General features: G+C 55.8%; 58 protein-coding genes and 1 rRNA gene (1 of these 59 running past the window's edge). 18 read left to right on the top strand and 41 right to left on the bottom strand.

Features of this window, described 5'->3' with window-relative positions; translation table 11 throughout:
* The 3 genes from ftsZ to WC370_04110 form a co-directional block, all read right to left on the bottom strand.
* Positions 1-1040, bottom strand: the 5' portion of a protein-coding gene (gene ftsZ / locus WC370_04120) for a cell division protein FtsZ (GenBank protein MFA5308659.1). It extends 52 nt beyond the left edge of the window; 1040 of the gene's 1092 nt are visible here — the first part of the coding sequence; the start codon lies at positions 1038-1040; its stop codon lies off the left edge, out of view.
* 28 nt (positions 1041-1068) lie between these two features.
* Positions 1069-2289 carry a cell division protein FtsA gene (gene ftsA / locus WC370_04115; protein MFA5308658.1) on the bottom strand — a complete coding sequence of 407 codons (1221 nt, stop codon included), beginning with the start codon at positions 2287-2289 and terminating at the stop codon, positions 1069-1071.
* Between the two features lie 72 nt (positions 2290-2361).
* Positions 2362-2577 (bottom strand): hypothetical protein, encoded by a 216-nt coding sequence (locus WC370_04110; GenBank protein ID MFA5308657.1) that lies wholly within the window; start codon positions 2575-2577, stop codon positions 2362-2364.
* A gap of 242 nt (positions 2578-2819) precedes the next feature.
* On the opposite strand from WC370_04110, the gene WC370_04105 reads away from it, so the two are divergent.
* Positions 2820-3512: a hypothetical protein gene (locus WC370_04105; GenBank protein ID MFA5308656.1), complete on the top strand. Its 693-nt coding sequence runs from the start codon at positions 2820-2822 to the stop codon at positions 3510-3512.
* 44 nt (positions 3513-3556) lie between these two features.
* Here the strand turns inward: WC370_04105 and WC370_04100 are convergent, their stop codons facing one another.
* The 3 genes from WC370_04100 to WC370_04090 all read right to left on the bottom strand — a co-directional run bounded on the left by WC370_04100 (position 3557) and on the right by WC370_04090 (position 6096).
* On the bottom strand, positions 3557-4507 hold the full coding sequence (locus WC370_04100; protein ID MFA5308655.1) for a TerC family protein: 951 nt from the start codon (positions 4505-4507) through the stop codon (positions 3557-3559).
* A complete protein-coding gene (gene rlmN, locus WC370_04095; GenBank protein ID MFA5308654.1) occupies positions 4497-5645 on the bottom strand; it encodes a 23S rRNA (adenine(2503)-C(2))-methyltransferase RlmN in 1149 nt (382 codons plus the stop codon). Before rlmN ends, WC370_04100 begins: the two co-directional genes overlap by 11 nt.
* Before the next feature lie 157 nt (positions 5646-5802).
* Entirely contained in the window at positions 5803-6096 is a 294-nt protein-coding gene (locus WC370_04090) for a winged helix-turn-helix transcriptional regulator (GenBank protein MFA5308653.1), read from the bottom strand.
* Positions 6097-6507: 411 nt separating this feature from the next.
* On the opposite strand from WC370_04090, the gene WC370_04085 reads away from it, so the two are divergent.
* The 6 genes from WC370_04085 to WC370_04060 all read left to right on the top strand — a co-directional run bounded on the left by WC370_04085 (position 6508) and on the right by WC370_04060 (position 12124).
* Complete coding sequence (locus tag WC370_04085) at positions 6508-8640, top strand: hypothetical protein (protein MFA5308652.1); 2133 nt, start codon at positions 6508-6510, stop codon at positions 8638-8640.
* 183 nt (positions 8641-8823) lie between these two features.
* Complete coding sequence (locus tag WC370_04080; GenBank protein ID MFA5308651.1) at positions 8824-9114, top strand: hypothetical protein; 291 nt, start codon at positions 8824-8826, stop codon at positions 9112-9114.
* 40 nt (positions 9115-9154) lie between these two features.
* Positions 9155-9574, top strand: coding sequence for a hypothetical protein (locus WC370_04075; GenBank protein ID MFA5308650.1), 420 nt, complete (start codon positions 9155-9157; stop codon positions 9572-9574).
* Between the two features lie 340 nt (positions 9575-9914).
* Positions 9915-10403, top strand: coding sequence for a hypothetical protein (locus tag WC370_04070; protein ID MFA5308649.1), 489 nt, complete (start codon positions 9915-9917; stop codon positions 10401-10403).
* Positions 10404-10485: 82 nt separating this feature from the next.
* The gene (locus WC370_04065; protein MFA5308648.1) at positions 10486-11397 is read left to right on the top strand and encodes a prenyltransferase; all 912 of its coding nucleotides are present in this window, start codon (positions 10486-10488) and stop codon (positions 11395-11397) included.
* A 4-nt stretch (positions 11398-11401) separates the two neighbouring features.
* Positions 11402-12124: a ubiquinone/menaquinone biosynthesis methyltransferase gene (locus tag WC370_04060; protein ID MFA5308647.1), complete on the top strand. Its 723-nt coding sequence runs from the start codon at positions 11402-11404 to the stop codon at positions 12122-12124.
* Between the two features lie 707 nt (positions 12125-12831).
* Here the strand turns inward: WC370_04060 and WC370_04055 are convergent.
* From WC370_04055 to WC370_04030, 6 genes are all read right to left on the bottom strand, one after another.
* The gene (locus WC370_04055) at positions 12832-14079 is read right to left on the bottom strand and encodes a coproporphyrinogen III oxidase family protein (protein ID MFA5308646.1); all 1248 of its coding nucleotides are present in this window, start codon (positions 14077-14079) and stop codon (positions 12832-12834) included.
* Positions 14080-14244: 165 nt separating this feature from the next.
* Positions 14245-15015 (bottom strand): Sir2 family NAD-dependent protein deacetylase, encoded by a 771-nt coding sequence (locus WC370_04050; GenBank protein MFA5308645.1) that lies wholly within the window; start codon positions 15013-15015, stop codon positions 14245-14247.
* 32 nt (positions 15016-15047) lie between these two features.
* Complete coding sequence (locus tag WC370_04045) at positions 15048-15695, bottom strand: thymidylate synthase (protein ID MFA5308644.1); 648 nt, start codon at positions 15693-15695, stop codon at positions 15048-15050.
* A 37-nt stretch (positions 15696-15732) separates the two neighbouring features.
* Positions 15733-16611, bottom strand: coding sequence for a radical SAM protein (locus WC370_04040; protein ID MFA5308643.1), 879 nt, complete (start codon positions 16609-16611; stop codon positions 15733-15735).
* 4 nt (positions 16612-16615) lie between these two features.
* Positions 16616-17320 carry a hypothetical protein gene (locus WC370_04035; GenBank protein ID MFA5308642.1) on the bottom strand — a complete coding sequence of 235 codons (705 nt, stop codon included), beginning with the start codon at positions 17318-17320 and terminating at the stop codon, positions 16616-16618.
* Positions 17321-17416: 96 nt separating this feature from the next.
* Positions 17417-18007 carry a hypothetical protein gene (locus WC370_04030; protein MFA5308641.1) on the bottom strand — a complete coding sequence of 197 codons (591 nt, stop codon included), beginning with the start codon at positions 18005-18007 and terminating at the stop codon, positions 17417-17419.
* A 109-nt stretch (positions 18008-18116) separates the two neighbouring features.
* On the opposite strand from WC370_04030, the gene WC370_04025 reads away from it, so the two are divergent.
* Together WC370_04025 and WC370_04020 are read left to right on the top strand one after the other, a co-directional pair.
* Positions 18117-18527 carry a hypothetical protein gene (locus WC370_04025; protein ID MFA5308640.1) on the top strand — a complete coding sequence of 137 codons (411 nt, stop codon included), beginning with the start codon at positions 18117-18119 and terminating at the stop codon, positions 18525-18527.
* A gap of 120 nt (positions 18528-18647) precedes the next feature.
* Positions 18648-19091, top strand: a complete 444-nt coding sequence (locus WC370_04020; protein MFA5308639.1) for a flavodoxin family protein — start codon at positions 18648-18650, stop codon at positions 19089-19091.
* A gap of 162 nt (positions 19092-19253) precedes the next feature.
* Here the strand turns inward: WC370_04020 and WC370_04015 are convergent, their stop codons facing one another.
* The 21 genes from WC370_04015 to tsaE form a co-directional block, all read right to left on the bottom strand.
* On the bottom strand, positions 19254-19553 hold the full coding sequence (locus WC370_04015; GenBank protein MFA5308638.1) for a DUF4389 domain-containing protein: 300 nt from the start codon (positions 19551-19553) through the stop codon (positions 19254-19256).
* 90 nt (positions 19554-19643) lie between these two features.
* Positions 19644-21230: a citramalate synthase gene (gene cimA, locus WC370_04010; GenBank protein ID MFA5308637.1), complete on the bottom strand. Its 1587-nt coding sequence runs from the start codon at positions 21228-21230 to the stop codon at positions 19644-19646.
* Between the two features lie 150 nt (positions 21231-21380).
* Positions 21381-22472, bottom strand: a complete 1092-nt coding sequence (gene leuB / locus WC370_04005; protein ID MFA5308636.1) for a 3-isopropylmalate dehydrogenase — start codon at positions 22470-22472, stop codon at positions 21381-21383.
* A 36-nt stretch (positions 22473-22508) separates the two neighbouring features.
* Positions 22509-23006: a 3-isopropylmalate dehydratase small subunit gene (leuD, locus tag WC370_04000; protein MFA5308635.1), complete on the bottom strand. Its 498-nt coding sequence runs from the start codon at positions 23004-23006 to the stop codon at positions 22509-22511.
* Between the two features lie 91 nt (positions 23007-23097).
* Positions 23098-23310, bottom strand: coding sequence for a type II toxin-antitoxin system HicB family antitoxin (locus WC370_03995; GenBank protein MFA5308634.1), 213 nt, complete (start codon positions 23308-23310; stop codon positions 23098-23100).
* 5 nt (positions 23311-23315) lie between these two features.
* Positions 23316-23504, bottom strand: a complete 189-nt coding sequence (locus tag WC370_03990; protein MFA5308633.1) for a type II toxin-antitoxin system HicA family toxin — start codon at positions 23502-23504, stop codon at positions 23316-23318.
* A gap of 9 nt (positions 23505-23513) precedes the next feature.
* A complete protein-coding gene (locus tag WC370_03985; GenBank protein ID MFA5308632.1) occupies positions 23514-24029 on the bottom strand; it encodes a GNAT family N-acetyltransferase in 516 nt (171 codons plus the stop codon).
* A gap of 57 nt (positions 24030-24086) precedes the next feature.
* Positions 24087-25343, bottom strand: a complete 1257-nt coding sequence (gene leuC, locus WC370_03980) for a 3-isopropylmalate dehydratase large subunit (GenBank protein MFA5308631.1) — start codon at positions 25341-25343, stop codon at positions 24087-24089.
* A gap of 35 nt (positions 25344-25378) precedes the next feature.
* Positions 25379-26905, bottom strand: a complete 1527-nt coding sequence (locus WC370_03975; GenBank protein ID MFA5308630.1) for a 2-isopropylmalate synthase — start codon at positions 26903-26905, stop codon at positions 25379-25381.
* 415 nt (positions 26906-27320) lie between these two features.
* On the bottom strand, positions 27321-27821 hold the full coding sequence (locus WC370_03970) for a ClbS/DfsB family four-helix bundle protein (protein ID MFA5308629.1): 501 nt from the start codon (positions 27819-27821) through the stop codon (positions 27321-27323).
* Positions 27822-27859: 38 nt separating this feature from the next.
* The gene (ilvN, locus tag WC370_03965; GenBank protein ID MFA5308628.1) at positions 27860-28402 is read right to left on the bottom strand and encodes an acetolactate synthase small subunit; all 543 of its coding nucleotides are present in this window, start codon (positions 28400-28402) and stop codon (positions 27860-27862) included.
* On the bottom strand, positions 28378-30087 hold the full coding sequence (ilvB, locus tag WC370_03960; GenBank protein MFA5308627.1) for a biosynthetic-type acetolactate synthase large subunit: 1710 nt from the start codon (positions 30085-30087) through the stop codon (positions 28378-28380). Before ilvB ends, ilvN begins: the two co-directional genes overlap by 25 nt.
* A 74-nt stretch (positions 30088-30161) precedes the next feature.
* Entirely contained in the window at positions 30162-31814 is a 1653-nt protein-coding gene (gene ilvD / locus WC370_03955) for a dihydroxy-acid dehydratase (GenBank protein ID MFA5308626.1), read from the bottom strand.
* A 463-nt stretch (positions 31815-32277) separates the two neighbouring features.
* Complete coding sequence (locus tag WC370_03950; protein ID MFA5308625.1) at positions 32278-32460, bottom strand: hypothetical protein; 183 nt, start codon at positions 32458-32460, stop codon at positions 32278-32280.
* Positions 32461-32532: 72 nt separating this feature from the next.
* Positions 32533-33879, bottom strand: coding sequence for an acetyl-CoA hydrolase/transferase C-terminal domain-containing protein (locus WC370_03945; GenBank protein ID MFA5308624.1), 1347 nt, complete (start codon positions 33877-33879; stop codon positions 32533-32535).
* A gap of 115 nt (positions 33880-33994) precedes the next feature.
* Positions 33995-34282, bottom strand: coding sequence for a GIY-YIG nuclease family protein (locus WC370_03940; protein MFA5308623.1), 288 nt, complete (start codon positions 34280-34282; stop codon positions 33995-33997).
* Between the two features lie 15 nt (positions 34283-34297).
* Positions 34298-34744, bottom strand: coding sequence for a ribose 5-phosphate isomerase B (rpiB, locus tag WC370_03935; GenBank protein ID MFA5308622.1), 447 nt, complete (start codon positions 34742-34744; stop codon positions 34298-34300).
* 30 nt (positions 34745-34774) lie between these two features.
* On the bottom strand, positions 34775-35434 hold the full coding sequence (locus WC370_03930; GenBank protein ID MFA5308621.1) for an L-threonylcarbamoyladenylate synthase: 660 nt from the start codon (positions 35432-35434) through the stop codon (positions 34775-34777).
* Position 35435: 1 nt separating this feature from the next.
* Entirely contained in the window at positions 35436-36443 is a 1008-nt protein-coding gene (gene tsaD, locus WC370_03925; GenBank protein ID MFA5308620.1) for a tRNA (adenosine(37)-N6)-threonylcarbamoyltransferase complex transferase subunit TsaD, read from the bottom strand.
* 190 nt (positions 36444-36633) lie between these two features.
* Positions 36634-37338: a tRNA (adenosine(37)-N6)-threonylcarbamoyltransferase complex dimerization subunit type 1 TsaB gene (gene tsaB / locus WC370_03920; GenBank protein MFA5308619.1), complete on the bottom strand. Its 705-nt coding sequence runs from the start codon at positions 37336-37338 to the stop codon at positions 36634-36636.
* Entirely contained in the window at positions 37335-37808 is a 474-nt protein-coding gene (gene tsaE, locus WC370_03915; protein MFA5308618.1) for a tRNA (adenosine(37)-N6)-threonylcarbamoyltransferase complex ATPase subunit type 1 TsaE, read from the bottom strand. Before tsaE ends, tsaB begins: the two co-directional genes overlap by 4 nt.
* A gap of 122 nt (positions 37809-37930) precedes the next feature.
* On the opposite strand from tsaE, the gene guaA reads away from it, so the two are divergent.
* From guaA to WC370_03890, 5 genes are all read left to right on the top strand, one after another.
* On the top strand, positions 37931-39616 hold the full coding sequence (gene guaA, locus WC370_03910; protein MFA5308617.1) for a glutamine-hydrolyzing GMP synthase: 1686 nt from the start codon (positions 37931-37933) through the stop codon (positions 39614-39616).
* Between the two features lie 225 nt (positions 39617-39841).
* Positions 39842-41101: a phosphoribosylamine--glycine ligase gene (gene purD / locus WC370_03905; GenBank protein MFA5308616.1), complete on the top strand. Its 1260-nt coding sequence runs from the start codon at positions 39842-39844 to the stop codon at positions 41099-41101.
* Positions 41102-41652: 551 nt separating this feature from the next.
* Positions 41653-42108, top strand: a complete 456-nt coding sequence (gene purE / locus WC370_03900; GenBank protein ID MFA5308615.1) for a 5-(carboxyamino)imidazole ribonucleotide mutase — start codon at positions 41653-41655, stop codon at positions 42106-42108.
* A gap of 101 nt (positions 42109-42209) precedes the next feature.
* Positions 42210-43544: an adenylosuccinate lyase gene (gene purB, locus WC370_03895; GenBank protein ID MFA5308614.1), complete on the top strand. Its 1335-nt coding sequence runs from the start codon at positions 42210-42212 to the stop codon at positions 43542-43544.
* A gap of 65 nt (positions 43545-43609) precedes the next feature.
* Positions 43610-44539, top strand: coding sequence for a phosphoribosylaminoimidazolesuccinocarboxamide synthase (locus WC370_03890; protein MFA5308613.1), 930 nt, complete (start codon positions 43610-43612; stop codon positions 44537-44539).
* Positions 44540-44542: 3 nt separating this feature from the next.
* On the opposite strand, the gene hisB is transcribed toward WC370_03890, so the two are convergent.
* From hisB to WC370_03865, 5 genes are all read right to left on the bottom strand, one after another.
* The gene (hisB, locus tag WC370_03885) at positions 44543-45319 is read right to left on the bottom strand and encodes an imidazoleglycerol-phosphate dehydratase HisB (protein MFA5308612.1); all 777 of its coding nucleotides are present in this window, start codon (positions 45317-45319) and stop codon (positions 44543-44545) included.
* Positions 45320-45474: 155 nt separating this feature from the next.
* Positions 45475-46572 carry a histidinol-phosphate transaminase gene (gene hisC / locus WC370_03880; protein ID MFA5308611.1) on the bottom strand — a complete coding sequence of 366 codons (1098 nt, stop codon included), beginning with the start codon at positions 46570-46572 and terminating at the stop codon, positions 45475-45477.
* Positions 46573-47865, bottom strand: coding sequence for a histidinol dehydrogenase (gene hisD, locus WC370_03875; GenBank protein MFA5308610.1), 1293 nt, complete (start codon positions 47863-47865; stop codon positions 46573-46575).
* A complete protein-coding gene (gene hisG / locus WC370_03870) occupies positions 47866-49269 on the bottom strand; it encodes an ATP phosphoribosyltransferase (GenBank protein ID MFA5308609.1) in 1404 nt (467 codons plus the stop codon). It abuts the gene before it with no gap.
* Positions 49259-50494, bottom strand: coding sequence for an ATP phosphoribosyltransferase regulatory subunit (locus WC370_03865; GenBank protein MFA5308608.1), 1236 nt, complete (start codon positions 50492-50494; stop codon positions 49259-49261). The genes hisG and WC370_03865 overlap by 11 nt, the downstream gene beginning before the upstream one ends.
* 131 nt (positions 50495-50625) lie before the next feature.
* Between WC370_03865 and WC370_03860 the strand changes: the two genes are divergently transcribed.
* The gene (locus tag WC370_03860) at positions 50626-51402 is read left to right on the top strand and encodes a biotin--[acetyl-CoA-carboxylase] ligase (protein MFA5308607.1); all 777 of its coding nucleotides are present in this window, start codon (positions 50626-50628) and stop codon (positions 51400-51402) included.
* A 228-nt stretch (positions 51403-51630) separates the two neighbouring features.
* Here the strand turns inward: WC370_03860 and WC370_03855 are convergent, their stop codons facing one another.
* From WC370_03855 to WC370_03845, 3 genes are read right to left on the bottom strand one after another with little or no spacing between them, the layout of a single operon-like run.
* Positions 51631-52401: a slipin family protein gene (locus tag WC370_03855; GenBank protein MFA5308606.1), complete on the bottom strand. Its 771-nt coding sequence runs from the start codon at positions 52399-52401 to the stop codon at positions 51631-51633.
* Between the two features lie 11 nt (positions 52402-52412).
* A complete protein-coding gene (locus tag WC370_03850; GenBank protein MFA5308605.1) occupies positions 52413-52709 on the bottom strand; it encodes an NfeD family protein in 297 nt (98 codons plus the stop codon).
* 13 nt (positions 52710-52722) lie between these two features.
* Positions 52723-54066, bottom strand: a complete 1344-nt coding sequence (locus tag WC370_03845; protein ID MFA5308604.1) for a nodulation protein NfeD — start codon at positions 54064-54066, stop codon at positions 52723-52725.
* Between the two features lie 164 nt (positions 54067-54230).
* Here WC370_03845 and WC370_03840 point away from each other — a divergent pair, with 164 nt between their 5' ends.
* The 3 genes from WC370_03840 to WC370_03830 all read left to right on the top strand — a co-directional run bounded on the left by WC370_03840 (position 54231) and on the right by WC370_03830 (position 57372).
* Positions 54231-54704, top strand: a complete 474-nt coding sequence (locus WC370_03840) for an NfeD family protein (protein ID MFA5308603.1) — start codon at positions 54231-54233, stop codon at positions 54702-54704.
* A 4-nt stretch (positions 54705-54708) separates the two neighbouring features.
* The gene (locus WC370_03835; GenBank protein MFA5308602.1) at positions 54709-55605 is read left to right on the top strand and encodes an SPFH domain-containing protein; all 897 of its coding nucleotides are present in this window, start codon (positions 54709-54711) and stop codon (positions 55603-55605) included.
* Between the two features lie 270 nt (positions 55606-55875).
* Positions 55876-57372 (top strand): 16S ribosomal RNA (locus WC370_03830).
* Positions 57373-57671: the final 299 nt, after the last annotated feature.

Below are 57671 nucleotides of genomic sequence, written 5' to 3'. Positions count from 1 at the left end.
CGGGCGAAGGAAGGCGTATCCAGTTCATCATCCCCGATGCCCTTAAGCAGACGGGTCAACTCTTTTTCTTTGACATCTCCGGCCATGTCCTCCCTGGACTGGAAACCAGTAGCAACCAGGGTAAGCCGAACATCATTGCCCATGTTGGGGTCCAGCATTACGCCGAATATTACGTTGGCCTGCGGGTCCACCGCCTGCCGGATTATCTCAGCGGCATTATTGACCTCAAATAAGGTGAGAGACGCGCCGGCGATGTTGAAGAGCACACCCTTGGCGCCGTGCACGGATACATCCAGCAGCGGGCTGGCCAGGGCTTCTCTGGCGGCATCTATGGCGCGGTTCTGTCCCGTCCCCCGCCCGATGGACATCCAGGCCGGACCGGCGTCTTTCATTATCGTCCGTACATCAGCGAAGTCCAGATTAATCAGGCCGGGTACGGTGATAACCTCGGCAATTGACTGCACACCATGGTGCAGCACTTCATCCGCCAGGCGGAATGCCCCGTCCACGCTCGTTTTCTGGTCACACAAGTCGAGCAGACGGTCGTTGGGGATAATAATCAGGGTATCTACGTTCTGCATCAAGGCCTTGATGCCTTCTTCCGCGGTCTTGTTCCGGTGCGTACCTTCGAAAGAAAATGGTTTGGTCACCACGGCGATAGTGAGCGCCCCGCTCTTCTTGGCCATTTCAGCGATTATCGGAGCCGAGCCGGTGCCAGTACCCCCACCCATGCCGGCCGTGATGAAAATCATATCCGCTCCGGAGACCACTTCGGCGATGGCATCACGGCTTTCCTCAGCTGCCTTGCGGCCGATAAGATTGTCCCCGCCGGCACCCAGGCCGCGGGTGGCCTTTCCACCCAGCTGTACACGCTGCATTGCCTCGGTAATTTCGAGGGCTTGCTCGTCCGTATTCATCGCGATAAACTCAACCCCGCGCAGGTGTTCGCGGACCATTCTCGATACCGCGTTGCAGCCGCCACCCCCGGTCCCGATTACTTTTATTCTAGCGCCGCTGGAGATATAACTTGATTTTGCCATTACAGCCCTCCATCAATATATTCAATTGTTATTTTCTAAAGAGTTTGAGTATACGTGCCATGATGCCTTGCGGTCCTTTTTCACTGACCTTTGGCGCCGCCGATTTATCATGGCTCTGTTTCTTAAGGTTCCACAAAAGGAGACCGACGCCGGTGGCATGGGCGGGATTGTCCAGTACGTCTCCCACACCGCGGAGTTTCATCGGATAGCCAAGCCTGACCGGCATCCTGGTTATCTTCTGCCCCAATTCGGCAATACCGTTAAGGTTGGCGCCGCCGCCGGTTATTACCAGTCCGGCCGGGATTAATTTCCGGTAATCGGATTGGGGGAGCTCCAGCATAATAAGCCGCAGCATTTCCTCAACCCTGACGCGGATAATATCAGAAAGGTCATTATAAGAGATACTGTGCCCGTCCCCGGTAATGGCTATTTCCTTCGGGTTCATATCTACGTCCTTGGGGGTCACATCACCGTATCTCTTTTTCATTTCCTCGGCGAGCTCATAAGTAATGCCCAGCCCTACCGAGATATCGCGGGTTACCTGATAGCCGGCTACAGGCAATACGGAAGTGTGGTAAATGGTGTCATCTTTAAAGAGCGCCAGGTCCGTGGTGCCGCCGCCGATGTCCACCAGCAGTACACCGTCCTGTCTTTCTTCCGTCTCCAGTACCGCCTCAGCACTGGCGAGAGGTTCCATTACCAGGTCTTCTACCTCTACGCCGATGCCGCGGATGCATTTGGTCAGGTTCTGTATAGAGGTTACACCCGCAGTAATAATATGGGTTTCCACATCCAGGCGGAAACCGTGCATGCCGACGGGGTTTTTAACATGCCCCTGGCCATCAACCACGTATTCGCGGGGAATAACGTGGAGAAGCTTCTGTTCGGTAGGCACTTTCACGATGCGGGCTACATCCAGGACACGCTTCAGATCATCCGGGTGGACCACCTGATTGTTGCGCGTAATAGAGATGGAACCTTTGTTATTCACCGATGAAATGTGCCTGCCGGTAACGCCAATATAAGCCGATTCCAGTCTCCGCCCGGCCATCTGTTCCGCCATCCGTACCGATTGTCTTATCGATTCTTTGGCTTCGTTAATGTTGACCACCAGGCCCTTATGGAGACCACGCGATGGGACTACACCAACTCCCAAAACGCGAATGCCCTCGTCATCGCGGACATCGGCCATGATTGTGCATACCTTGGTTGTTCCGACATCGATAGCGCCTATCCTGTCTCTTTTCACTTATACCTCCTTTACGGCGTTGCCGCCGCCTGCATGGCAGGTTCTTACCTTATATATATATATGAGTATTTGCTATTTACCTCTGGTATCGCGGAAGCGGATGTTCCACTTGTTGCAGAGAGCATGAAGGTGCTCTTTGAACTCGTTGTTCGGAATCCGGTATAGTTCAGCCAGGAAACCATGCAGCAGTTCGCCGCCGGTCATGTTGGGCGCCGCATCTTCCGGCCCGGGGAGATTGATGTAAACGATTTCCGTCATAAGTTTTTGGTACTCGATTGGGGTAGCCATTTGATTAAGTCCCTCCTTTAAAATTTTGTGCGTTTTTACCGTTTATTCAAAACGATAATTAATCTTACCCTATTCCAACACCAGCCTCTAAATATTGTCCTTACTGTTTCTCGGGCGTCCCGTAATAATTCCATAACGCACCACGCTGTTTACCAGAAACATTTTTCCGTGTTTCCAGAATATAATGCTTGTAACTTGTCCTCTTTTGGCATATAATGGTTAACATTAAGTGAGGGTTGATTATGGTCATTGAAAAAGGACGCAAACACCTGCCCCCTTATGTCTCTTACCGCACCTTCCATAATTTTATAGAACGCTTACAGGAGCAAATGCCTTCCCGTATCGACCGCAGCTACTGGGGGGAGACTTTGTCCGGCAGCACCGGCATCCAGCTGATGGCGGCCCTGCGTTTTCTGAACCTAATCGATGCCAATGGCAAGCCGCTGGAACGCCTTAAGCCGCTGGTGTCCGCCCGGGGAGAGCAGCGGGCACAGCTTCTCCGCATCATCGCTTTTGACGCGTTCAGCTTTGTCCTGGAGAGCACCCTGGAGCTGGAAAACGCCACCTACGCGCAACTGGTTGAAGTATTCCATAACACCTTCCAACTGACCGATGATGTCAGCCGGAAATGCGTGAAATTCTTTATCGCGCTGGCTAATGATGCCGGCATGCCGCTATCACCGTTTATTACCAAACGGACCAGATCGGCCTATTCCGGCGCTGGTACTAAAGTAATATCCAAGAAAGCGGTAAATAGGACAAAGCGGAATGCGGAAATTCCACAAGCTGTGGACGAAATACCAAAGGCTTCATCTTGGAATGGTATGCTGCTCTCCAAGTTTCCTGATTTCGACCCGTCCTGGAACGATGACCTCAAGCTAAAATGGTTCACCGCTTTTGACGAGCTGCTGAAAAAAGGAATCACCAAAGGTTAGAGGACAGCCACCCTACGGCACCGGTCAAGAATAATAATACCAGCCTATTCTTTTGCCGAATCATCCGTTTTCCCGTTTTTTTCCGGTATGAGTACGGAGGCTATCGCCGATATTGCCAATATCCCTATTACCACTCCTAGAGACACTATCTGTGAAATTTCTACGTGAAAGAAATCGGCGGAGACTACCATTTTCACCCCGAGGAACACCAGGATTACCGCCAGACCATAGTTAAGAAAGCGCAACCGCAGTATCACGCCGGCTAACGCAAAGTAAATCGCCCGCAGTCCCAGAATCGCGAAGATATTTGACGTGTACACGATAAACGGGTCCCGCGTTATCGCCAAAACAGCCGGGACCGAATCCACCGCGAAGATAATATCCGTGGTCTCGATGACGATCAGCACCAGTAAAAGAGGCGTGGCCAGCAGATACCTCTTGCCTTTCACGAAAAACCGGCTGCCGTGAAACCGTTTGGTAATAGGCATAAACTTGCGGAAAAGCCGCAGCACGGGGTTCTTCTCCGGTTTCAGCTCCCTGTCTTTCTGCGTGACCAATTTTATCCCCGTAAAGATCAGGAAAGCCCCGAAGATATAAATAACCCAGTGGAGGTTGTCCAGCAGCGTTATGCCGGTGGCGATGAAAATGCCGCGCATGACTATCGCCCCCACGATACCCCAAAAAAGGACGCGATGCTGGTGTTGCTCCGGTACGGAGAAGTAAGTAAATATCAGCAGAAAGACGAACAGGTTATCAACACTAAGGGATTCCTCCACCAGGTACCCGGTGAAGAAATTCAATGCCTTCTCCGAGCCGAGCATCAGGTAGATGCTGAGACCGAACAACAACGCGAGGGAAATCCAAACGGCGCTCCACAGCAGCGCCTCCTTTACTTTAACCTTATGCGCCTGGCGCTGGAAGACTCCCAAGTCCAGCCCCAGCGCCACCGGCACAATGATGGCAAAGGCTATCCACAGAATCGTTTCATGAGACATGATTCGCTTTTTCCCATCTTGAGTCTTTCTTTCGCTCCCTACCGGTCTCTTTAAGGTAGCGGCTCCGCAACTGACCGCACCCGGCGTCAATATCCTGCCCGCGCCGCTCGCGTAAGGTTACATTAACATGACACTGCTTCAATGTCTCCTCGAAAGCCAGCACCCGGTGGTACGGTGGCGGCTGGAAAGCTTTTTCCGAGGTAAGGTTGGCGGGGATAAGGTTAACGTGGCATTTAATGCCCCGGATAAGCATTGCCAGGGTACGCGCTTGCTCCGGGGAATCATTAAGGCCGTTAAAAAGTATATATTCAAAACTCAGGCGCCGCCCCTTCACCAGACTGTATTCCCGGCAGGCCTGAATAAGATCTTCCAGCGGATATTTGCGGTTTACCGGTACCAGTCTATCCCGGAGTTTATTATCACTGGCGTGGAGGGATACTGCCAGGCCTACCTGCAGCTTTTCTTTACTCAGGCGCTTAATCTGGGGCACCAGCCCGGCCGTGGAAATTACCATGTTCCGCGCCCCCAGTTTAAAACACTCCGGCGCGTTCAGCGTCTCTACTGCCTGCCATAAAGCGTCATAATTCGCCAGAGGCTCCCCCATGCCCATAAAAACGATGTTGGAAACGCGTCCACCGGTTTTTCCTGCCGGGTCCCCGCTTTCCCTGGAATTGTCTCTCAGAAAGCCCGCAAAATACAATGCCTGGTCAATTATCTCACCCGAGGTGAGATTGCGCTGGTACCCCTGCTGGCCGGTGGCGCAAAAAGGGCATCCGATACTGCACCCCGCCTGGGTAGAAACACAGACCGTCCGGCGCTCTCCCCCATCCTCCCCGCCATAATACATCAGCGCCGCTTCCACAGTGTTGCCGTCAGCCAGAGCGAATAAAGACTTTACCGTGCCATCTTTTCCGGTCGACTGTTGGATTCGCTCCAGGCTATGTAATTTTGTCTCCTGCGCCAATCTTTCACGAAACGCCAGCGGCAGGTCGGTCATTTCTGCCAAAGAAAATGCCAACTTCTCATAAACCCATTTCCTGAGCTGTCCGGCGCGGTAACCAGGCTCTCCCATCGATATGATAAATTCTTCGAACTGCCCGCAGGACAACTCGGTAAGACTATCAGGTTTCAAGAACATGTTTTATGTTATCTCCTGGCATGCTACAACGCTACTGCCTGACGTGAGCATTATAACACGGGTAAATTGATTTCTGAAAACCGGCGGGGATGCTCTGGGAAAAGAGGTTAACGTTAAGGGTAGGATTTATCGTAATTAAGCGTTTTACTGGAGAGTATCAGAGAATTTGCTCGTCTTTCTTCCAGCCAAGGGCTTTAAGCAAATCACCTACGGCTACTTCCAAATGGGAGTCCCGCCGCAGTGACAGATGCGGATTGATACGGTATCTCACTCCCCTGCCTTCCGGCTTTTTACGGATATATCCACCGGCGACCAGGTCCGCGATGATTTTTCTAACCGCCCTTTCCGTGATGCCCATCGCCATGGCAAGCTCTAACGCAGTAATACGCGGCTGCTTGGAGATTAAACTGAGGACTACTGCATGTCTGGTTATAAAAGTCCACTCTGGCATGTTATTTCTCCTGGATATACCAACAGGCTCACGGAACAATGTTGACACTAATCCATCGTGGTGATATTATTACATGAAGGATTGATTCATGTATCAATAAAACATGATTCGTAATTTATTATTAACATATTTTTTACTATTTTGCAACTATTGAATCTCCCGGCCAATAATATTTCTTTTTCCGGGGCACCTATTTACCAGTGCGATTATGAAAATACGCAAATATATACGAAAATATTGTGGCAGACATCTGGCAAATTACATAAAATAGTACTATAATAATATCCGTTTAGAGCCTTTCGAGGCAGTGAAAATACTGCCCTGTGAACGATAATAGGCAAATAAAGGAGAACGCACATGGTTGGTAAGTTTTCCCCGGAACCAGAGAAGACTGCAAAATCTCCCAAAATAATGAGTAAACCGCTCCCTCAGATTCTCGATGAAATGGACGAGAATATCCGGGCAGCGGCGGAAGCCGCCCGTAAAGCCGAAGAGGCAGCGAGAGCGGCCAAAGAAGCTGCCGCCGCGGCTACCAAAGCTTCTTCCGAAGCTGAGAAACGCGCCGAGGAAGCCAAGAGGGCCGGTCAGCTGGCCGCCGAGACGGCTACCAAAGCCGCCGCGGACGCTGCCCGCAAAGCGGAAGAAACCGCCAAAGCCGCCCGGCTCGCCGCCGAAGCCGCCATGCGTAAAGCTGAGGAAGCTGACGCTAGCGCCAAGGCCGCTATCGAATCTTTCCGTAAAGCCGCGGAAGAAGCCGCCAAGAAAGCTCAGGTTGCCTCGGACGCTGCCCGCGCCGCCGCTGAAACGGCCGCCAAAGCGGCACAAAAAGCCGCCTCTGATGCTACCAAGAAATCCGAGGAAGCCTCCCGTCAAGCCGAGGAAGCCAGTGCCGCCGCCAAGCTTGCCGCCGAGGAAGCTGTCCGCTTGGCACAGCAAGCCGGAGCGGAAGCAACTAAAGCTGCCGGGGATGCCACCAGGCGGGCAGAAAAAGCCAGTGAGACTGCCAGGCTCGCTGCAGAAGCTGCCATGAGAGCTGCGGAAGCCGCTGCTGCGGAAGCTGCACGTAAGGCGGAAGAGGCCATGAGAGCCGCGGAAGAAGCCGCCAATGAAGCTACCCGCAAGATGGAGGAAATAGAACTCGCCGCTAAGGCCGCTCTGGCCGCCGCGGAAAAAGCTGCGGAAGAAGCCGCCGCCCGCGCCCAGGAAAAAGCTTCCATAGCTACCCAGTCCGTCCACGAATCTATTGAAGCGGCCAACGCCGCCGGCAAACTGGCGGATGATGATGCCAAAGACGCTAAAACAGCCCGGGCTGAACTTACCAATACATTCTCGGCGGAAACCGCCGTTAAATCTGAACAAGCCGGCAGGAAAGCCAAACGCTCTGCCGCCAGCGCCTACCAGGCTGCTGATGTAGTACAATTGAGAGCTCAAGCTGCTGACGCCGCCGGCGATGAGGCTATTGATGCCGCTTCTAGAGTTACCGGCCGACTCGCCGAGAGGGTGGAAGAAGCCGGTCAGGAAGCCAAAGCTGCTGCTGCCAAGGGTATCCAGGTAGCTGACAAGACCCGCAAGAAAGCTGCCCTGGCGGATATGGCCGGTGATGAAGCCATAGAAGCCGCCTCCCAGGCGCTGCACCAGATGGTAAAACAGGCGGAAGCCATGGCCAAGGCTGCTGAAGCCGCTGCCGATGCCGCCCGCGCCGCTTCCCTGGAAGCTGAAAAAGCCGCCAGGGCTGCCGCTGCGGAAGCTGCACGTAAGGCTGAAACCGCTATCAGGACCGCCAGCGAAGACGCCAGAAAAGCTGCACAAGAAGCCAAACTAGCCGCGGAAGAAGCCAAGAAAGCTGCCGAAGCCGCCAGCTTGAAAGCGCAACAAGCTGCTGAAGGGGCAGCCAAGAAAGCTACTGAAGCCGCCATGTTGGCCAAGGAAGCTGCGGAAGCTGCCAGCCTGAAAGCTCAAAAAGCCGCGGAAGAAGCCAAGAAAGCTGCCGAAGCCGCCAGTCTTAAAGCGCAACAAGCTGCTGAAGAGGCAACTAAGAAAGCTACTGAAGCCGCCATGCTGGCCAAGGAAGCTGCAGAAGCTGCCAGCCTGAAAGCTCAAAAAGCCGCTGAGGAAGCTGCCAAGAAAGCTGCGGAAGCCTCCATGCGGGCCAAGGAAGCCGCTGAAGCCGCTGCCAAATCCGTAGGTGAAAACGCCGCTAGAGCCGCTGAAGCCGCTAAAATGGCGGCTCAGGAAGCCGCCAAGCGTGCCGAAGAAGTGGCCAGGGCTGCCCACGCCGCCGCTGAAGAAGCCAGGCGCGCCACAGAAGCTACCGCCTCCAGGGCGGAAGATGTTGCCAGGCAAGCTATCGCCGCAGCGGAGGCTGCTTCCAGAGCCGCCGAAGAAGCTGGTAGAAAAGCCGCGGAAGCCATCCCTACCGCTTTAGTGCGTAAAGTACTCGGTTCCTGGGAATTTATCGTGTTCCTGATTGTTGCCATGCTGGCCTCGGTATTCGGTGCCGTTGCCATCAGCGTTGGTCTTTCCGCTCTCGGTCTGGGTTTCTAAATAAAATAATATATGTATATAGTATCGTAACTTAATATGTACTCCCGGGGAAGGACGAGTTCTATTACAGACCGTCCTTCTCCATCTTGTTGGCATACCATACCTTTGAAATTGTGTGGTAAATAAAATAAATAATATAATTAGTGAGAGACTGCCGCGAGGCATGCCTTATAAGGAGAAAACGTGGTAACCGAAATGAAACCCAAGAAAATTATGACTCAACCTCTCCCCCAGATTCTTGATGAGATTGAAGATAGCATCCGGCTGTCTAACGAGGCCGCGGCTGATGCCCGCAAAGCAGCTGAAGAAGCCCGCCGTGCCGGTGAAAAAGCCGCCAGCGAGGCTTCCAGAGTGGCCGCCGATGCCATTTTCAAGGTCCAGAAAACCGCGGAAGAAGCTTTAGCTCTCGCCCGGCTGCTGAACTCCACCCTGGTTGAAATGGCTGCGGGTGTTGAGAAACGATTATTAAAATAGAATATTGCGACTTTTTTAAGTCATATAAGGAGCTACTCAAATGATTAAGAACCCCCATAAATCGACCGACGGTTCTCCTGAACCCGAAGAAATACAACCGGCTATCATGACCAAGCCCCTCCCAGTAATTCTCGACGAACTGGAGAATTACATCCGGCGCGTTGAGGATGCGGTTAAACTGGCGCAGGCTGCTGCCCGTGATTCCCGGGAAGCCGCCGACCAGGCCAGAGAAAGCGGTGAGAGAGCCGCTGAAGCCGCCAAGAAAGCCGCCGAGGCCGCGGTAGCCAAGGTCAGAGAAGAGTCTGCCCGCAAAGCCGATGCCCTGAATGACCGTATCAATGAGGTAGTTGAAAACCTTTCCAGTCTGGAAGATAAGGTCAAGCAGGAAGTTATCGCTCTTGATGATGCTTTCGAAGCTTTGAAGGTCCGGCACGTCGAACAATCGCCGTTTTTTAAATAACGGCGACCAGCGCCAGACGGATGGCTAAAGCTAACTTGCGCAGGCCTTTACTCCGGGCACAATAGCGGGTAACCTGTATTTAAAGAAGCACTGTCTTCTTTGACGGTTAAGACTGCTGAAATATTTCCTATCCGTGCTCAGGGTAAGGCCTGCACTTTTTTATCTTTTACCCAGTTGTTATACAATTATCAGCTTGTATAATATCTGTTATCTCTTGTAACACACGTTAATTGATAGGTTTTTATCCTCTATTTGACAGCACTTTATATATCAGATAAATTAATGAGTAAATGAGCGCCACAGTCCAGGATATTTTACCGAATGAGGGGAGAGTTAACCAATGACCAATAACAAATATGACCAGTTCTTCCTGACCGACTTCAAAGAGCCGTCCAATCTGCCGGCGGTAGCCGGGCCGCAGGCCTATTTCCGGGGCGCCCGCCAAATTCCCGGCGCTAACCTCAACATGGGCTGGCAGCTATTCGTGGAGCCGATATACCTGGAAAGAGAACCGCATACCCATGAGGTTGATGAATACCTTATATTCCTCGGCGGTCAGCTACCGGACCTGTTCAGCTCTTTTCAGGCGGAAGTGGATTTCTGCATCGGGGACGAGCAGGAACCACACCTCATCAATAAACCCACTATCATATTTATCCCCAAGGGCATGGTACACTGCCCGCTGAATTTCAGGAAAATCGATAAGCCTATCCTGTTCCACGCCATCCTCCTTTCTCCCCGCTTTACCAAGACGATGAACGGTAAAGAAATGTCCTACGATGGTCCTACCGCGCCCGGCACCAAAGGCCCAGTGCAACTGGACCTCTAGTCAGGGGGATTATCGCCATAAGACGCGGCAGGATGGTATAATATAACTGTCCCTAAAAAAGCCGGTTAAAGCAGCATGTTTTGTGAGTAAATTAAGATTCTGGTTCCTGGAAACACGCCCCCAGTTCCTCATCCTATCCGTGGTGCTGGCTTTCATGGGTACCACCGTGGCCTGGTATGACGGCGAGGTCAACATCTGGCACGCCGTGCTGGCCGGTTTCGGGCTGCTGCTGGCCCACGCCAGTGTCAACATCCTCAACGACTATTTCGATTTCCGCAGCGGCGTCGACCAAGCGGCGATACGCACGCCGTTCAGCGGCGGCAGCGGCATCCTGCCCGCCAACCTGCTCACGCCGCGCCAGGTTCTCTGGCTGGGAATAGGCTGTTTCCTGCTTTCAGTACCCATCGGGGTATATTTTATCGTAGTAAGCGGCTGGCAACTGCTGCCATTGCTGATAATAGCCACTTTTTTTATCGTGCTTTACAGCCCCTTTATCCTCAAGCGCCCCTGGCCGGAGTGGAGCGCCGGCGTCGGCCTTGGAGCTTTGCCGATACTGGGCATGTACTTCGTGCAGACCGGGGCTTATACCGGTGACGCCATCATCGCCTGCGTCCCCTCCGCCCTGCTGGTGCACAACCTGCTATTGCTCAACGAGTTCCCGGACGTGGAAGCGGATAAAATCGCCAGCCGCCGCACCATGCCCATCGCCATCGGGCGGAAAAACGCGGCGACTGTTTATACGGTGGCGGCCTACGCGGTTTACGCCTGGATTATCGCCTGGGTGGCAATCGGCTGGGGCGATATCAACCCCCACATGCCCGCCTGGACGCTGCTGGGGCTGCTGACGCTCCCGCTGACCATACGGGCGACGCGAGGCTCCTTCCATTCCGAAGACCCCGCCCGATTCATGCCGGGCATGGCCGCCAACGTGATGGTGGTGATGGGAACACAGCTTTTAATAGGCATAGGATATATCCTGGCGCACGCCGTTTAAGAAAATGGAAAACCAGAACGCCCCGGAGGCACCCCGCCCGCTGCACGGCATGTTCACCGCCGTACCCCCCCGCTACGACCTTATCAACAGCATTATAACGCTGGGGATGGACAAGCGGTGGCGGCGAAAGGCGGCGCTGGCCTGCCTGGAAGACGGCCCGAAAAGAATCCTCGATATCGGGTGCGGCACCGGCGACCTCTCCATCAATATAGCCAGGCTGGCGGGTAAAGACACGGAAGTAACCGGACTGGACTACTCCCCGCCGATGCTGGCCAAGGCGCGGCAGAAAGCAGAGCAGGCCGGGGTCAAGGTGAGCTTTATCGAGGGGGACGCCACGCACCTGCCCTTCCCCGACGCTTTTTTCGACCGGGTGGGGATATCGTTCGCTTTCCGCAACCTGACCTACAAGAACCCGCTCGGGCCGCCGCACCTGGCCGAGGTACTGAGGGTGCTGAAACCGGGGGGGCGGTATATCGCCGTGGAGTCCAGCCAGCCGGAGAACGCCTTTATCCGGGCGTGTTTCCACCTCTACCTGCGCGCCTACGTGGGGCCGGCGGGGCAACTGCTTTCCGGCAACAAGGGCGCGTACCACTATTTGGCGGAGTCCGCCCGGCACTATCACTCCCCTACGGAAGTGCGGGAGATGCTGCTGGGGGAGGGTTTCCGCGAAGTGCGTTACCAGCCGCTTTTCTTCGGGGCGGCGGGTCTGCACACCGCCTTCAAGTAAGGACTTTTTCCCCACCGGAAACCCTACCGGATTTGTCATTTGTTTTTTTTATTTTTTTTGTTAAGGTGCAAATACGATTTGTACGTAATCATTTGTTTTTTTGTTTATGTTAAATCAGCTACAAAATCCGGGTATTTGTTTTTTAGTTTATGTTAAGAGGGGTAAGGGAGAGTTTAGAGTAAACAGTTGACAGTTAAGAGTTTACAGTTAACAGTTTTTAGTATATAGGGGTTAGTGGAGAAAAGGAAGGGGATGGTGACGCGGAATAGTAAGCTCTAAAGCCTGATATCTAAGCTCTAAATACTAATATCTAAACTCTAAAAAAGCACCAGGGGAGGACTGACCTCACCCCCTGTGTCCCCCTCTCCGTTGACAGAGAGGGGGAGGGAGGAATGGAGTTTGTAATTGGCGGAGGGCTGAGGGGAATTTATGCCTAGTCTTTGGGTGTCTATACCCCGAATAATGAGGCCAGCAGAGGGTGGATTCCAGCCCCCGATTGTCATACGGGGCACGGCTTCGCTGGAATGACATTTTTTTGATGGTCATGGCAGGGCAAGGCTGCGCTGGATCCTTCGACAAGTCCCGATTCCTGCGTCATGTCCCGATTCCCCATGGTCATGCGGGACACCGGATGAGGTACGAATCGGTGCGGGATGGCGACAAAGTCGCTCACTCAGGGTGAGCGGGGGGATAAGGGGGGAGGGAACCTAGACCTGGTGCTCGATGCAGTATTCACGGAGGGTGTTGAGGGCGGCGAAGAAATCGCGCATCATGGCACTGACGGTGTACATGCCTTTTTCCGTGACGCGGAGGGTGCCGTCGCCTTTAACGACGCCGGCCGCCCGGAGAAAAGCCAGCTCCAGACCCAGGCCGCTGCCCTTTTTGAGACCGAAGCGCTGACGCAGGGCAGGCATAGCCACCGTCAGCCCGAAGAGCTTGGTCAGGAGGTAATAGCGCCGGCTCTCTTTTTGAGCGAGACGCCGCCAGCCCACCACCGGCAGTTTACCATCGGCAATCATCTCGTGGTAGCGCTCCAGGGAAAAGGAGTTGATATAGAAATTTCCCGCCATGATACTGACCGAGCCCGACCCGATGCCGATATAGTCGTCCGACTTGATAATATACTCGTCAATGAGGCGTTCGCCGCGGGAAAAGCACCAGGCGGTAGAGGCGGTATAGCCGCCGTGATACAGCTCCCGGAGAACAACATCGTAAAAGCGCTTCTCCCGGGAAAAATCCACCTTATTGAAGCGCCGCTCCATGGCGTCCTTCTTGTGCGGCGAGGCCATCAGGGGATAAAAGGTAGCCTGGTCGAGTCCCAGCTCCTTGAAGGCCGCCACATCGGCTTCAAACTGCGCCACGGTCTGGCCGGGGAAATTAAAGACGAAATCCACATTCAGCGTGGCAAACTTGCCCTGGGCGGCCAGCAGGCGGCTTTTCACTTCGTCCGCCGGGCCGTTGACGCGCCCCATCGTCTTAAGCACTTTTTCATCAAAGCTCTGCACCCCTACCGAGAGCCGGTTAACGCCCATCAATTGCAGCAGCCGGACATTCTCCGCAGTAAGCTCGCGGGGGGTAGTCTCCAGGGAAATCTCCTTAACCGAAAACTCCCGATGCAGCAACGCCACAAAGTCGGCCAGCTCATCCATCATAACGGTGGGCGTGCCGCCGCCGAAATAGATTTCCGAAAACTTAAAGCCCCGCCGGATATACATCTCCAGCTCCTGCTTGAGGTCGGCGAAATAGCGGCGGGCGAGGCTTTCATCAAAGAGATAGCGGTTGAAACAGCAGAACGGGCAGAGCGAGCGGCAGAAGGGAATATGCACGTAGAGAGAACCGCCGTCCTTTTGGCCCAGGCTCCCGGCACGCACCAGGTAGTCCGGGATAGAAGGACGCAAATGACGGAACTTGCGTCCTTCACGGCGGGTAATAAAGCTGACCAACTCCGGTATCAAAATAGCCTCGCGTTCCTGCGGGGTAAAAAACACCCCCAAGAAATCATATCACAGCCAGAACGCTTTGGCGACTTTGGGCGAGGACATGGCGTTCACCAGGGATTCCGGCAGGTCCGGGATATCCGGGGCGGGGGGAAAAGGGGAGGCCCGATAGCTATTACGGCGTCAGGCCTGCTGCTTTGCCTTGACCCGCGCCACGATGGCGGACATGGTCTCCCCGGTCTTTTCCGCGATAATCACATCCGCGTAATTATCGTGGGGTGTTTCCGTAAGGTTAATGATAACGAGCCTGGCGCCATTGCGTTTGGCCAGGAGGGGCATCTGGGCGGCGGGGTAGACCACTAAAGACGAGCCGGCCACCAGGAACAAGTCACAGCCAGCGGAGCTATCCGTGGCGGCCTCGGTCTCCCGCACGGGCAGGGACTGGCCGTAGGCCACGGTGGCCGGCTTGAGGATACCCTTACACTCCCCGCAGCGCGGGACAGCCTCACCGGCCAGCATTTTCTGGTGCGCGTAGTCCCGCGGAAAGCGCTTACCGCAGCTAAGACAGTCCACATAGTGCATGGTGCCGTGAAGCTGGAGCACCTTTTCATCCGGCAGGCCGGCTTTCTGGTGCAGGCCGTCCGTGTTCTGAGTGATAACGCAGTCCAGCTTGCCCATATTATGTAAGCCTGCTACCGCGTAGTGGCCGCTGTTGGGCTTGGCGTCCTTGACGGCTTCCCAAAACAGGCGGTGCACCTGCCAGTATTTTTCCCTGATTTCTTCACTGCGAAGGAAATTGGGGAGGTTCAGCTCGTCAGGGTCAAACTTGCTCCAGACACCCTGAGGGCCGCGGAAATCAGGAATATCCGACTCCGTGCTGAAACCGGCCCCGGTGAAGACCACGATTTTCTCCGAGTTTATGATCATATCCGCCACGGCGTTAATGTTATCCACGATAAATCTCCTCTATGTTAATGTAAAACTCCCTACTCCACCCTGACCACCGCTTTGGCCAGGTCCCAGGCGTACTCGTAAAGGTGCAGGCCTTTACTCATGGCAACGATTTCCCCGTCCTCCACCCCTATTTCCCCGGCCATGTACTCCTTGAGCAGCTGGATAGCCGCCAGGTTGGAAGGAAAGCCGGCCCAGAGGTCCCAGGAACGGAAATACACCACGAAGTTGAGCCTGCCATCCCGCACCCTGGTATCTATCATGCGCAGGCAGGGAGGATCAGGCAAATCAATGGACTTTTCATTCCCCACCGCCATGTAAGCCTGGTTGGTGTTGAAGCCATCCTGTTGATACATCTTGATGACTTCCGCTATCTGCCTTTCCAGGTACTGCCCGTAGGTGTACTGCTCCCCCTCTTTAATGTGGGAGGTCATGAGATAAGGGAGGTAACTCTCGACATAGTCCATGGTGCTGGGCGGGGGAACGCCCGGCGGCACGTCCGGCACGAGCGGCCTGGTGGCGGGAAACTCGATCTGCACGACCGCCAAGTCCATCTCCTTACGGCGCTGCCCCGCATAGCTTCCGCGGTCGATTTTGTACTCGCGGCCATCCTGGAGGGTGCGGCAAAGACAGAGGAACCAGGCCTCGGAAAGGTCACGGGCCTTGATGACGGTAATATCCATAATCGGTCTTCCTTTCCGCGATTCCCCGGAGCCGGAGCTAAAGCGCGCGCAGGTGCTCCGGCTTGAGACGGGCGCTATCGCCGCTGATGATGACACTATCCAGGATTTTAAGTATATCCGTTTTCTGCTCCGGCAGGCGCACCCGCAGCGGCAGGTAATTGGAGGCGTGGTTGGCGGTAAAAAAACAATCGGTAAAAGTCGAGTTTTCAATAATGAGCTTGAGCTCCACCAGCGACTGCAAGGGCGATATCAGGGCAAAGTCGCCGCGGCGCATGTCTTCATAAAGGGGGGCGCCGGGCACCAGCATCAGGGTAAGGGCGGCGGCATAATGGGGGTCGATAGCGGTCAGCAATTGGCCGGTGGCGATGGCATGACGCTCACTTCCCGCCACACCGCCCAGCCCCAGGATAACGGTAACGGAGGTGGTTATACCCGCCTGCTTCAAGCGGCGTCCGGCCTCGATTATCTGTTCCGGCGTGGCGCCCTTTTTCACCTTTTGCAGTACTTCCGCGTCACCGCTTTCCGCGCCGAGATAGGCGATATCCAGTCCCAGGGCTTTCAGCTCCTTAAGCTCCGCCAGGCTTTTTTGCAGGGTGGATAAAGGGGCGGCATAGGTACCGACCCGCTCAAGGTTGGGCAGTTTTTCTTTTAAATACTTGAGGACGGCAACGAGCAAAGGCTGCGGGGCGGCGATGGCATCGCCGTTTTCCAGAAAGACGCGTCGCACACCGGGATCATAGCGCCGGGCGACGATATCAATATGCTCCTTGATATCCGTGATATCACGGAGACGGAAAGCGACGTCTTTAAAGGTGGAGCAGAAAGTACAGGTATTATGGGAGCAGCCGATGGTCACCGGCAGAAGGAAGCTATCGGCCTCCGAGGGGGGGCGGACCACCACGATATTGTCCTTCACCGGTCTATTTCCCTCCCCGGACGAGGGCGAAAAAGCGGTCCTGGTACTCCTCGAAGGCGCCCCAGCGGTTAAGCTCCCGCTCCAAATCAAAAGTCTTGATCTCCCCGCGGTAAGCCTGCTGGAACATCTCCTCGATGACCTGCCTGGCCCCCACCGGGATACCGCCGTGACTCATGCCTAAAAGCCCGCGCGAGCCCATCTGCGCCAGGTTGCTCTGCACGGAGCGGCTGGTGATTTCATAGATAAACTTGAGCAGGGAAACGTCCCAGAGGTCGTCCTGGCCCTTGATAATCGCCGCCAGGGGGTCGCCTTTCTTATCAATCTCGTCGTTGAGCTTTTCCACCACCACCGGCCAGGCATCAGACACGATATTGAGTCCCTGGGGCTCGTTTTTATAGGTATAGAAAAGGCCGGGGGCATTGGGGCCGTGCATGAGCATCAGCTTTTCCAGGTACTGGCGGGCGTCATAGCTGAACCCCTCCAGGTGGGTGAGGTAATAAGGGGTGACGATGCGGGGCCTTTCCGCGATGACCCGGCCCTCCCGGATGACCGTTTCATTGGTGTCATGGGATATCTCCGAGTAGGTAGGCTCGGTGACCAGGTAGTAGAAGACATTGGTAATGCCGAAGGTAGCCAGGTGCTGCCGGGGGTGCCTGACTATCTCCGTGTGGCGGGCGGCGTATTCAATGCGTTCACTTTCAATGTCCATGATGGTGCTCTAGGCTATTCTTTATTTTGCCGCCCCGATTCGCGAAGGAGGAAAGAAGTTATCGGGGCTTCCTCAGAGTGACACGCCCATTAAAACCTAGCGGATAACGGACAGCTCCTTTTTATACTCGTCTAAAAGGCTCACGTACTGGGCTTCCATCTGCGCCTGCATACGCTGCCACTCTTCCTGGAACTGGGGCTGCTTTTCCACGTCTATTTTCATGCGGGAGTTAACGCCGGTCTGCTGGCGGATGGCCTGCTGTACCTTGACCTCGAACTCGCTCTTGAGGGCATCGTAAGCCTGTTTCTTCTGCTTATCACCCTCCTGCGTATAATGGTCGAGCACATGCCGTATGCGGCTGAACACATTTTCCACCGCCGATTTATCGCTCTTTATAGCCTTGAGGCCGTCCATGGCTTTCTTATTGATTTTGCGGGCGTTCTCATTACGGGGCAGACTGATATTGCGCAGCAGGATATCATTGACGCCGGCGGCAATAACCGGCCGGGCCTTATCATCAAACTTCTTGATTTCAGCGGCGAGACTGGTGTCCTCCTTGAGATACAGCGCCGCCAGCTTTTCACCCTCCGGGCCGTATTTCCACTTAAGGCGCTCCTGTGCCGTGGGCTCGCCTATTTTTTCCAGCTTCTCCCTGGCTATCTCCGCGGCGCTCTTGATAATACCCATGCAGACCTCCGGCAGATATATTTCAGCTTCATAATTATTATACTATATCTTGACAATGACGCGCTCAAGATGTATAAGTATTATTTAAGGTCTCCACAGGAGGCGTGAAATGACCACAACGGGCAAAACGGCCACGGAAAAAGCGGCGCGCCTGCGGCTGGCAGGCATCATCACCGGGCTGGCCGGGCTGGCGGGCATGATAACCTGGGGCCTTTACATGTACGAGGGCGGCCCCAGCCTGATAGCCCTCATCCCGCTGGACATCTTTTATGTACCTTTCGCCGTGGGGATAGCCATCGGCTGGAAAGAGCCATTCTGGGGCGGCGCGGCGCTCATCATACTGGCGCTTTTATACAGCGCCGGCACCATCGGCACGCACCTGACCATCATTACCTCCCAACCCCTGATGGAGCAACTGGCCTACCCCCTGCAGATGACGGCAGCGTGCTTCCTGCCGCAGCTAATCAGCGGGGTGCTGTTTATCCTGGCCGGAACCGCACGCCGGCAGAAAGCGGCCTAAACACCGCGTTTTCCCCTCCCATTAAGTATTTGAAACACAAAGTTAAGCACTTCAACGCTTGTTCCCACCGCCTTTTTAGAGTACACTGGGTAACATAATATACCGCTGGAGGTGTCTCTGATGAAAGCACTGATAATTTATGATTCCCTCTACGGCAACACGGAAAAGATAGCTAAAGCAATCGGCGAAGGGCTGGGAGAAGAAGCTAAAGTCATCAAGGTGAGCGAGGCCAAAGCCGCCGACATCGCTCCTTATTTCTACATCATCATCGGCTCACCCACCCAGCGCGGCAGACCCACCGCCGCGATGAAGACTTTCCTGGACAGTCTGCCGGACGACGTATTCAAAGGCAAACGGCTGGCGGCTTTCGATACCCGCGCCAAGAGCTTCATTGTCAAGCTGTTAGGCTGGGCCGGCACGCGCATCGAGGCGGCGGTAAGGGCCAAATACGGCAACATTATCGCGCCGCCGAAGGGCTTTTTCGTGCAGGGGACACAGGGGCCGCTGGCGGAGGGGGAAGAAAAGCGCGCCGCCGAATGGGGGAAGCACCTGGCTACGAGGTAGGGGCGGATAGAGGGGCGACGGTAAAAAAGGAACGTATTCTCCACTACGCTATGAATGACACGCCGGCATGGCGGAAAGTCATAGAGCAGATTCCAGCCCCCGATTGTCATACGGGGCACGGCTATGCTGGAATGACAGGGGGAATAAATATACCCTAAACGTCTATTCCTGTCCGCTGAACGGCGGGTATTCTTCTCTCTGGAACATCAGATAAGCCGTCACATTGTTGGTCCAGCGCGCATACCTTACCGTAAAATCAAACATCCCCCTGGGATACTTGCCGGTGAAGAGAATGGCCCAGAAAGCGATGAACTGCACCACGGCCACGCCTATCCCGAAAAACCAGAGAGCGATACCGTGGGGAATACCGACATACAGCCAGCCGAAGAATACCTTGAGGAGCAGCGTGCCGCGGGAGAGCTTTTCAGGATAGTCCACCTTGAAAGTTACCGGATAGCTCATCTCAAATCACCTCCACGTTTTATGTTAAGGTGATTGTAAGCCCGATACCGGGAAATGTCAAGGGCAGGCCCGATGGCGAGCGGCGGGGAATTACTTCTTCTGTTTCACCAGCCAGTATTCCAGCCCGTCCGCCAGCGCCAGCCAGCTGGCCTCGATGAGGTTGGTGGAACCGCCGACGGTGTGCCAGACATCAACGCCGTCGCTGGACTCTATGAGCACGCGCACCTGGCTTTCCGTGCCGGTGCTCTCTTCCAGAATGCGCACCTTATAGTCCACCAGCCTGACCTGCTTGAGGCCGGGATAGAACTGCAACAAAGCCTTGCGCAGGGCCAGGTCCAGAGCGTTTACCGGGCCATCACCTTCCGCGGCGGTGTGGATTATCTCCCCGCCCACCTTTACCTTAACCATAGCTTCCGAGAGCATGCCTTCCGCGGTCTGGCGGGTGGCAGTGCGGCGGCGGCTTTCCACCACCACCATAAAGTCCACCAGCTCAAAGAGCGGCTTATAGTCCGGCCGGGCACGGTAAAGCAGCAGCTCGAAGGAGGCCTCCGCGTTATCGTACTGGAAGCCGCGACTCTCCAACTGCTTAACTTTCTCTAAAAGCTCTTTGACTTCTTTACCCGCATTGGAGAGGTCGATGCCCAGCTCCCTGGCTTTCTTCACGATATTGTCCTTGCCGGACTGGTCGGAGACCACGGTGCGCTGTTTATTGCCCACTTTAGCGGGGTCGATGTGCTGATAGGCGTCCGGCCATTTAGTGACACCATCCATGTGATAGCCGGCCTTGTGGCTGAAAGCGCTGGTTCCGACGTAAGGGGCAAAAGGGTTGGGGGTAACATTAGCCAGCTCGCTGATATAATGGGACACCTCAGTCAGTGTGGCCAGCTGCTTATCACTGATACAGTCGATGCCCATCTTGAGCTTAAGCGCCGGGATGATAGAACAGAGGTCGGCGTTGCCGCAGCGCTCACCGAGGCCGTTAATGGTACCCTGCACCTGCACGGCCCCGGCCACCACGGCGGCCAGCGAGTTGGCGACGGCCAGGCCGTTATCGTTATGGCAGTGGATGCCCAAAGGCACACCGGTCACCTTGGCCGCCGCCTTGACAGCTTTGGTCACCTCTGCCGGGAGGGCGCCGCCGTTGGTATCACAAAGCACCAGGCAGGCCACGCCGGCTTTAGCGGCGGCCTCCAGTGTTTGCAGCGTGTAGTCAGGGTTGTGCTTGAAGCCGTCGAAGTAGTGCTCCACGTCCCAGAAAACGGTAATACCCTTAGAGCGCAGATAGAGAATGGAGTCCGTAATCATGTTCAGATTTTCTTCCAGGGTGGTCCGTAGGACATTGATAACGTGCAGGTCCGACCCCTTGCCGACGATGGTGGCGAATTTGGCGCCGGACCGCACCAGCACCGAGAGAAAATTGTCTTCTTCCGGCTTTACGCCGGCGCGGCGGGTGGAGCCGAAAGCGGCGATTTTGGCATGCTTCAGCTTAAGCCCAGGGAGGCGCTCGTAGAACTCGGCGTCTTTAGGATTGGAGCCCGGCCAACCGCCTTCAATATAGTGAATGCCCAGCTCGTCCAGCTTGCGGGTAATATGCAACTTGTCCACGACGGAGAAAGAAATCCCCTCGCTCTGGGCGCCGTCCCTCAAGGTGGTATCGTATAGTTCAACTTTTGTCATTGCTTAATCCCCCACCGTAAATCCTAAGCTCTAAACCCCTGCCCATCCCCACTGGCAAGGCAATGATTATTTACTTCAAAATCCCTCTCTTATCCCCTTCCGATTTCATCGGAATCTTCGACTTTTTCAAAGGGGGAAGATGATTTTCTTTTACCCCACCCTCTCCACAATCACATCGCCCATTTCCTTCGTACCCACTTTAGTGTTGCCCGCGCTCATTATATCATAAGTGCGGTAGCCGTCCTCCAAAGCCTTCAGCACGGCCTTCTCCACCGCGTCCGCCTCTTTATCCAGGGCGAAGGAGTAGCGCAGCATCATGGCGGCGCTCAGGATAGTGGCGATGGGGTTGATATCGTTCAGGCCGGTATGGCGCGGGGCGCTGCCGTGAATCGGCTCGTACAGGCCGAAGATTCTAACGCCGGTCTGGGGCACGCCCGCCAGGCTGGCCGAGGGCAGCATCCCCATCGAGCCGGCCAGCATCGAGGCCTCGTCCGTGAGAATATCGCCGAAGGTGTTTTCGGTAACGAGCACGTCCAGGTAGCGGGGGTTCTGGATGAGGCGCATCGAGCAGGCATCCACCAGCATGTGCTCCAGCGCCACGTCCGGGTAATCCTTGGACACCTCCACAGCGACCTGCCGCCACAAACGGGACGACTCCAGCACGTTGGCTTTATCCACCGAGATAAGCTTCTTCTGGCGGCGGCGGGCCAGCTCAAAGCCCACCCGGACAATACGCTCGATTTCCTTGTCCGAATACAGCATGGAGTCCACGCCCCAGCGGACGCCCTTTTCCTCCCAGCGCGTCTTGGGCGCGCCGAAGTACAGGCCGCCGGTCAGCTCGCGGATAAAGATGAAGTCCACGCCCTTGACCACCTCCGGTTTGAGGTTGGTGCCATCCACCAGCATGGGGAAAAGCTTGACGGGCCGCAGGTTGGCGAAAAGCCCCAAAGCCTTGCGCATCTCCAGCAGGCCGTCCTCCGGGCGCACCTTAGCCAGGGGGTCGTCCCACTTGGGGCCGCCCACCGCGCCCAGTAAAACGGCGTCCGCTTTCCTGCAGAGGGCCAGTGTCTCCTGAGATACCGCCTTGCCTTCCGCGTCTATAGCGGCGCCGCCCACCAGCCGGTGGTTGAGATTAAAGGTATGCTTATATTTTTTACCGACGGCCCGGAGCACCTTGATAGATTCATTAATGATTTCCGGGCCGACGCCGTCACCCGCCGTAACCACGATGTTAAAGTCCACTGATCTCCTCCTGTTATGTTAACTTACAGATTAAAGCTATTTACGGGCTAATCTCTCTTTAGTGTAGTCGATAAGGCCGCCGGCGGCGATAAGCTGCGACATAAACGCCGGGTACGGTTTGGCGATAAACACCTTGCCGTTAGTGAGATTCTTGATTTTGCCTTTTTCCAGGTCCACTTCCAGGACATCACCGGCGGATGTATTTTCCACCGCCTCAGCGCATTCCAGCAGCGGCAGGCCGATGTTGATGGCGTTGCGGAAGAAGATGCGGGCGAAGCTGGCGGCGATAACGCAGGAAACGCCCGAGGCCTTGATAGCGATGGGCGCGTGCTCCCGCGAAGAACCGCAGCCGAAGTTGGTGGCGGCCACGATAATGTCGCCGGGCTTTACCTTTTTAACAAAATCCAGGTCGATGTCCTCCATGCAGTGTTCGGCCAACAGGGCCGGCTCGGACACGTTAAGGTAGCGGGCGGGGATAATAGCGTCCGTATCCACGTTGGCGCCGTATTTAAAGACCTTGCCTTTCAGTTTCATGGTTGGCTCCTTTAAAAGTTTACAGTTATCAGTTGTTAGTACCCCACCCCACCCCGCCTGGATTCCAGCATGCGCTGGAATGACAACAGCGTTATTTAATTTCTACATACTCCGTGAAAGAAACCGCCTCCGGCAATGGTAAGCCGTCTTCCTTCAATCCTTCTATATGCAAAGTGATAGCTCCCTTAATATTCTTTTCCGTCTCTTTGCGGGTCTTGCCAGTAGCGATGCAGCCCGGTAAATCCGGTGAATAAGCCGAATAGTTATTTTTGGCTTTTTCATAGATAACCAGATATTTGTGCATGATGACTACTCCTTAAGCTTTGCCTGCTTGAGAATGCTATTCAATGTACCCAGGGCTAAATCATGGTTTAAATTACCCGCTATTGTCACCCTGCCCGGTTTGGCGGGATGTTTGTACTGACGATGACTGCCATGGGTAACTACCAGATACCAGCCGTCCTCTTCAATCATCTTTATGATAACACGGACTTTCATGATACGCTTCTAGTATTCCAGCTTCTGGCCCAGGATTTCCACCCCGGATTTCCAGGTTCGGCCGTGTTCCGGAGACAGGTCCTGGAAAAGCTCCACGCCGCCGACGAGGTTGAAACCCAGCGACACGTATAGCTTAAAGGCTTCTTCATTGCGCAGCTCCGGTTTCACGGTGATGAACCGGAAACCCAGCGCTTTAGCCTCGTCTTTAACGTATTCCACGAGCTTTGAGCCGATGCCCTTGCCGCGGTAAGCGGCGGACACCACCAGCGGCTCGATTTCCACCACGCCTTCCTCCTCCTGGTTTTCCAGCAGACCGGTAAAGCCGACTACCCGCCCATCAACTTCCACCACCCAGGCGCCGCGCCGGCTGCTCAAGGCCAGGTACTTATCAAGCCCCCGTCCCGGGTCTTCACCGGCGATAGAGGGGTCTTCATATACTTCCGCGTGCCGCCGGGCCAGCTCACCATTAAGCGAGCGGCAGGCCGAATAGTCGGACGCGCGGTACTCACGGATTACTACCTGCATAGTTTTTACCAAAATCCCCCTCTTATCCCCCTTTTTCAAAGGGGGAGGATGATTGTGTTATTTCATCACCTCATCAGGGTGGGTGATCTTTCCGGTAACGGCGCTGGCGGCGGCCACGGCGGGGTTAGCCAGATAGACCTCGCTCTTAGTGCTACCCATACGCCCCACGAAGTTGCGGTTGGTGGTGGATATACAGCGCTCCCCGGCGGCCAGGACACCCATATGACCGCCCAGACAGGGCCCGCAGGTGGGCGTGCTGAAAGCCGCCCCGGCTTTAACGAATATCTCGATAAGACCTTCCTTTAAAGCTTCCAGGTACACCTGCTGCGTGCCGGGGATAACGATACAGCGCACCCTGGGGTTAACCTGATGGTTTTTCAATATCCCGGCGGCCAGGCGCAGGTCCTCAATGCGGCCGTTGGTGCAGCTGCCAATAACCGACTGGTCGATAGTCACGTCCTTTACCGCGCTGACCGGTTTAGCGTTGGCCGGCGAATGCGGCAGGGAGACCTGCGGCTCTATTTTGGAGACGTCCCAATCGTAAACTTTTTCGTAGGCGGCGTCAGCATCGGAATCATAAATCCGGTACTTGCGGTTCGCCCGGTTCTTGACGTAAGCCGCCGTCTTGTCATCCACATAGAACAGACCGGCCTTGCCGCCGGCCTCGATAGCCATGTTGGCCATGGTGAAACGCCCGTCCATGGAAAGCGAATCGATAGCCTCGCCGGTGAACTCCATGGCGGCATACAGCGCGCCGTCCACCCCGATCTGCCCGATGGTATAGAGGATGAGGTCTTTGCCCCCTACCCATTTACCCAAAGCGCCGCGATAGACGAACTTGATAGCGGGCGGCACCTTCATCCAGATATCGCCGGTAGCCATAGCGGCGGCAACATCCGTCGAACCCATCCCCGTGGCGAAAGCGCCTACCGCGCCATAGGTGCAGGTATGGGAGTCCGCCCCGATAACCACATCCCCCGGCAGCACCAGGCCCTGCTCCGGCAGGAGCACGTGCTCGATGCCCATTTCCCCCACGTCATAGAACCTGATACCCTGCTCCAGGCAGAACTCCCGCATCTGCTTGGCCTGCTCCGCCGAGGGGATATCCTTGTTCGGCACAAAGTGGTCGGCTACCATGACGATTTTGGACGGGTCAAAAACTTTAGCCACGCCCAGCCGCCGGAACTCCCGGATGGCGATGGGGGCGGTGATATCGTTGGAAAGGACCATGTCAACCCGGGCATTGATGAACTCGCCGGGGGCAACCTCTTTTTTACCCGCGTGGGCGGCCAGTATTTTTTCTGCTATATTCAAGGTCTTACTCCTGCTATTAATTTGTTACGAAAATCTTAGCCTGTTGCGGCTTTCCCGGCAGAGAGCAGGCGGTTCAAAGCGTTGAGATATGCCTTGGCGCTGGAAACAATGATATCCGTATCCGCGCCGCGCCCGGTATAGGTGATGCCTTCGCTTTCTATCCTTATCAGCACCTCGCCGATAGCGTCGATACCCTCGGTGACCGACTTCACGGTGAACTCGGTCAGGGTGTTAGGCTCCTCCACGCAGAGGTTGATAGCCTTGTAAACGGCGTCCACCGGGCCGGTGCCCAGGGAAGCGCCCTCGATATATTCGTTGGTGCTGGAACGGAAAAGCCGGATACCGGCCATGGGCAGACCCTGATCGCCGCAGGTCACCTGAACGCGCTCAAGGTGGTACTCCTCGGACACGGTGCGGCGCTCCTCGGCCACCAGCGACTCTATATCGCGGTCAGTGATATCTTTTTTCTTGTCCGCCAGCTCCTTGAAAGAGGCGAAAGCCTTGGCCAGGTCTTCATCGGTCAAGGTGTAGCCCAGCTCCGAGAGGCGCTCCTTGAAAGCGTGGCGGCCGCTGGTCTTGCCCAGCACCAGGCTGCTGGAAGGGACGCCAACCGATTTGGGGTCCATGATTTCATAGGTGGACGATTTTTTAATCATGCCGTCCACGTGCAGGCCGGAGGAGTGGCGGAAAGCGTTACCCCCCACGATAGCCTTGTTGGGCTGGACGGGAAAGCCGGTCAGGTCGCTGACCAGACGGCTGGTGCGGTAGATTTGCTGCGTATCAACCTTAGTTTCCAGATTAAAAAAGTCCGCGCGCGTCTTTACCGCCATAACGATTTCTTCCAAAGCGGCGTTGCCCGCCCGCTCCCCGATACCGTTGATGGTGCCCTCCACCTGGCGGGCGCCGTGCTTGATGGCCTCCAGGCTGTTAGCCACCGCCAGACCGAGGTCATTATGGCAGTGGATACTGACTACGGCTTTGTTTACGTTGGGCACGTTTTGAAACACGCCGTCGATTAGCCCGCCGAACTGCGCGGGCATGGCATAGCCGACCGTGTCCGGGACGTTGACCGTGGTGGCCCCAACGTCGATAACAGCTTTCAACAGCTTGTAGATAAACTCCGGTTCAGTACGGGAAGCATCCATAGCGGAAAACTCGATGTTATCCGTGTACTTGCGGGCGTGCGCCACCGCATCGCAGGACATCTGGAGTATCTGCTCGCGGCTCTTCTTGAGCTGGTAGAACAGGTGGATATCCGAAGATGACAGGACGATGTGGATGCGCGGGTTGGCGGCACCTTTAATCGCTTCCCAGCTCGCGTCGACAGCGTTGAGGTTGGCGTGCATCAGGGCGCAGACGGATACGCCGCGCACTTCCTGAGAAATAAGCCTGACCGCCTCAAAATCACCGGGAGAAGTGACCGGGAAACCGGCCTCGATAACGTCAACGCCCAGCTTTTCCAGCTGACGCGCTATTTCCAGCTTTTCCGGTACATTGAGGGAACCACCCGCCGCCTGCTCCCCGTCCCGCAACGTGGTATCAAAAATAATAACCCTGTCCATTAAGTGTTCCTCCTTGGAGAATTTTCTAGAGACAAACGCCGATACCCCTCTCCTATCTCAGGGAGGGGCTAATAAGGATGAGGCTAATTCTCACCAGGTTGGAACAAATATTATTCGACATGGCTATACGGGAACATTATATATGATTTTTACGATATTGTCCATAAGGGGTGCTACCGATGTTTAAGTAACAAGTAACAAGGGGCAAGTGACAAGGGAGACTAAATGCCCCGAAATATAGCTTAAGCATCAGGTGGATTCCAGCCCACGATTGTCATACGGGGCACGGCTGCGCTGGAATGATGTCACTCTATATATTAAAATACCCGATAATCGAGCAAGACGAATTACCTGGATCCCGGTTTGCACCGGGATGGTTAGGGGGATAAGGGGGAAGAGAAAAGAAAATTACGGGCTATTTGCCGTATTGTTTTCTGATAGTTTCCAGCGCGGGAAAGTGCTCCGTGTAGTGGCGGCTGGAATTGACCACGATGTACTGCGCTAAAGTGTCTTTATCCGTCCAGTCAAACTTGCCGGGGGTGAACATATCCCCTTCCGGGACTTCCTCAACCATTTTCAGGATTTCCCGATATGAGGCAAGGAAGTCCTTTTGGACTTCGGCCAGAGTACGGTCACGGTTGCGCGCGAAGATTTCCCGGTTAAGGCCATCGATAAGGCCGGGGGTCTGCCAGTCCGGCATTTGCTGTTTAATACCTTTGAGTCCGGCGCGGTACCAGCCCAGCAGCGATTGCTCCCAGGCGGTGATATGGGCCATGATGTCTTTAGCCGACCATGCCCCCGGTTTGTCCCGGGCGGTCATCTCCGCTTCCGTCAGTCCGGCGAAAAGCGCGGCCAGCCGCTCACGCTCCCGGCGGATGTCTTTGAGGAGTCCATCTTTAGTGGTCGGCCATGACATTTTAGTGACCTTACCGTTCAATTTGGAGTCGTGAAATATTATGCTGCCGGTTTTTTGGCGCGGCTTTTGGCCGGTTTTTCATCCGGCATGGCGCCGATGTTGCCGCGCACCATGGCGATGCGGCCGGTACGAGCAATCTCCTTAACGCCGAAGCCATTGAGCAGCTTGAGCATGGACTCGATTTTATCCTCGTCGCCGGTGATTTCAATGGTCAGGGAGTCCGAGGCCACGTCCACGATATTGGCGCGGAAGATATCCGCAATCTCAATGATTTCACTGCGCGTGGCGGAACCGGCCTTCACCTTGACCAGCGCCAGCTCGCGGCCGATGAGCTTTTCGCCGGTGATATCAAAGACCTTGGCGACATCGATAAGCTTATCGAGCTGCTTCCTGACCTGCTCCACGGTGGCCGTCGTCCCGTTAACGACGATAGTCACGCGGGAGAGATGGGCGACTTCACTGTGCCCGACGGCGATACTATCGATATTGAACCCGCGCCTACGGAAAAGGCTAACCATGCGGTTAAGGACACCGGGTTTATCCTGGACAATAGCGACTAGAGTGTGCTTCGTCGTGGCCATGAGGTCACCTCTTTCTTCGGCTCTTCGATAAACTCGATATTGGAAGCCCCGGGCGGCACCATCGGGAAAACATTCTCTTCCGGCTCCACCATGAAGTTAATCAGGAACGGCCCGTCATGCGCCGCCGCCTGTTCGATAGCGGGCTGGACCTCCTCACGGCGGGTCACCGTGACGCCGGGGATGCAGTAAGCTTCAGCGACTTTCACAAAATCCGGGCAGGAGAGCGGGGTGGCCACATAGTTCTTTTTATAGAACAGGTCCTGCCACTGGCGCACCATGCCCAGGTAGCCGTTATTCATGATGGCTATTTTAACGGCGATATTGTCCTGCACCAGAGTGGCCAGCTCCTGGATGTTCATCTGGAAGCTGCCGTCACCGTCCACCAGCCAGACCGCTTTTTCCGGGCGGCCTATTTTAGCGCCCATAGCGGCCGGCAGGCCAAAGCCCATCGTGCCCAGACCGCCGGAGGAAATAAAGCTATCCGGGTGGTGGAAAATATAGTGCTGGGCGGTCCACATCTGGTGCTGGCCCACGCCGGTCACCACGACAGCGTCACCGCCGGTGGCCTCATAAAGCTCGCGGATGATGTACTGCGGCAGCAGACCGGAACTCGCCCGAACGTCCGTCAGCGGGTGCTGCTGGCGCCACTCGTCAAGCTGACGAATCCAGTCCACGTGCGCATTGGTTTCCAGCAGCTTGTGCAGAGCGCGGAGCACCGCTTTCACATCGCCCACTATCGGCACGTCAACGCTAACGTTTTTACCGATTTCCGCGGGGTCCATGTCAATATGGATGATTTTGGCCCTGGGGGCAAAGCCGCTTATCTTGCCGGTCACCCTATCGTCAAAGCGCATGCCGATGGCGATGAGCAGGTCAGTCTCATCCAAAGCCTTATTGGCATAACCCATGCCGTGCATCCCAGGCATGCCGTAGCTCAGAATGTGGTGCTCCGGGAAACAGCCGATGCCCAGCAGAGTGGTAATCACCGGTATCTGGCTGGTCTCCGCCATCTGTTTCAGCTCATCGCTGGCACCGGAGATAATAACGCCCCGTCCGGCGATAATGAGGGGACGTTTGGCTTCATTAATCAGTTTGGCGGCGTTTTTAAGCTGGGTGGGATGCCCGCTGGTGGGAATCTTGTAGCCGGGCAGCGATACGCGGTCCGGGTAGCTGAACTCCGCCATTTCCTGCATCACGTCTTTAGGAATATCAATAAGCACCGGCCCCGGGCGCCCGGTCCGGGCGATGTAAAAAGCCTCTTTAATGATTCTGGCCAGGGAGGCGGTATCCATAGCCACATAGCTATGCTTGGTGATGGGCAGGGTGATACCGGTAATATCTATTTCCTGAAAAGAGTCCTTGCCGATTTGCGCCCTGACCACCTGGCCCGTGAAGGCAACCATCGGCACCGAGTCCAGGTAAGCGTTGGCGATGCCGGTCACCAGATTGGTGGCACCGGGGCCGGAGGTGGCCATGCAAACGCCCACTTTACCGGTGGCGCGGGCATAGCCGTCCGCGGCGTGCGCAGCCGCCTGCTCGTGGCGGACGAGGATGTGGCGGATGCGGGGGTACTGTGGCAGGGTATCATAAAACGGCAGTAAAACGCCGCCGGGGAAACCGAACATGACGTCCACGCCCTCGGCGATTAAGCTTTCACATATTATCTGGGCACCTGTTTTTTTCATATAAGCTCCGATTCTATTGGCAAACTACGATTCACGCTATCATTCCAAGCCGACAGCGCAGCAGCTAGTTTAATTTACTCGAACACCGCGCCGGTGCTGGCCGAGGTAACTTTCTCCGTATAGCGGGCGAGGTAGCCGGACTTTATCCTGGGCTGGAACGCGGGCAGCCTGGCTAAACGGTCGGCGATTTCCTTATCAGAAAGCTCCACTTCCAGCTTGTAGCCGGGGATATCGATATTAATCATATCCCCTTCCCTGACGGCGGCGATGGGGCCTTTGGCCGCCGCTTCCGGGGAAACATGCCCGATGGAAGCGCCGCGGGTGGCCCCGGAAAAGCGCCCGTCCGTAATCAGCGCCACGTCTTTTTCCAGGCCGCTGCCGGTGATGAGGGAGGTGGGCGTGAGCATCTCACGCATACCGGGCCCGCCCCTGGGGCCTTCATAGCGGATGACCAGCACGTCACCCGGTTTTATCTTTTTGGCCATGATGGCTTTGGTGGCTTCTTCCTCCGAGTCAAACACCCGGGCGGGGCCGCGATGGACCATCATCTCCGGGGCGACGGCGGCTTTCTTGACAGCCGCGCCCTGCGGCGCCAGGTTGCCGAAAAGTATCACCAGCCCGCCGGTGGCGGAGTGGGCGGTCTTGATGGAATGGATTACCTCACCGTCCAGCGTCTTGACCCCGGCGATGTTCTCCCCGATAGTCCGGCCGGTAACGGTGGCGGCCTTAAGTCTTAAAAGCTCTTTAAGCTCGCCCATGACCGCGGGAATGCCGCCGGCCAGGTCCAGGTTCTCGATGTGGTGGGGGCCGGAGGGGCGCAGCTTACAGAGATACGGCGTTTTGCGGCCAATTTCATTAACGGTAGCCAGGTCAAACCTGACGCCGGCCTCATGAGCGATAGCCATCAGGTGCAGCACCGAGTTGCTGCTGCCGCCCAGCGCCATATCGACGGTAAAGGCGTTATAGATAGCGTCGGCGTTAATAATGCTTTTGGGCCGGATATCCCGAGACAGCAGTTGCATAACCTGAACGCCGGCCTGCCGCGCCAGAGCGCGGCGCTTGGCACTGACGGCGGGGATAGTGCCGTTGCCCGGCAGACCCATACCCAGCACCTCGGTCAGGCAGTTCATAGTGTTGGCGGTAAACATGCCGGCGCAGCTGCCGCAGCCGGGGCAGGCCTGAAGCTCCAGCGCGGTTATTTCCGCCTCGGTCATTTTACCGGCGGCAAACGCGCCCACCGCCTCAAACACGTGGTTAAGGTCCAGCTTCTTACCGTTCAAATCGCCGGCCAGCATGGGGCCGCCGCTAACGAAGATGGACGGAATATTCAACCTCAGCGCCGCCATCAACATGCCGGGGACGATTTTATCACAGTTAGGGATAAACACCAGGGCATCGAAAGCGTGAGCTTCCGCCATGATTTCTATGGAGTCGGCGATAAGCTCGCGGCTGGGCAGGCTGTATTTCATGCCGGCGTGGTTCATGGCCAGGCCATCGCACACGGCAATCGTATTAAACTCAAAGGGAACGCCGCCGGCCGACCTTACGCCTTCCTTGACCTCTGCACCGATTTCCCGCAGGTGTTTGTGCCCGGGGACAACATCGGTGAAGCTATTAACAATGCCGATGAACGGCTTATCCATTTCTTCCCGCGTGCAGCCCAGCGCATAAAGCAGCGACCGGTGCGGGGCCCTTTCCACTCCCTTTTTAACAGCATCGCTTTTCATGTTAAGCCTCTCCAAAAACCCCTTATAATCCCCCTTTACGAAAGGGGGAAACGCAACGGGGAAGTCTCTTTTCAACCTTTTTCAGGTTCCACCAAAAAAATAACCGTCCCTAAAGACGGACCGGAAATAATGGTTTTAGCTTGAAGTCCGTATCTAAAGATAACATTTTTAACGGTTTATTGTCAATCTGAACGAGAAGTAAAAGGGGTGGGGAAATTCAAATCTTAAAACTTGAAAATCAAAAACACAGATAAAAAATTAAAGATGAGGGGATAATTGATATGCTCACCCTTCGACAAGCTCGTGATGAGATAGGCCAAGGTAGTGGGGAAAAACATCCTTTTGGCACTTCCTTTGACAGCCTAGAGAAGCTATACGCGGTGGTGCGGGGGGACGTTGAGTGATAAGTGACAAGTTTCAAGGGGCAAGTAATAGATGAATAGTTAAAGGTGGGGTGAAGAGGTTACGACCGACCGAGGACTTTCTTTTTAACCTCTTCAAGAGACTCACGAGGCTCGGATTCGCGTTCTTTTACCAGTAAAGTATCGTAAAAATCTTCCCAGATATCACCATGAGTTTTCAGATCGATAGTCACTGCCTTTTTCCGCCCATCATCACCGATGATAAATTCAACACCCTTTACCATGGGACTCCTTAAGGCTGATTCACCCGTTTAATCAGATTATAAACCCAAACGGCGGGTATGGCAATGGGTATATCAGTGCAGATTAAGCGTCCCTCGTGTTATGAATCCCGCCTTTATCGCCGCTTTAGTTAGCTCTTCCCTGAAGGAGGGGTGGGCGATGGAGATAAGCGCTTTAGCGCGCTGCCAGACGCTCAGGCCCTTGAGGTTGACCATGCCGTACTCCGTGACGATGTACGAGACATCAGAGGCGGGGACGGTGACCATATCGCCCAGTTCCAGCACGGGCACGATATTGGATACCGCCTTGCCGTCTTTTCCCTCCCGGGCGGCGTGGAGGCAGATAAAAGCCTTGCCCCCCTCCGCCAAATAGGCCCCACGGGTGAACTCCAACTGGCCGCCGGTGCCGCTGATCTGGCGGGTGCCGACCGACTCCGAGCAGACCTGCCCGCGCAGGTCCACCCGCAGCGTGCTGTTGATGGCTATCTGTTTGTCATTTTTGGCGATGGTATACGGGTCGTTGGTATAATCGACCGGGAAACCGGCCAGGAGCGGGTTCCTGTCCATAAACTTATAGAGCTTTTCCGACCCCGAGGCGAAGCAGAAAACCGATTTACCGGGGTTAAGGCTCTTTTTACTCCCGGTAACCACGCCGGCCTCGATAAGCTCCATCATGCTGTCGTTGAACATCTCCGAGTGTATGCCGAGGTCTTTCAGGTTATGCTTGATGAGCAGCCTGCCCACCACGCTGGGGATGGCGCCCACGCCCAGCTGGATAGTGGCGCCGTCGGCTATCTGCTCGGCAAGGAGCGCGGCGATAGCAGCGTCCTCCGGCGTGACGGCCGCCGCCGGGAACTCCGGTATCTTGTACTCGTGGTTTTCCACGATGTAATGCACCTGTGCAATGTTCACGGACTCGTCATACCCCCCGAAGACCCAGGGCATGTGCTCATTGACCTCCACTACTACGGTTTTAGACACCTCGCAGGCGGCTTTCTGCCGCGTCACCGCCGCCCCGAAGTTGAAGCTGCCGTTCTCGTCCATGGGGGCGGTCTCGATAAAGGTGATGTCAACCTTGTCCCTGAGCCACTGGCGGTACATGCGCGGCCCCTCCCCCAGCCCGAAGGGAATGTAAGAGCAGGCGCCGCTCTTGTGGTACTCCCGCTCCACCTTGCCCAGGAACCAGGAGTTATGGATAAAGTGCTTTTGCTCAGGGTCAACGCGGGGGATGACGGTATGGGAGTGCTCGGCGCGGATTTTCACGTCCCGCAGCTCTTCACAGCGGGCCGCCAGCTTTTCATCCACCAGGGAGGGGAAGCCGCAGATAGCGCCGTAGTCCACCCACATGCCGGACTTGACCAGCCCGGCGGCTTCCTCGGCGGAGATTAGTTTACGCTGGTATTCATTAGTGTATTTGGACATATACAACTAAAACGTTTCTTGGTGTCATCCTGAGCCCGGTGAAGGATATCGGGGCGGGGACACGATATTGCCTCCTCTCCTCCCCGAGATTCTTCGTTTCACTCAGAATGACAGGTCAATCATTCCAATCCTCGCTTAAATCTTTCCATTCCGGATTGACTGAGTTAACAAGAGCCGTTTTCTTCCTCCTCACCCATCCCTTGATTTCTTTCTCCCGTTCGATAGCTACGCGAACATCGCCGGTGGGATCGAAATAGACAAGCTTATCCAGACCGTAATGTGAAGTGAATCCAGGTATCAGTTTCTTTTTATGTTCCTGTACGCGGCGTTCCAAATTATTAGTAAGGCCGATGTATAGCATCCTCGACTTGTTACTCATGATATAAACGTAATATTCGTGCATCACACCAACGTTTTATCACTCGCACTGCCTGTCTTCAATCGCCTTTATCTTGTTTATCCGGGTGACGTGGCGGCCGCCCTCGAACTCCGTGTTGAGAAAGTCCTCCACGATGACCTTGACCTTGGTGCCGCCCTCCTCCGCCGCCAGGCAGCAAATATTCGCATCGTTATGCAGTCGGGAGCGGTGGGCGGTAAAGACATCATAGCACTGGGCGGCGCGGATGCCGCGCACCTTGTTGGCGGCGATGCACATGCCGATGCCGGTGCCGCAGATCAGGATGCCCCGGTCGAAATCCCCCTTAACGATACCCTCCGCCACCAAAGCGGCGATATCCGGGTAATCTACCGAATCTTCCGTGTAGCAACCGAAGTCGTGGACGGTATGGCCGGCTGCGGTAACTACTTTAATAACGGTGGTCTTGAGCTCACAGCCCCGGTGGTCATTGCCGATAGCGATACGCACGTGAACGGCCTCCTCAAATGTATTGCATTATCAGGCGGCGCCCTGGAACATCTTCAGCACGCCGTGGATATCCAGCCAGCTGATGCGCCCCTGCCGGATAAGCTCCGGCGGACTGGCGGTCATGTCCACGATGGTGGACACCTCTCTCATCTTGAGCGGCCCCTGGTCCAGCACCATAGCCACCTGCGCCATATCCTCACCGAGCTGCGCCTTGACCTCATCTACAGCGTAGGCGCCCGGCTTACCGCTGATATTGGCGCTGGTGGTGGTGAGGGGGTGGCCGGTCATGGCCGCCAGGCGCAGGAAGACGCGGTTATCCGGGATGCGGATGCCGACCGTATTCAGTCCAGCTACCAGCAGCGAGGGGACAACTTCTCTTTTTTTCAGCACCAGCGTCAGCGCCCCCGGCAGGTAATGGGCCGCGAGGTGTTTGGCCGCCGCGGTCACGTAAGCGTACTGGTCCGCCGCCGCCATGGAAATCACGCCGATATGAATCGGGTTGGAGTAGGCGCGTCCTTTTAAATGGAATACTTTAGTGATAGCGCGGATGTCCAGGGCATTGGCGGCGAAAGCATAGCCCGTGTCCGTGGGACAGACCAGCACCTCTCCTTTATTAATCAGGGCGGCGGCGCGTTCCAGGACAGCTTCATCCGGGCTGGCGGCGTCAATCGTTTCAAACCTGGTCTTCATATCATCCCCCAAGCGGAGCGTTGGGAAACACGTTAAGACGCAAATCCGACCTTTCTCCCATCATTATTCTAGCGTATCCGGCGGCCGCAATCATAGCGGCGTTATCCGTACAGAGGGAAAGTTTGGGGAAATAAACGGCGATGCCCCGCTTGCGGCCGGCCTCCCGGCAGACCTCGCGCAGCCGGCTATTGGCGGAAACGCCGCCGGTAACGCTGATGGCGGTCAGCCCTTTTTCCTCCAGGGCGCGCATGGCCTTGGCGACCAGCACCTCCACCACCGCCTCCTGGAAGCTGGCGGCGATATCGGCCAGGGGCAGCGCCTCACCGCGGGCGATTGGCTCCTTAAACATATTGATGACGGCGGTCTTGAGGCCGCTGAAAGAGAAGTCCAGCGCTTTGCTTCTAATCATGGGGCGGGGGAAGGCGAAAGCGCGGCGGTTGCCCTGCTGGGACAGCTTATCAATAACGGGGCCGCCGGGAAAGTCCAGCCCCAGGAATTTGGCGACTTTATCAAAAGCCTCGCCGGCGGCGTCATCCAGGGTGGCGCCCAGCACCTCGTAGCGGCACTTTTCCGTCACTTGCACCAGCATATTATGCCCGCCGGAAACGGTCAGGGCGATATGGGGCACCGGCAGGTCCGGATTGCTCAGCATATTGGCAAAGATATGCCCCTCGATGTGATGCAGGCCGATGAGCGGCAGGCTTTTTGCGTAGCTGATGGACTTGGCCGCCGCCACCCCGACCATCAGGCAGCCGACCAGCCCCTGGCGGGCGGTGACGGCCACCGCATCGACGTCATCCAGGGTCTTGCCGGCGGTGTCCAGCGCCTCCTTAATGACGTAGCCGATAAGCTCCGCGTGGCGCCGGGCGGCGACCTCCGGCACAACGCCGCCGTACTTCTTGAGCAGGTCGAGCTGGGCGGCGATAGTGCTGGACAGTATAGTTTTACCGTCCGCCACCAGGGCGGCGGAGGTCTCATCACAGGATGTTTCAATACCGAGGATAAGCATATTATGTTAAGTTTCCATTTCCCTTAAATAGATTAGTATTTAGTATTTTCACCCTGACCTCTCCCATCAAGGGAGAGGCGTTTACCAAAAACCCACTCTATCTCCCTTTACGAAAGGGAGACGAAAGATTGTCCCTCTTTTGTAAAATCGAAGATTCCGCATGAAAACCGGAAAGGGATAAAGGGAGTTTTTATCCCATACCTCCCCGATATTTATTAACAAAAACCCTGGCCGTGGACTCCTTCAAATAGAGGGGGGTAAGGGAGAGGGGGTCGTCAATTTTGCCCCGGGCGAGCCGGATACCGGCCAGGCAGGCCACGGCGGCGCCGCCGGGCGATGTATCTTTTATGTCAATCTTTGTTCTTAGAGAGTCATCCGCACCAATCAGCACATCACGGTATTCTTTAGCGCCGCTGCCCACCAGGACAACAGTTCCTTTTAGCAAAGAGGCCAGGTCTTTGACCGCGCCGGTAAAATAATCACCCTCGCGGGCAACGTCGTTGCCCTGAAAGCGGTAGAGGGCGGCATAGACCGTGTCTTTAATGCCGGCGCCGACGACGGCCAGGACAAGTCCGGATTTTGCCATGACGCCGTAGGCTAAAGCCTCCAAAGTGGGAATGCCCGCCACCGGCAGGCCGGTACTGAAAGCCAGCATTTTGCCCACGGTAACGCCCACTTTAATGCCCGTCCAGGAGCCGGGGCCCAGCCCCACCCCTATTCCCCCCACATCCTTAAGCGCCAGGCCGGACTGCTTTAATGTTATGTCAATATTGTCCACGATTTGCTCCAGCGTATCCGTCCGCGCCGGAAAAGCGGCATCCGCCAGGACGCGGGGGCCAGCAGCGAGGCCGACGGCGTTAACGTAGCCGGAGGTGTCCATGCCCAGGGTTATCATGCCTTGCGCAGCTCCTTGAATAATTCCGTGAATTTATCGTCTTGAGAGGAAAGCTTTATCCGGCGCTGGCGGGCCGCCAGTATTTCAAACTCCACTTTTAAAACGTCCTCCGGTAAAAGCGACGCCATTTTCTCCGCCCACTCGATAATCATCACCCCGGCGGCGGCGCGGGCAAAGTAGTCCATGATGCCTATTTCAAACCCGTCCTCGATGCCGGAAAGCCGGTACAGGTCCAGGTGCATTACCGGCAGATTTCCGCGGTACTCGTTAACCAGCTGGAAGGTGGGGCTGTTCACCTGGCGCGGCGGCACGCCCAGCCCGGCGCAGATGCCCCGCGTCAATAAAGTCTTGCCGCAGCCCAGCTCCCCGGTTAAAGCGATGACGCTACCGGCGGAGAGACAAGCCCCTATTTTACCGCCGGATTTCAGGGTGGCGGCGGGGCTGCGACTGTAAAACTCGTAGTTGTCCATCGGGCCGGCTTAAAGGGTCGAAGACCAAAATTTATTTTGGGGGAAAAGGCGTTTCCAGCTTCAAGAAAACGCGCTGTCCACTTGACGATAGTATAGCATAATGGTAAATTGTGTTCTATAAGATGGTTAATGAAAATCCCGTCCAGCCCCCGGATGAAAGCCATCGGATAGCCACCACCGACGATATCGAGGTGTCAACCTATCTCGAAATCGCCAAGGAAATCGGCGGAGACCAACCGGCGGTAAGCGAAGAAGCCGTGTCCGGCGCCAAACGCGAAGCCATCATCGTCCTGGACTTCGGCTCCCAGTACAATATGCTCATCGCCCGGCGCGTGCGCGAGGCTCAGGTCTACTGCGAACTGCTGCCGCACGATACGCCCTGGGAGAAAATCGCCCCGCTGAACCCCCGCGGCTTTATCCTCTCCGGCGGCCCCGCCAGCGTCTACGAAAATAACGCCCCCCTGGCCCCCGCCTACGTTTACGAAAGCCACCTGCCGGTGCTGGGCATCTGCTACGGGATGCAGGCCATCACCAAGCAGCTGGGCGGGCAGGTCAGCCCCGGCACGCACCGGGAATACGGCCACGCCATCATGCACATCAACCAGGTGGACTTACCCCTGTTCGCCGGACTGCCGGAATCCACCCCGGTCTGGATGAGCCACGGCGACAAGATAGAAACGATGCCCCCCGGCTTTTCCCCGCTGGCCTACACGGAAAACTCGCCGTACGCGGTCATCGGCAACAACGATAATATCTACGGCCTCCAGTTCCACCCGGAAGTGGCACATACCCCGGAAGGCAAGACCATCCTGAAGAACTTCGTCTATAAAGTATGCGGCTGCCGCGGCAACTGGACGATAGGCAACTTCGTCAACGAGAGCATGGCACGCATCAAGGAGCAGGTGGGCGACGGCAAGGTCATCAACGCGCTATCCGGCGGGGTGGACTCATCGGTAGTGGCCACGCTTATCCACCGCGCCATCGGCGACCAGCTGACCTGCATCTTCGTGAACAACGGCCTGCTGCGGCGCGAGGAAGCGGAGCGCACCTTAAAAGTCTTTAAAAACAACCTGGGCATGAACATCGTGTACGTGGATGCCTCGGACAGGTTCCTCAACCGGCTGAAGGGCATCACCGACCCCGAGGAAAAGCGCAAGATAATCGGCGAGGAGTTTATCCGCGTCTTCGAGGACGAAGCCAAACGCATCGGCAAAGTGGACTTCCTGGCACAGGGCACGCTCTACCCTGACGTCATCGAAAGCGTTTCCTCCGTCAGCAACGTCTCCGCCAAGATAAAGAGCCACCACAACGTGGGCGGGCTGCCCGCCCGCATGACGCTCAAGCTGCTGGAACCGCTGCGCTTCCTCTTCAAGGACGAGGTGCGGCTGGTGGGCAAAGAGCTGGGCCTGCCGGAAGAAATGGTCTGGCGGCAGCCCTTCCCCGGCCCCGGCCTGGCGATACGGTGCATCGGCGAGGTGACGAAAGAGAAGCTGGAAATCCTGCGCAGCGCCGACTTCATCCTGATGAACGAAATCAAGAAAGCCAATCTGTACCGCCAGCTCTGGCAAAGCTTCACCGTGCTGACCGACGTGCGGAGCGTGGGGGTGATGGGGGACTTTAGGACTTACGGCTACCTGGCGGCTATCCGCGCCGTGACCAGCGAGGACGCCATGACCGCCGACTGGGCCCGCCTCCCCTACGACCTACTGGCGCGCATCTCCAACCGCATCGTCAACGAGGTAGACGGCGTCAACCGCGTCGTCTACGACATTACCTCCAAGCCTCCTTCTACCATCGAGTGGGAGTAGAATTCAACTTGCCCGGAAAAGACCAGTTTCCCCATCAATACCGGCTGTGCCTGCCGGACCGCCAGACGGCGCATTTTCCTCTTGACAAAACACGGGAATCTCTGTTTTACTCACTATGGCATCAGGATAGACCGATTACCGCCCCGGTGTAATCCGGAAACCAGGGGAAGGGATAAGGGGGGGCGGCGGCTATGCGGCGCCGGAATAACGTAAAGGTGCAGGAAAATGAAAATATTAGTTGTAGGCAGCGGAGCCAGGGAACACACCATTACCTGGAAAATCGCCCAGAGCCCCAAAGTAAAAGAACTTTACGCCGCCCCGGGCAACGCCGGCATGGCCAAGGTGGCACAAACCGTCGACATTAAAGCCACGGACAACGACGCGCTGCTGAAGTTCGCCCAGCACAACCGCATCGACCTGACGGTCATCGGGTCCGAGCAGCCGCTGGCCAACGGCATCGTCGACCTTTTCCAGCGCAACGGGCTGGCCGTTTTCGGGCCCAGCCAGCAAGCCGCGGAGATAGAGTCCAGCAAGGTCTTTTGCGGGGAAATGATGGAGAAGCACGGCATCCCCTGCGCGAAAAACGCCTGCTTCGAGGACTACGCCCAGGCGAAAGCTTACCTGGACGGGCTGAACCCTCCCTTCGTGCTTAAGGCGGACGGCCTGGCGCAGGGCAAGGGCGTGATTATCACCGAGTCCCGCGAGGAAGCCGAGAAAACGCTGACCGACATGATGCAGGGCAAGACCTTCGGGGCGGCCGGGGCGCGCGTGGTCATCCAGGAGCACTTAATCGGGCGGGAGATGAGCTACTTCGTCTTTACCGACGGCAAAACAGTGGCGCCGACGGTGCCCGCCTGCGATTATAAACGCATCTACGACGGCAACCAGGGCCCGAACACGGGCGGCATGGGCAGCTATACCCCGCCGGAGTTTTACAACCAGGAACTGGGCAACGTGATTATGAAGACCATCATGGAGCCGGCCATACTCGCGCTGGGGGACGAGGGGCGGCTCTATAAAGGGACGCTTTACGGCGGGCTGTTCATCCACAATAAAATGCCCAAGGTAATCGAGTTTAACTCCCGCCTGGGCGACCCCGAGACGCAGGTGGTATTACCCCGCCTCAAGACCGACCTGGTGGACATCATGCTGGCGGTCATCAACAACACCCTCGACCAGATAACCATCGAGTTCGATAACAATGCCTGCGTGGGGGTGGTGATGGCTTCCGGCGGCTACCCGGGCATCTATAAAACAGGTTACCCCATCACCGGCCTGGACGACCTCGATAAAGACGTGATGGTCTTTCACGCGGGGACGCGGCTCAACCCGGAGGGGCAACTGCTGACCAGCGGCGGGCGGGTACTGACGGTGGTGGCCACCGGCAAAAACCTGGCCAAGGCGCGGGAGAAGGTTTACAAGAACATTGCCAGGATCAAGTTCGAGGACAGCTATTATAGAAAAGATATAGGGCTGGTTAAGTAGCAAGTAACAAGTGGCAAGGAATATTTAACAAAATTGATTATCAAGTGTCCAGAATGCAATTCAACAAAAACACAAATTATTGGTAAAAATAAAAAAGTGCACCCATTTCAGTGTCTAGATTGTGAGCACAACTCCAGTGTTTCTTACGATGAGCCTGATAACCATAAAAAGTAACTAGTGAGAATCATAGAGTAGAGAGAGCATTGTATAATTCCCTCCGTGGAAAGCCGGGGGACTAGTGACGCAGCCGGTGCTGGTTAGACGTAAAATATGGCAATTTCAAAATCACTGGATTCCGTTTTTCAACGGAATGGTTACACGGACAAAATCCAGTAGCCAGTTAACAGCATTTATTATAAACTTATATATCGATTATAAGGATGAAAAAATAACAAGTAACATTTAACGTCATTAATAAGACAAATTAAAAAACAAATAAGGGCTAAAAAGAAGCTAAGTTAACATATAACAATAAACAAATATTTGAGGCTATTTACACTTGATTTGTTTGAAGAATATAAAAAACAAACCCATATGCCCAGGAGGTTGATATGCCGTTAGTCGGGGTGGTAATGGGGTCAAAATCAGACTCCGAGGTTATACAGTCGGCGCTGGACGTGCTGACCAGCCTCGGCATTGAATACGAGGTCAGCGTTATATCCGCCCACCGCACGCCGGAAAAAGCCAAGCAGTACGCGCAGTCCGCCCGGGAGCGGGGTATCGCGGTGGTCATCGCCGCGGCGGGGATGGCGGCGCATTTGCCCGGCGTGCTGGCCAGCTGGACCACGCTGCCGGTAATAGGCATACCCATAGCCAGCGGGGAGCTGAAGGGGGTGGACGCGCTTTATTCCATCGTCCAAATGCCCCCGGGGATACCGGTGGCCTGCATGGCCATAGGGGCGGCCGGAGCGAAAAACGCCGCTTACCTGGCCGCCGAGATTCTTGGGCTGAAACATGATAAAATAAGACTGGCTTACGAAAAATACCGCGCCGAGCTACAAGGGTAAAAGGGGCAAGTAGCAAGTGTCAAGTAGTAAGTAAAGAGTGTCAAGCTGCAAGGGGAGAGGGTTGTTGGGCGGGGGGCAATCGATATTAATAAGGAGCTTTCATGATTGAACGGTATTCCCGCCCGGAAATGAAACAGGTATGGTCGGACGAAAACAAGTTCACCAAATGGCTGGACGTGGAAATAGCCGTGTGCGACGCCTGGGCGGAAACGGGCGTTATTCCCCGCCAGGCCATCCCCAAGATAAAGATGGCCAAGTGCAACCTCAAGCGCATGGATGAAATCCTCCAGGAAACCCGGCACGACATGACCGCTTTCCTGGGCTCCGTGGCCGAAAGCCTAGGGGAGGAGTCCCGCTACATCCACCTCGGGCTGACATCATCAGACGTTATGGACACGGCCACCAGCCTGCAACTGGTGGAAGCCGCCGATATTTTAATGCAGGACGTTAAAGACCTTACCGGCATCCTGGCGCAGAAGGCAATCGAGCATAAATACTCCCTGATGATAGGGCGCACTCACGGCGTCCACGCCGAGCCCATCTCCTTCGGGTTGAAACTGGCGCTCTGGGTGGACGAAATGAGACGCAACCTGCGCCGCCTTTCCGAAGCTAAAAATATCATCTCGGTAGGCAAGATTTCCGGGGCGGTAGGCACCTATGCCACGGTCACGCCGGAAGTGGAACAGAAAGCCTGCCACAAGCTGGGACTCCAGGCCGCACCGGTTTCCAACCAGGTACTACAGCGAGACCGCCACGCGCAGTTCGTCACTACCCTGGCCATCATGGCCGGCTCGCTAGAAAAGTTCGCCACGGAAATAAGGGCGCTGCAAAAAACAGAAGTTCGCGAGGTGGAGGAGCCGTTCGGCGCCGGGCAGACCGGCTCATCGGCGATGCCGCACAAGCGTAACCCGGAGCTTTCCGAAAGGGTATGCGGGCTGGCACGCCTGGTACGCGGCTACGCCCTGACATCGCTGGAAAACATCGCGCTATGGCACGAAAGGGATATCAGCCACTCCTCCAACGAACGCATCACCCTGCCGGACTCCTGCCTGGCGATGGACTACATTTTAACGCTCTTCGCCTCGGTAATGAAACGATTACAGGTCTTCCCGGAGCGGATGAAAAAGAACCTGGAGCTTACCCGGGGGCTGGTCTTTTCCCAGAGAATCATGCTGGCGCTGATCGACAAGGGGCTGAGCCGGCAAAACGCCTATGAGATAGTCCAGAAAAACGCTACCAAGGCGTGGCAAGGCAACAGGAGCTTTTTAAAGCTGATAAAAGCCGACGCCGCAGTGATGAAAACCCTGACCGCGGCAGAGCTGGACAAGATATTCGACTACCAGTTCTATTTACAGCACGTAGACGAGATTTTCCTCCGGCTGGGACTGACTAAAAGCCAGTGGCAGGGAAGCTTTCCGGACAACACAGAAATGTGAACGGTGACGATACGAATGTATAGCCATAATCTCCCCCCCGGGATTTACAGGAAAGGCGCGCTCTAATGGATGCATATGAATCTGAAGTTTTAATGAAGACCGACCTGCCGCTGCCGGCATTTATCCGCGGCAAGGTACGCGATACTTACGACCTAGGCAGTCACCTATTGATTATAGCCACCGACCGTATTTCCGCTTTCGACATCGTCCTGCCTACCGGTATTCCGCTCAAAGGGCATGTACTCAACCGCCTCTCCTCTTTCTGGTTCCGGCGGACGACGGACATTATGCCCAACCACATGACGGAAGCCATCGACGATGTACACTGCCTCGACTCCTACCTGCCGGCGGAAAAACGCTTCAACTACCCCACCTACCTGCGGGGGCGTTCCATGGTAGTGAAAAAGGTAAAGCGCCTGCCGGTGGAATGCGTGGTACGCGGCTACCTTTCCGGCTCAGCCTGGGCGGAATATAAAAAAAGCAGCACCATCTCCGGCATAGCCATGCCCAGCGGCCTGTGGGAAAGCCAGGAGCTGAAGCAGCCGCTCTTTACCCCTACCACCAAGGCGGACATCGGGCATGATGAACCGGTATCCAAAGATTACATCGCCAAGAATTACGGGGCGCAACTGGCGCAGGAGCTCGAAGAAAAAAGCGTGGCTGTTTATAAAGCGGCCCGGGATTACGCCATCAGCAAGGGAATTATCATCGCGGACACCAAGTTCGAGTTCGGCATAGACAACGGCAAACTGGTGCTCATCGACGAGCTGCTGACGCCGGACTCCTCCCGCTTCTGGTATGCCGCCAAGTACAAAATCGGCCAGTCCCAGGACTCGATGGACAAGCAGCCGGTGCGCGACTGGCTGGCGTCATCCGGCTGGAACAAAGAGCCGCCGGCACCGGCGCTGCCGGCGAATATCATCGCCGAGACATCCGATAGATACGTCAAGGCTTACGAAAGACTCACCGGGCGCAACCTGGCGTCTTTAACCTAACAGCTACCGCTGCAGGTATTCCTTGGTGGTGGGCAGCTCCCCGGCGATGCGCTCGTCTATTCTGGTGGCGGCATCCAGCACCCGGCCAAAGGCCTTGAACAGCGCCTCCGCTTTATGATGGTCGTTGGCGCCGTAGACAATAGAGGCGTGCAGGTTTATTTTAGCCTCATTGGCGAAGGACTCAAAAAAATGCTTCACCAGCTCCGTGGGCAGGTCCAGTATAGCGTCACCGCTGAAATCCAGATTCAGCACGGAGTACGCCCTACCGCTGATATCCACGGCCATGCTTACCAGCGTTTCATCCATGGGTATCGAGGCCCCGGCCATGCGCACGATGCCCCGCTTTTCCCCCAGCGCTTCCCCGAAAGCCTTGCCCAGGCAGATACCCACGTCCTCCACGATATGATGAACGTCATCGCCCGAGGCAAAGAGCTTTATGTCAAACAAACCGTGCCGCGCCATCTGCGAAAGAAAGTGGTCGAGCATTTTTACGCCGGTAGCGATAGTGTACTTGCCGGTACCGTCCACGTTCAGCTCCAGGGTAATGTTGGTCTCCCGGGTATCTCTTTTTACGGCGGACCGGCGGCCTTCCCTGACCTCCTCAGACAGCAGGGCCATAGCGCCTTTTAGGAAGGTGCCGCCCACGGGTATTTTTTCCGTCCGGGTGCGCTGGTATAAAGGCCGGCTGCACCCTATTTTATCCGCCATCTGCTGGTCAGAATAGCCTTCCCGGTTCTGCAACCTGATTATTTTTAACAGTACACTTTCCGCAGCGTCCATAACATCATCCTTATCTATTTGTTACGCTCAACTGTTATCTATTATAACATATATTTACATACTGTCAAGCACGATAGTAACATTTATGATATTTTTATAACATGCGGAACATATAGTGTTTTACCGGCGGGGAGGCCAAGGTTTACGGCAGGCGCTCAGGGCTTGAGGGCATACAGGGCTTTAACCAAAGCGTCCGTATGCTCCGGTTTGCCCACGCTGACGCGGATGCTGTTTTTCAGGAGGGGCTTATCAAAGTAACGCACCAGAATGCCGCCGGCCTGGAGGTTAAGGTGCAAATCAGCGGCGCTGCCTTCCAGGACGGCGCAGTAAATAAAGTTGGCCTGAGAGGGATAGACCTTGAGCCAGGGAATTTGCTGCAAGGCATCATAGAGCCTGGCCCTTTCCTTTTTGATGGCTTCCACCCTGCCCTTTAAATAAGCCATGTCCGCCAGGGACTCGCGGACGGCTATCTCTCCCGCCATGCTGACAAAATAAGGAATCTTGATGGCCATCAGGTAATCCGCGATTACGGGCGGGAAAACGCCATAGCCCACCCTCAGCCCTGCCAGACCGGCCCACTTGCTGAAAGAACGCAGCACCATGAGGTTGGGGTACCTGGCGGCCAAAGGCACCACCGTTTCCCCGGAGAACTCGTAATAGGCCTCGTCAATAACAACGGGGACGCCGGTATCCAGAATCTCCAGGATATCTTCTTTGGGCACGGTGTTCCCGGTGGGGTTATTGGGGGTGGCCAGGAAAATCAATTTGGTACGCGGGGTGACGGCCGCTTTAATTGCTTTAACATCGACGATAAAATCCGCGTCACGGGTAACGTTAACCACCGTGCCGCCGCATATCTCCGTACTGAAACGGTACAAATCAAAAGTGGGAACGCAGACGATCACCTCATCGCCGGGACCGACGAAAAGCCGCGTAACAAGGTCGATTAACGTATTGCTGCCGTGCCCGGCGATAATCCTGGAGGCGTCAGTACCGGCATACGACGCTAAAAGCTTACGCAGCCCCTGCTGGCCATCGTCCGGATAGATATTCAGGTTATGGCTTTCCGCCAGAGCGCGCAGCACCCGCGGCGAGCAGCCGTAGGGGTTCTCATTGGCGTCCATCTTAATAATGCTCTCAACGGGCACCATCACCTTGCCCTCCAGCGTTTCCGGGGAGGTGGCGGCGCTATAGCCGGTAAACCCCTTGAGGAAGGGGCGGATTAACTTTTCAATGCCTTCAGATTCAGCCACTTAAGTACCTCCCTGCCCGGCGTCTTCAAGACGCTTTTCCAGAGCGCGGGCGTGGGCGTCCAGCCCCTCGGCTTTAGCGATGGCCGCCGCCGCCCCGCCAATTTGTTTCATATCCGATTTATTCATTTTCACCAAACTTATCAGCTTGACGAAGTCCATAATATTCAGGCCGGAAGAGAACCGCGCCGTACCGTCCGTGGGCAGCACGTGGCTGGGCCCGGCGGCATAATCAACGAGCGCCTCGATAGCGTTTTCCCCCACGAAGAGACAGCCGACGTTATTTACCTGTTTAACGTACGAGGCGGCATCTTTTACCAGCAGGCATAAATGCTCCGGCGCGTACATATCGGCCAGCGCCAGCCCCTCGGCCACATCAGCCACCACGGCGATAAAGCCGGTGCGGGCCATGTCCGCGGCGATGATGTCCCGGCGCGCCAGGGTCTTGAGCTGCGCCTCCACCTCCCGGTTAACGTTATCCGCCACCGGCCGCGAGGTAGCGATAAGAATAGCCGAGGCGGCGCCGTGTTCCGCCTGCGCCAGCAGGTCAGCGGCGGCGTAAGCCGCGTTGGCCGTCTCATCGGCGATGATAATGACTTCACTGGGGCCGTAAAGCCCATCGATGCCCACCGTCCCGAAAACCAGTTTCTTGGCCAGCGTGGCGTAAGCGTTGCCCGGCCCGCAGATTTTGTCCACCGCGGGAACGGACGCCGTACCGTAAGCCAGAGCGGCGACGGCCTGCGCGCCGCCGATGGAAAAAACGCGGTCGATTTTAGCGATTTTAGCCGCCGCCAGCGTTACCGGGGAGACCCGGCCGGTCTTCTGGGGGGGGGTAACCAGAATGATTTCCTTAACGCCGGCGACGCGCGCCGGAACAGCCGTCATCAACAGCGACGAGGGCAGCGGGGCGGAAAAACCGGGCACGTGCACGCCCACACGCTTGATGGGGCGAAAAAACCAGCCCAGCCGTCCGCGACGACTTTCTACCAAAAGCGCCTTTTGCTGCTCCCGGTGATAGGCGGTGATACGCGCGGCGGCCAGCTTCATGGCGGCCAGCAATTTTTTATCCAGCGTCCGGTAAGCGAGGTCGATTTCTGCTTTGGTCACTTCCAGCTGCGCCAGCTTAACGCCGTCGAACTGTTCCGTGAAGTCAAACAAAGCGGCGTCACCGCGACGGCGCACCTCCGCGATAATCCGGCGGACGGACTTTTCCCGTTCCCCGTCAGCGGCGGTCTCCTGCTTAGCCTGCCGGGACAGCAGCGCTTTGGCTTGAGCAAAACCCTCGATTATTTTCATTTAAGCGTCACCCACCGCAGCTTGCAATTTTTTAACCAGGTCGGCCAGGCGTTCCTTTTTTAACGGGCTGTCCACCGTCATCCGGCTGCCGATGAGACAGGCCGTCGAGGCAAACAGGGTATCGATTATTTTCAGGTTGTGCCGGGCTATCGTCCGGCCGGTCTCCGTGTTCTCGATAAGCAAATCGGCGTCATCAGGGAGAAAAGCCTCGGTGGCGCCCCAGGTGGGAATGACCCGGTAGTGCCCCAGGTGGTTATCCCGGGCGTACTTATCCGCAATATTAACATATTCCGAGGCCAGACGGAACGGCGCATCGCGGCCGGCGATGTAGTTCCGCAGACCGGCGGTATCCGCCACGGGCATATCCTGATGCACCACCGCCACCAGCCGGACCTTGCGCAACTTGAGGTCGAGGATTTCACAGGCCGGACTGGAAGGAAACTGCGCCAGGTGGTCGGTCAGCCAGTCCCGCCCGGTAATAGCGAGGTCAAAATTGCCGTTGGCCACCTGGAGGGGCATGTCCTGGGGACGGATAACCTTAACGATTACCCCGTCCAGGGCGATTTGGGGTCGGCGTACGCCGCTCTCCGAAGGATAATCTTCGATTTTAATACCGGCGCGGGTCAGAAGCTCGACGGTCTGCTGTTGCTGATGACCGTCCGGCAAGGCCAAACGCACCGCGTCCCGGGCTATTTTTTCTACGATGCGGGGCGGGGAAAAGGCGGGGACGGCATCCTTCTTTTCCGCAACGCTTTTAGCCGTTTCCGGCAGGGCGGACAGCAGAGACGCCACGATTTTATCCAGGTCCTTGTTTTCCCAGCTAGACCGGTTGGCAATCAGGCAGGCGCTGTAGTCCAGCACTTTAGCTACCGGCCGCATGGCACAAGCGGCCAGCTCCGCGGCACTCCCGGCGGCCAGTAAAGCCATTTCCGCGTTTTCCGGGGGATAGGCTTCCGCCGCGCCCCAGACGGGAAAAACGCTAAAGCGGTTCATCCTTTGTTGCAGGGCATAGGCTTCCGCCAGGTTGGGGTACTCGCTGGCAATGCGCAGCGGCGTACCGTTCTGCTTGAAATCCGGGCGAAGAGCCGCCGAGGCCAGGTACAAGGAGCCTTCCCCGTACAATAAATCCTTAATTTTCACCACGCCGCTGCTGGGGTATTTGACCAGCAACTCCCGGAGCCAGTCCAGCCCGCAGATGCCCAGGTCATAGTTGCCCAGAGCTATCTGGATGGGAATGTCTTTCTCGTGGAAGACACGGATAAGCAAGTCCGGGAATTTTGACGCTTGAGGACGGTAAAAGCCCATGTTGGACTGGTATTCATCCAGTCCCCAGTCCGCTTTCTGGAGCAAGGCGGCGGTCTTGCGCAGCAAACGCCCCTTGGGCAAGGCTATCTTAACCGGCACCCGGCGCCTCCAGCAGCGCGACAGCCGCGTTAATATTCTCTATCTTACTCTTTACCGATTCGGCTTTATTTACCAGCGTTAAGGCCCCGCCGCTTTTCACCTCTAAAGTCCAGTCCGCCGGGCGGCCGTCAAGGTCGAGTTCAGCGATGAAACCAGCTTTACGCAGGCCCGCAGCCGCGTTAAAGGCTTCTTTTACAGCGTCAGGGGATAAAGCTTTTACCAGGACTTTTAGAGGACTCGTTAAAATAAAGCTGGCCGGTTTTACCAGAGTCATAAGGCGGTCGAGGTAAAGCGCGAAACCGGAAGCGGGCGCGTTCCCGCCACCCATCGAAGGTATGAGGGCGTCATAGCGGCCGCCGCCGCCGATTTTCTCCCGGCCGGTGAAGTACTGGAAAATGATACCCGTATAGTATTCAAAACCGGTGCCGGAAGCGATGTTTATCTGGTACTTAATGCCCAACTCATCCAGCACGGCAACTGTTTTAAGAAAATCCTCCAGCGGTGCGCAAATCTCCGGCGCGGTTTGACGCAGCAGCGCCAGCTGGTTGCGCAGGAATCCCGGCGACTTTCCCTTCAATTTCAGGAGGGAAAGCAACGTGCCGCCCAGCTCCGGCGACTCGCGGGAGACCCTGGCCAAAGCGTCGGCGTCGCCGTCAAGGATACTATCGAACAGCTTGTGCTGCTCTTCCGGGCTCAAGCCGATTTTCTCCAGTAAAGCTTTAATCAGACCGGCGTGGGACAAGCGCAGCTCTACGCCTTTGAGTCCGAGCTTTTGCAGTATCTCCGAGGACAGGGCGAGCAGCTCGGCGTCCGCCACGGCCGAACCCGCCCCGATAAGCTCCGCCCCGCACTGCCATCTTTCCCGGGTCTTTTCACCGTTCTCTTCAAAGGTAAACATATTGGCGGCATAAAAAAGCCGGGCCAGCCCCTGCTCCTGCATCTTTTCCGTGTACAGGCGCGCCACCGGTATAGTGCCGTCCGGGCGTAGCACCACCCGCTCCCCGCTCCACCCGTCCCAATCGAGAAAAGAATAGACCTTGCCGAGCATACCGGGCGTTAAAGTACCGGCGGAGGTAAACAGGTGCAGGTACTCGATAGTGGGCGTCCTGACTTCCTGGTAGCCCCACTTCAAAAAACAATCGCGGCAGATTTCTTCCACCAGGTGAAAGACGGTCATTTCCGCCGGGGACATGTCCCGCATTCCTTTGCAGCGCTGGATTTTCATGTTATTGCCTCTGGGATTTTAGAAGTTAAATACTATATTAATTTACACTAAATGCAGCTTCTATTCAATTTTTATCTCGCGTCTGCCCATGTGGTAATATCTATCTATATCGAATCGGAACGAGAACCTTGATGAAAGAATTATCAGCTACAGCGATTACCGCAGGACTGAAGACCAGAGTCATCGGGCAGAGGCTAGTGTATTTTCCCAGCCTGGCTTCCACCATGGACACGGCGCGGGATGAGGTACGGCGGGGGGCGACGGAAGGCACGGTGGTGATGGCGGGAGAGCAGATGGGGGGGCGGGGCAGGCTAAAGCGCAACTGGGTCTCCCCAAGCGGGAACATCGCGCTATCCATTATTCTTTATCCGGACGTGAAAGCCATCCCCTACCTTATCATGATAGCGTCCCTGGCGGCGGCGCGGAGCATCGAGGGGGCGACCGGGCTAAAGACAGGGATAAAGTGGCCCAACGATGTGCTCATCGAAGGCAGGAAAGTGAGCGGCATCCTGATTGAAAACGAGGTAAAGGGAAATAAGGCGGCCAGCGTCACCGGCATCGGCATCAACATCGACCTGAACGCGGCCGACTACCCGGAAATCGCGGACACGGCGGCCAGTCTGAAAAGCAGCGGAAAAGCAGATTTTAGGGTGGAGATAATAAGAGCGCTGCTGACGGAGTTCGAAAGATTGTACCTGACGCTGCCGGACGGCAAGCCTATCTTTGAAGCCTGGCGCGGGAGGCTGGCGACGCTGGGGGAAAAGGTGCGGGCCACGGGGGGCGGGGAGACAATCGAGGGGGTGGCGGAAGACGCGGATGAAAGCGGGGCATTATGGATACGGGGGGCGGAGGGGAGGCTAACGAAAGTGGTGGCGGGGGAAGTGACTTTAAGAGGGAATAGAGATTAGGGGGAAGGGGGAAGGGGGGATAGTATCTTGCCCCAAGCTCAAAGTGTCCCATCGAGATAGAAAAGCGGCGCATAATGGATTCCATCCCCCGGATAAACCCGGACTAAAGCCTGCGCCGTAACCTGCAACAGGCTCACTTCGCGGTGACTCAATGTAAACAGGGTGAGCGGGGGGAAAAGGGGGAGGGAGGCACCATTGCCTCCCTCGCATTGTATTAAGACTGTTTATTTATTTCTTTTCTACTTTGGTTACCTCAAGGCCAAATGCCTTGAAAAGCTCGATGGGTAAGGGGAAGATAATGGTGCTGTTTTTTTCCGCGGCGATTTCCGTTAGAGTTTGCAGATAGCGCAGCTGGATGGCGGCCGGCTCCCGGCCAATAATCGCAGCGGCTTCGGTGAGTTTCTCCGAGGCCTGCATTTCGCCCTCGGCATGAATAATCTTGGCGCGTCTTTCACGCTCGGCTTCAGCCTGGGCGGCCATGGAACGCTTCATTTCCTCGGCCAGCTCTACTTCCTTGATTTCCACGATGCTGACCTTGACCCCCCACGGGTCGGTGTGCTCGTCGATTATTTTCTGGAGCATCTGGTTAAGCTTTTCCCGCTTGGTGAGCAGTTCGTCCAGCTCCGATTGGCCAAGCACGTTTCTCAGGGTGGTCTGGGATATCTGGGAAGTGGCCCGGATATGGTCGATAACTTTCACCACCGACGATTCGGGGTCGACCACGCGGAAATAGACGACGGCGTTAACGCGGACGGTAACGTTATCCCTGGTGATGACTTCCTGGGAAGGGACATCCATGGTGACGACGCGCAGGTCAACTTTGACCATGCGGTCGATGAACGGGATGAGAACGAAAAAGCCGGGGCCCTTGGCACCGACCAGCCGACCGAGGCGGAAGATAACGCCGCGTTCATACTCCGCCACGATTTTAATAGCCATGGATACAATTAAAAGAACGACGATTACGGCAACAACAATGCCAACAACTGTACCAGTCATTGATACCTCCTCTAATTTTTTCTGGTGACCATGAGCTTGAGACCATCGACCCTGGTAATAATCACTTCCTCTTCAGGCTCGACCCGGCCATTATCGACGACGGCGGTCCAGTGTTCACCATCGACGAGGACCATACCTTTCGGATTCAGCGCAGTTTCCGCCACCGCCGCTTTGCCTAACAGTTCTTCTTTACCGGTGGCGGTCTTCCTCTGGTGGGCGCGGACTACCCATATTACCACAAAAACGACGACAACAATCACGACGACAACAATCAGCGCGAACAGCCAAGGATTGATATAAAGTGACATAAATTTCTTCCCCCTACCGCCTGTTTTTAATATCCGCGGGCGGCGCTTCTTTTTTTACGACATAGAGCGTCAGCCCGTCCATTCTCTTAATAGTTACTTCTTCACCCACCCCGATAGCGCCGCTTTCCGAAACCGCCGTCCAGCGCTCGCCCTTATAGAACACGACACCTTCCGGATTCAGGGCGGCCCTCACCGTGGCAGTCTTGTTAATCAGTTCCTCGCGGCCGGTGACGGCCTGCTTGCGGTGGGCTTGCACCGCCCGCTGCACCAGAAAGATGAGAAAGCCGCTGACCAGGATACAGACCACGGCTATCAGCCAGGGGCTGATGCGGAACACCGGGGAGGCGCCCTTAAAGAGCATGATGGAACCGGCCACCAGCGACACCACACCACCAGCGGTAAAAAGGCCGAAGGAGGCGGTCAGCAGCTCCCCGATGAACAGCCCCACAGCCAGGACCAGCAACAGTATGCCGGCGTAGTTGACCGGCAGCATCCCCAGGGAATAAAACGCCATCAAGAAAGCGATGCCGCCGATTATCCCCGGAAAGATAAGGCCGGGGTTAAACAGCTCCGCCATAATGCCCAGCGTGGCCACGCTTAACAAGATGTAGGCGATATTGGGGTCGGCAATAGTGTAGAGAAATTTCTCAAAGAATTTCATCTGGGTATCAACGACTTCAGCGTTTTTGGTCTGCAAAGTTATCTGCTGGCCGTTTAAAAGGGTTACCTGGCGGCCGTCCAACTGGTTAAGCAGGGAGGGGAGGTCCGGGGCAATCATATCAATAACGTTAAGCTCCAGGGCTTCGTGCTCGGTGGCGGAGACGCTTTCCCGCACGGCTTTTTCCGCCCAGTCCATATTGCGCCCGTGGGATTCCGCCAGACTGCGGATATAAGCGGCGGCGTCATTGACCACCTTTTCCTCCATGGTGTCAGACATGGTCTGCTCGCCCTCTTCCCCGACGGAAACCGGGTGCGCCGCCCCGATGGCGGTATTGGGGGCCATGACCGCCACGTGGGCCGCCATAGTGATAAAGACACCGGCGGAAGCCGCCCGCGCCCCGGAAGGGGCGACATAGACCACCACCGGCACATGGGCGTTGACCATCAGCTTGACGATGTCCCGCATGGCGGTGTCCAGCCCGCCGGGCGTGTCCAGCTGGATAATAACCGCCGCGGCATTGTTGTCCTCGGCGATATTGATGCCGCGCTCCACATAGTCCACCAGCACCGGGTTGATGGTGCCCTTGATGGTGAGAACGTAAACGCCGCCGGACGTCTGCGCCAGCGCGCTACCGGCCAGCGATACAGCCAGCAGCAGGACGGTCAGTAATAGAACAATACGTCTTATTTTTATCATCACAGATACCTGATTATTCTTACTATTATAGATTGTAATACATGCCGATGCAATTGAACACCCGTCCGCCGGTACGAGGGCAACAACACGGCGGGTTGACATCGGGCAGGGTTTCTTCTAGAATAACCTCGTTAAAAAACATATTAATTAAGGAAAGAAAGACCATGAACGGAACCGTTGACATTGCGTTTTACGACCACTGGGCATGGCTGATAGCCATCGGGTTAGGGCTGGTGCTGATTATCCTGGAGCTTCTGCTGGGCGTGGACACGGGGCTGGACCTGGTGTTCATCGGGACGGCGCTGGGGCTGGGGGGACTGATAACGGTGGCTTTCCACTCCTGGGCGTGGACGGCTATCGCGGCGGGCATCATCTGCATCATCTATGTAATAATCGGGCGGAGGTACATCCACCAGCGGACGGCCGTGCCTTTGTCCAAGACCAATATAGATACCATCATCGGCAAGACAGGCACGGTAGAGCAGGATATCATGCCGGAAAAGGACGGGCTGGTGAAGGTGGGGAACGAAGAGTGGCGGGCGCGTTCGGACACACCCATCAACCGGGGTGAAGTGATAACCGTCACCGGCGTCACCGGCGTTACCCTTATGGTAAAAAAGACGGAAAGAGAGGCATAGTAACATGGGTGTTGGCGTAATTATTATCATCGTCGTCCTAGTATTGCTGTTCATTCTCACACTGGCGAAATCCATCACCGTCATCCACCAGGCGGAGAAGGGGCTCATCGAGCGGTTCGGACGATACAAGGAAACACTGGAGCCGGGGCTGCGCTTCATCATACCGTTTATAGACAAACTGTCAGCCCGGATAGACATGAGGGAGACGGTGCTGGACGTGGAGCCGCAGGCGGTCATCACCAAGGACAATGTGGGGGTCACGGTGGACGCGGTGGTCTATTACTACTGTACGGACGCTAAAGCGGTAAGGTACGAGGTGGCCAATTTTTACGTGGCCGTGAGCAAGCTGGCGCAGACCAACCTGAGGAACCTGGTGGGCGATATGACCCTGGACGAGACGCTGGCATCAAGAGAGCGTATTAATTCGTCCCTGCGGACCACGCTGGACGAAGCGACCGATAAGTGGGGCGTGAAAGTAACCCGCGTAGAAGTTAAGGCAATCGAGCCGCCGAAGGATATCACCGACGCCATGAGCAAGCAGATGAAGGCGGAGCGGGAAAAGAGAGCGACCATTCTCGAAGCTGAAGCCTACAAGCAGAAACAAATTCTGGAGGCCGAAGGTGACAAGCAGAACGCCATCCTTACGGCTGAGGGTAACCGGCAGTCGGCCATCCTTCGGGCGGAGGGTGAGGCTCAGGCTATTGAAAATGTATCTTCAGCCGCAGATAAATATTTCGTAGGCAATGCGCAGCTATTAAAGCAGCTGGAAGTTACCCAGGCAGCGCTCCAGAACAACTCCAAGCTGGTGGTATCCGACCAGTCCAAGCTGGTTAACGTACTGGGGCTGGGGGAAGCGCTGACGCCGCCCAAACCACCGGATAAAAAGAGGATGGGCGATTAGCCCAGGAAGAACATCAAGACTGGAGAGGGGGCTAAAAACCCCCTCTCTTTTTTTAGGGGGAGGGGGGGGAAAGGAGCAAGGGAAAAAGAATAGTAAAAAATAGTCATAAATATAGCGGGTGCAGCCTGAACAAGTTGTTGACATCATGGTTTAGCTATGGTATTATTATTCTTGCGCTCTGGGAAAAGGGCGCGTTTTGCACCTTAACAACTGGATAGCGGAAGGAAAGTAAATTCAATAGTTTTTATTCAAGCCAAGTCAATACTTTTTTATTTGGAGAGTTTGATCCCGGCTCAGGATAAACGCTGGCGGTGTGCTTTATGCATGCAAGTCGTACGGGTTCCGCAAGGAATCAGTGGCAGACGGGTGAGTAACGCGTAAGCGACCTGCCCTAAAGTGGGGAACAACTCTGAGAAATCGGAGCTAATACCGCATGTGATCCTTTTTGTAAAGAGGAAGGATTAAAGCCGTAAGGCGCTTTAGGATGGGCTTGCGTCCGATTAGCTAGTTGGTGGGGTAACGGCCTACCAAGGCGACGATCGGTAGCTGGTTTGAGAGGACGACCAGCCACACGGGGACTGAGACACGGCCCCGACTCCTACGGGAGGCAGCAGCAAGGAATATTGGGCAATGGGCGAAAGCCTGACCCAGCGACACCGCGTGGGGGAAGAAGACCTTCGGGTTGTAAACTCCTTTTATTGGGGAAGAATAATGACGGTACCCGATGAATAAGCCCCGGCTAACTACGTGCCAGCAGCCGCGGTAATACGTAGGGGGCGAGCGTTATCCGGATTTACTGGGCGTAAAGCGGGTGTAGGTGGCCTGTCAAGTCGGATGTGAAATCTCCCGGCTCAACTGGGAGGGTGCATCGGAAACTGATGGGCTAGAGTGCAGCAGAGGGAGGTGGAATTCCCGGTGTAGTGGTGAAATGCGTAGATATCGGGAGGAACACTAGTGGCGAAGGCGGCCTCCTGGGCTGTAACTGACACTGAGATCCGAAGGCGTGGGTAGCAAACAGGATTAGATACCCTGGTAGTCCACGCAGTAAACGATGGATACTAGGTATGGGGAGTATCGACCCTCTCCGTGCCGAAGCTAACGCTTTAAGTATCCCGCCTGGGGAGTACGGTCGCAAGACTAAAACTCAAAGGAATTGACGGGGGCCCGCACAAGCAGCGGAGCGTGTGGTTTAATTCGATGCAACACGAAGAACCTTACCAGGGCTTGACATGTTGGAAGTAGTGAAACGAAAGTAGAACGAACTGTCAAATCAGTAACCTTCACAGGTGCTGCATGGCTGTCGTCAGCTCGTGCCGTGAGGTGTCGGGTTAAGTCCCATAACGAGCGCAACCCCTGTTGCCAGTTAATTTCTCTGGCGAGACTGCCCCGCAAAACGGGGAGGAAGGCGGGGATGACGTCAAGTCAGCATGGCCCTTATGTCCTGGGCTACACACACGCTACAATGGATGGCACAGCAGGTTGCAATGGAGCGATCCGGAGCTAATCCTTAAAACCATCCTCAGTTCGGATTGCAGGCTGAAATTCGCCTGCATGAAGTCGGAGTTGCTAGTAACCGCGTATCAGCTTGGCGCGGTGAATACGTTCTCGGGCCTTGTACACACCGCCCGTCACGTCATGAAAGTCGGCAACACCTGAAGCCGATGCGCTAACTCGCAAGAGAGGCAGTTGTCTAGGGTGGGGTCGGTGATTGGGACGAAGTCGTAACAAGGTAGCCGTAGCGGAAGCTGCGGCTGGATCACCTCCTTTCTAGGGAGATGAAAAATTGGTGTGAACCAAGTTCTCCTAGGTCGGTACGTTACCGGTGAAAATTGGTAACGTCCTCTTTCCTCCCGCTATCCAGCGGTTAAGACGAAGCCCCGGTCCAAAAGACCGGGGTTTTTTGTTTGGGGGGGTAAGGAAATAATCACGGATTTGGTATGTCTGACCTTTCCCCCGTAAATAATGCCATTGGCTCTTAGAGTTCTCTGCTAGAATATAGCGAACGGGAGGACTCGAAATGCAGCGCAAGAAGTACACTGAAGAGCAGATTATCCAGGTGCTAAAAG

Source organism: Dehalococcoidales bacterium (genome assembly GCA_041652735.1).
Taxonomy (GTDB): domain Bacteria; phylum Chloroflexota; class Dehalococcoidia; order Dehalococcoidales; family RBG-16-60-22; genus RBG-13-51-18.
This window is presented reverse-complemented; position numbering and strand designations above follow the sequence as displayed.

Coding starts and splice junctions, on each gene's coding strand:
- WC370_04090 (MFA5308653.1), bottom strand. CDS start 6,096: ATGCCAGAGTGGACTTTTATAACCAGACATGCAGTAGTCCTCAGTTTA.
- hisD (MFA5308610.1), bottom strand. CDS start 47,865: ATGAAAATAATCGAGGGTTTTGCTCAAGCCAAAGCGCTGCTGTCCCGG.
- leuD (MFA5308635.1), bottom strand. CDS start 23,006: ATGAAACTGAAAGGCAAGGTCTTTAAATACGGCGCCAACGTGGATACG.
- WC370_04045 (MFA5308644.1), bottom strand. CDS start 15,695: ATGGATATTACCGTCATCAAGGCCCGTGACCTTTCCGAGGCCTGGTTC.
- WC370_03835 (MFA5308602.1), top strand. CDS start 54,709: ATGGGTGTTGGCGTAATTATTATCATCGTCGTCCTAGTATTGCTGTTC.
- WC370_04035 (MFA5308642.1), bottom strand. CDS start 17,320: ATGGACATTGAAAGTGAACGCATTGAATACGCCGCCCGCCACACGGAG.
- WC370_03970 (MFA5308629.1), bottom strand. CDS start 27,821: ATGTCATGGCCGACCACTAAAGATGGACTCCTCAAAGACATCCGCCGG.
- purE (MFA5308615.1), top strand. CDS start 41,653: ATGCCGTTAGTCGGGGTGGTAATGGGGTCAAAATCAGACTCCGAGGTT.
- ilvB (MFA5308627.1), bottom strand. CDS start 30,087: ATGAAAAAAACAGGTGCCCAGATAATATGTGAAAGCTTAATCGCCGAG.
- WC370_03945 (MFA5308624.1), bottom strand. CDS start 33,879: ATGTCCAAATACACTAATGAATACCAGCGTAAACTAATCTCCGCCGAG.
- WC370_03860 (MFA5308607.1), top strand. CDS start 50,626: ATGAAAGAATTATCAGCTACAGCGATTACCGCAGGACTGAAGACCAGA.
- WC370_03845 (MFA5308604.1), bottom strand. CDS start 54,066: ATGATAAAAATAAGACGTATTGTTCTATTACTGACCGTCCTGCTGCTG.
- cimA (MFA5308637.1), bottom strand. CDS start 21,230: ATGACAAAAGTTGAACTATACGATACCACCTTGAGGGACGGCGCCCAG.
- WC370_03950 (MFA5308625.1), bottom strand. CDS start 32,460: ATGGTAAAGGGTGTTGAATTTATCATCGGTGATGATGGGCGGAAAAAG.
- WC370_04110 (MFA5308657.1), bottom strand. CDS start 2,577: ATGGCTACCCCAATCGAGTACCAAAAACTTATGACGGAAATCGTTTAC.
- tsaD (MFA5308620.1), bottom strand. CDS start 36,443: ATGCTTATCCTCGGTATTGAAACATCCTGTGATGAGACCTCCGCCGCC.
- WC370_03990 (MFA5308633.1), bottom strand. CDS start 23,504: ATGAAAGTCCGTGTTATCATAAAGATGATTGAAGAGGACGGCTGGTAT.
- WC370_04060 (MFA5308647.1), top strand. CDS start 11,402: ATGGAAAACCAGAACGCCCCGGAGGCACCCCGCCCGCTGCACGGCATG.
- hisB (MFA5308612.1), bottom strand. CDS start 45,319: ATGGACGCTGCGGAAAGTGTACTGTTAAAAATAATCAGGTTGCAGAAC.
- WC370_04070 (MFA5308649.1), top strand. CDS start 9,915: ATGACCAATAACAAATATGACCAGTTCTTCCTGACCGACTTCAAAGAG.
- WC370_03930 (MFA5308621.1), bottom strand. CDS start 35,434: ATGAAGACCAGGTTTGAAACGATTGACGCCGCCAGCCCGGATGAAGCT.
- WC370_03890 (MFA5308613.1), top strand. CDS start 43,610: ATGGATGCATATGAATCTGAAGTTTTAATGAAGACCGACCTGCCGCTG.
- WC370_04020 (MFA5308639.1), top strand. CDS start 18,648: ATGAAAGCACTGATAATTTATGATTCCCTCTACGGCAACACGGAAAAG.
- WC370_03850 (MFA5308605.1), bottom strand. CDS start 52,709: ATGTCACTTTATATCAATCCTTGGCTGTTCGCGCTGATTGTTGTCGTC.
- tsaE (MFA5308618.1), bottom strand. CDS start 37,808: ATGGACAACTACGAGTTTTACAGTCGCAGCCCCGCCGCCACCCTGAAA.
- WC370_03855 (MFA5308606.1), bottom strand. CDS start 52,401: ATGACTGGTACAGTTGTTGGCATTGTTGTTGCCGTAATCGTCGTTCTT.
- rlmN (MFA5308654.1), bottom strand. CDS start 5,645: ATGTTCTTGAAACCTGATAGTCTTACCGAGTTGTCCTGCGGGCAGTTC.
- WC370_04085 (MFA5308652.1), top strand. CDS start 6,508: ATGAGTAAACCGCTCCCTCAGATTCTCGATGAAATGGACGAGAATATC.
- tsaB (MFA5308619.1), bottom strand. CDS start 37,338: ATGATAACCCTGGGCATGGACACCTCCGGCTACGTTAACGCCGTCGGC.
- WC370_03985 (MFA5308632.1), bottom strand. CDS start 24,029: ATGCAGGTAGTAATCCGTGAGTACCGCGCGTCCGACTATTCGGCCTGC.
- purD (MFA5308616.1), top strand. CDS start 39,842: ATGAAAATATTAGTTGTAGGCAGCGGAGCCAGGGAACACACCATTACC.
- WC370_04100 (MFA5308655.1), bottom strand. CDS start 4,507: ATGTCTCATGAAACGATTCTGTGGATAGCCTTTGCCATCATTGTGCCG.
- WC370_04025 (MFA5308640.1), top strand. CDS start 18,117: ATGACCACAACGGGCAAAACGGCCACGGAAAAAGCGGCGCGCCTGCGG.
- WC370_04015 (MFA5308638.1), bottom strand. CDS start 19,553: ATGAGCTATCCGGTAACTTTCAAGGTGGACTATCCTGAAAAGCTCTCC.
- WC370_04030 (MFA5308641.1), bottom strand. CDS start 18,007: ATGGGTATTATCAAGAGCGCCGCGGAGATAGCCAGGGAGAAGCTGGAA.
- WC370_03840 (MFA5308603.1), top strand. CDS start 54,231: ATGAACGGAACCGTTGACATTGCGTTTTACGACCACTGGGCATGGCTG.
- WC370_04075 (MFA5308650.1), top strand. CDS start 9,155: ATGATTAAGAACCCCCATAAATCGACCGACGGTTCTCCTGAACCCGAA.
- purB (MFA5308614.1), top strand. CDS start 42,210: ATGATTGAACGGTATTCCCGCCCGGAAATGAAACAGGTATGGTCGGAC.
- WC370_04105 (MFA5308656.1), top strand. CDS start 2,820: ATGGTCATTGAAAAAGGACGCAAACACCTGCCCCCTTATGTCTCTTAC.
- ilvN (MFA5308628.1), bottom strand. CDS start 28,402: ATGGCCACGACGAAGCACACTCTAGTCGCTATTGTCCAGGATAAACCC.
- WC370_03995 (MFA5308634.1), bottom strand. CDS start 23,310: ATGCACAAATATCTGGTTATCTATGAAAAAGCCAAAAATAACTATTCG.
- WC370_03865 (MFA5308608.1), bottom strand. CDS start 50,494: ATGAAAATCCAGCGCTGCAAAGGAATGCGGGACATGTCCCCGGCGGAA.
- WC370_03975 (MFA5308630.1), bottom strand. CDS start 26,905: ATGGACAGGGTTATTATTTTTGATACCACGTTGCGGGACGGGGAGCAG.
- ilvD (MFA5308626.1), bottom strand. CDS start 31,814: ATGAAAAGCGATGCTGTTAAAAAGGGAGTGGAAAGGGCCCCGCACCGG.
- guaA (MFA5308617.1), top strand. CDS start 37,931: ATGGTTAATGAAAATCCCGTCCAGCCCCCGGATGAAAGCCATCGGATA.
- WC370_03940 (MFA5308623.1), bottom strand. CDS start 34,282: ATGCACGAATATTACGTTTATATCATGAGTAACAAGTCGAGGATGCTA.